Raw genomic sequence first — 57,671 nt, 5'->3', positions numbered from 1 at the left:
ATCCTTCGGTTCCGGCTGGAACCAGATCGGTAAAGAAGCCGCCATTCGGCTGCGTGACGTCCGTGGCCCTGACATTGCCATTGGCGAAGCCGATATGCCCACCGACGTAGAAGCCGCTCCAGTCGTAAGCCGATCCGGCAACCGGCCCTGTCATGTCCGCCGCCGAAGCAGCGGTCGCGCCAAGCCCAGCCAGCGCGGCAATTGCGATAAGTCGTTTCACTGAATTCCTCCGATCCACCCAGATCCCATCGGTGACACAAGCATAGTCGAAAATGTGAAAATAAAGTGTGATGATTTAGCCGCACTGCTTTAAAAATCAGCAGGTTGCGAAGCAGGAAGTAAAAAGAAGAGTAGGCGGATCAAGTGGCATACCCTACCAAGCCAAGTGCTGATCAAATTCTTTCGAACAGACAAGAGACCGAAGCAACACAGAGAATGAAATCGCCAATACGTTATAAACCCAATAGTCAAACGACGGACGTTTCCTCAATTACCTACAAATATAGTCCGCCTTTATCCAAATAGAGATGGAACATAGGAAGCAGACCTCTCTTTTCGGCGGAGGCGACGGCGCATCGACCGGGTATCAGCCGGCCTGCCGGACGATGGTTCCAATCGCACTGACCAGAAGGCGGGCGGCGGTGAGGGCCGAAAGGCCGCCAATGTCAGCCGGCGGATAGAGTTCGACAAGGTCGAAGCCAATGAGTCTCGCCCGCCCGCCGAGCCCCCGATGAGGTCGATCGTCTGCGTATAGGTGAGGCCGCCGGGCGTAGGCGCTGCCACGCCCGGCATGATGCCGGGATCGAGACCGTCGCAATCGAGGGTGACGACAACCCGCGCGCCTTGCGGAATATGCCGAAGGGCCGCTTCCACGCCTCGGGCATGAACCTCGCGCGCGGTCACGAAGCGGCTGCCATGGTGCTGCGCCGCTTCGATTTCAGCGAGGCGGGCGCTGCCAACGCTCCGCAAGCCGACCTGCACCATGCCTGCGACATGGCCCATCTCGCTCGCCCGCCGCATCGGGCTCGAATAGCCGTAGCGTTCGCCATGCACCTCGTCGCGCCAGTCGATATGGGCGTCGATCTGCAGGATCCAGATCGGTCCATGGTCGGCAAAGCCGGCGAGGAATGGAATGACGACGGAATCGTCGCCGCCAAGCAGGATCGGCACGGCGGACAAGGACAGAACCTCACGCGTCTTCGCCTCGATCCGGGCCCGGTTGCCGGCATTGTCGTGCATGGTCGTCGCAATGTTGCCGGCATCGATGCAACTGGCCGGCCTGCCATCGAACAGTGGGCCGCCGAGATCGAAATCCCAATGCTCGACGAGCGGAGCGTCAGCCTGGCTGGCAGCGCGGATGGCATCGGGTGCGGATGCCTGACCGCCGCTGTCCTGGCCCGGATACGTGGTGCCGTGTCCGGCTCCGAAGATCACCGCTCGGGGCGCGCGACCATCGGCGAGATGGTTGGGTAGGCCGAGAAAGGAGGGAGAGGCGGTCATGTCTTTTGCGGTTCCGTCAGGAATGTTTACAGGAAGACTGCTAACTCTGGTTTAGACCATTGCCCGACTTCGCCACAGTGTGGGAGTGTGAAACGCTCTTGGGGAGGGCCTGGCAGTGCCGAAATTCTCTTCGCGGACAGGCTTCCTTTTCGGCCTATGCGCAACGCCCGTCGCCTTGCTGCTTGCACTCTTCTCAGGCGGATCCGGACACGGAGACTATGTGCTGGCGCGCGTTCTCTATCCGATACCAATGCTGGCAACGCTGTTGACCAACGACACCATCACCGGCCTTTCCGTGGGACTGGCCGTGCTGCAGTTTCCCGTCTACGGCTTGTTGGTTGCTCCGGCCGGAGGCATGAGATGGCTGGCGCTTGGCATCCTCCACGGTGTTGCAATCGTGGCGGCCTTCAGCGGGGCTCTGGCGAGTTTCTAGGGGCATGCTCGCATCTGCTCAATGCCTTCCGCAGCTACGTCCGTAAGTCGCATAAGATAGATTATGGAACTTGTACTCTGTGCGCTGACGTGGGAATTGCGCGTTTTATTGTATGGAACCATCACGACACCTGCCTCTGGCGATAGATCCGAGACAGGCCGCGAACACCCAATGAGCGAGTGTCGCTATCGCCCTGACTCATAAGGGATTTCGATCACCATGCCGTCATAGGCCGGCACTACGTGATCCGGCGTCTCTGCCATCACCGTGGCGTAATCCAGCGGCACATGCATGTGCGTCAGCACTGCCTTCGTCGGCTTGAGCTTCTCGATCCAATCCAGCGCCTGGCCGAACGACAGATGGCTAGGATGCGTGTTGTACTGCAGCGCGTCGATGACCAGCATGTCGAGGCCGCGCAGCCGCTCGACGGTCGCAGCCGGGAAATCGCTGATATCGGGACAATAGGCCAGCCCGCCGATGCGAAAGCCGAGCGAAACGATGTCGCCATGGATCTGCGGCAAAGGCTCAAGGGCGAGGGCACCGCCCTCGCCTTCGATCACGACCGGTTTGGCGTGGTCGATAAAATGCGCCTCGACGATCGGTGGATAGGAACTGCCGGGCGGCGTCTTGAAGCAATAGCCGAACGCGTCGCGCAGCCGCAGCATGGTCGGCTCGTCGGCGTGAATATCGATGCGGCGGCGCTGCTCCAGCACATAGCCGCGCAGATCGTCGATGCCGTGGATATGGTCGGCATGCGGATGCGTGTAGATGACAGCGTCGATCCGCTTCACCGATGCCATCAGCATCTGCTGGCGAAAGTCCGGCCCGGTGTCGATGACGACCGTGGTACGAGCGCCATTGCCGGCAATCCGCTCGATCAGAGCCGCCGCGCGCATGCGCCGGTTCTTCGGATTTTCTGGATCACAATTGCCCCAGTCGCCGGTGATGCGCGGCGTACCGGGCGACGAGCCGCAGCCAAGAACGGTAAGGCGCAGCCGGTCGCTCATCGTTCAGGCCTCGGCCGGACGCGGCATCTTCGTAAACAGCCGGAAGAAATTCTGCGTCGTGATGACGGCGATCTCGGCATCGCTGACGCCGATGGTCTCGGCGAGCACTTTAGCCGTGTTCGCGACATAGGCCGGCTCGTTGCGTTTGCCCCGATGCGGCACCGGCGCCAGATAAGGCGCATCGGTCTCGACCAGCAGCCGCTCGCGCGGCACATCGGCAGCGATGGCCCGCAGCTCCGTCGAATTCTTGAAGGTCAGGATGCCGGAGAAGGAGACATAGCCGCCCAACGCAACGCCGACTTCGGCCAGCCGGCGTCCGGACGAAAAGCAGTGCAGGATGAAAGGGAAGGCGCCCTTCCCTGTCTCTTCCTCTAGGATATGGGCCATGTCGTCGTCGGCATCGCGCGAATGGATCACCAGCGGCAGGCCGGTCCGGCGCGCGGCGGCGATATGGGTGCGAAACCCTTGCGCCTGCGCGTCGCGAGGCGCCTTGTCATAGAAATAGTCGAGGCCGGCCTCGCCGATCGCCACCACCTTGGGGTGATCGGCAAGCCGCACCAGCTCGTCGGCGCTGACGTCGAGCTCTTCGGCGGCATTATGCGGATGGGTGCCGACCGAGCAATAGACCTCGCTGAAAGTCTCAGCGATTTCAAGGATTTGCTGAAACCGCTTCACGCGTGTCGAGATCGTCACCATGCGACCGATCCCGGCGGCGAGGGCGCGGGAGACGATATCCGCCCGCTCCTCGGCAAAATCCGGAAAATCGAGATGGCAATGGCTGTCGACCAGCATCAGCTGTTGCCATCCTGCTCGACATAGCGCGGAAACACGCCCTCCGGCGCCGGCAATGCGGTACCGGGCACCAGCGCGTGATCGGCGTGGACATGCTCGAAAGCACGTTTGTCCGCCGGCACGGCCAGCAGATCGAGCAGCTTCGCCGCCGATCCCGGAACGAAAGGCTGGCAAAGCAATGTCACCCGCCGCACGACTTCCGCCGTCGTCCACAGCACCGTTTCCATGCGCTCCGGATTGGTCTTCTTGAGCGCCCAGGGTTCCTGCGAGGCGAAATAGCGATCGGCTTCGGCCACGACGCCGAAGATCGCCGCCAGCGCCAGATGGATGCCCTGCTCCGCCATAGCCCGGCGCGCGACGGCAAGCGCTTCCACGGCCTGGTCGAGGATCGCCGTGTCGGCCTCGGTGAGTTCGCCGCGCTTCGGCACCACGCCGCCGCAGTTCTTGGCGATCATCGACAGCGAGCGCTGCGCCAGATTGCCGAGGCCGTTGGCGAGGTCGGCATTGGTGCGGTTGACGATCGCCTCATGACTGTAGCTGCCGTCCTGGCCGAACGGTACCTCGCGCAGGAAGAAGTAACGCACGCGGTCGAGACCGTAATGCTCGACCATGGTGAAAGGGTCGACGACGTTGCCGACCGATTTCGACATCTTCTCGCCGCGGTTGAACAGGAAGCCGTGGGCAAAGACGCGCTTCGGCAGTTCGATACCGGCCGACATCAGGAAGGCCGGCCAGTAGACCGCATGGAAGCGCACGATATCCTTGCCAATGATATGCGTGGCCGGCCAAAAGCTCCATTTCTCAGCTTTTGTATCGGGATAGCCGGCGGCGGTGATGTAATTTGTGAGCGCATCGACCCAGACATACATCACATGCTTGTCGTCGCCCGGCACCGGAACGCCCCATTTGAAGGCGGTACGCGAGATCGACAAATCCTTGAGCCCGGACTTGACGAAGCTCATCACCTCGTTGCGGCGCTCGGCCGGACCGACGAAATCCGGCTGGCTTTCATAAAGCGCCAGCAATTTGTCCTGATAGGCTGAGAGCCGGAAGAAATAGCTTTCCTCCTCGTTCCATTCGACCGGCGATCCCAGCGGCTCGCGGCGCACGCCATCCTCGCCAAGCGTGGTTTCGCTTTCGTCGAAATAGGCTTCCTGCCGCACCGAATACCAGCCGCTGTAGCGATCCAGATAGATGTCGCCATTGGCGGCCATCGCCTTCCAGATCGCCTGGCAGGATGCGTAATGGCGCGGTTCCGTCGTGCGGATGAAGTCGTCGTTTGAGGCGCCGACCGTCTCGACCATCGAGCGGAAGATTGCCGAGTTGCGGTCGGCAAGCGCGATCGGCGGGATGCCTTCATTCTCGGCGGTCTGCTGCATCTTGAGGCCGTGCTCGTCGGTGCCGGTGAGGAAGAACACATCCTTGCCGTCGAGCCGCTGGAAGCGGGCCAGCGCGTCGCTGGCAATGACCGTATAGGCATGGCCGATATGCGGCTTGCCGTTCGGATAAAAGATCGGAGTGGTCAGGTAGAATTTTTCGCGTGACATGAATGAACCGTCATGAATGTCTGAATGTCAGTTGTGGCGGTGGATATCGCATCGGAACGTCGATTGCCATCCCGAGGCCGATGCATGTCGCCCAAAAGGTGGCGGCGGCATGCATCAGGCAAACCGTCACATTCGCATCGCAGAATTCAAGCGTTCGATCATGGTCAAAGCATGCTGCTTCTTGTCGAGATTGTAGGTCTCGGCTTCAGATATCGTGTTCAGCGCTTCGTGCCAAGCCTCGGACAGCGTTTTGGCCCTGGCGAGATCGCCGGCTGAAGCTGCATCGCTGGCCGCCGACGACAGCAGGTCAAGCGCGCGGCTGTTGAAGATATCGAACTGGATCGACTGGTCGCGGCCGGCCACGGCCTCGGCCAGGCGGTGGGCGCCAGCAATGTCGGGCCTGTTGGCCGCCACCAGCGTATCGAGCGCGCCGGCAATCTCCAGCCCGCCATACTGGGTGAGCAGGATCGCGTTGCGGGCGCTGCCCCCTGCCCGCTCGGCCAATGCCGCGCGCGCCGCCGGGTCGTCGGGCGGCGGCGGCTCGATGCCTTGCAGCACCGCCATCAGTTCATCTTCGGCAAGCGGCGCAAGCCGGACCATCTGGCAGCGCGAGCGGATCGTCGGCAAAAGGCTGCCCGGCGCATGCACGATCAGGATGAACAGGGTGCGCGCCGGCGGCTCCTCGAGATTCTTCAGCAAGGCATTGGCGGCGTTGATGTTCATGTCGTCTGCCGGATCGACGATGACGACCCGGTAGCTGCCGTCATGCGAGGTCATCGACAGGAAGCGGTTGACCTTGCGGATCTCGTCGACGGTCAGCACCGTCTTGAAGCTTTTGGTCTTGTCGTTGGCTGGGCGCGTCAGATGCAACACCGAAGGATGCGCGCCGGTCGCAATCTGGCGAAACAGCGATGACGCCGGATCGGGAATGGCCAGCGCCTCGGGCGCCGTCCTGAAGTCCGTATGTTTCAAAAGATGGTGCGCCAGATGAAAGGCGAATGTCGCCTTGCCGATGCCGTGCGGTCCGGCAAGGATCAGCGCATGCGGCAGCTTGCCGGACCGGTATGCGGAGGTCAGCATCGCCGCGACCTCGGCATGGCCGATCAGCCGCGGTGTTTCCGACGGCTCAGGCACGCCGTCCAGCGTGTCGTGCTGCTCCGGGGCGATGCGTTCGAAGATCATGCCGGCGCCGCCTGCTTCCTTGGTGCCGGCATCCGCTCCTCCAGCGCCGCGAACACGGCGGCGGTGACGACATGCTCCACCGTGTCGGGATCGGCCGAAGCGTCGATGACGATGCAACGCTGCGGCTCGGCCGCGGCTATCGCCAGAAATGCCTCACGGCGGCGCTGGTGGATGGCTAAAGTCTCTTTCTCGAAACGGTCGGCCGCGTCGCCCGCGCCGCGCCGCGCCGTAGCGCGCCTTAGCCCTTCCGCGGGATCGATATCGAAGATCAGCGTCATATCCGGCATCATGCCGTTGATGGCGACGGCTTCCAGCGCCGTCATGAAATCGGGATCGAGGCCTCCGGTCACGCCCTGGTAGACGCGCGAGGAATCGATGAAGCGGTCGCAAAGCACGATCGAGCCGCGCTCGACGGCCGGCCGGATGACCTGCTCGACGTGGTCGGAGCGCGCGGCTGCGAACAGGATCGCTTCCATCTTCGGGCCGAACGGCTCGGCGGCGCCCGAAAGCAGCACATGCCGCACCGCTTCCGCGCCCGGCGAACCACCCGGCTCGCGCGTCACCAGCGCCTGGTATTTCTTGGCGCGCATGCGCCTTGCCAGCCGCTCGATCTGTGTCGACTTGCCTGCGCCTTCGCCGCCTTCGAAGGTGATGAAAAAACCGCTCGTCAATCGAGACTGCCTTTGTCCGCGCTGGCCGCTGTCATAGCTCTCGTCTGACAAAAGGTCCACGAACCAACCCGATCACAAACGTTTCTGACGCAGCCAGCCGACAGCCAGTTCCTTGGCGGCATCGAGCGCCCGCTGCGGCAGCGTGCCGACCGCGACCTTCTCGGCGGCAAAAAGCGGCGTTTGCTGGCTCAACGTGTCACCGATCCAAACGCGCAACTCGCCGACCGGTTGCCCCTCCTCCACCGGCGCCGACACCGGACCGTTATAGACGATCCTGGCGGTCAGCTTGTCGCGGTTGGCGATCGGCAGAAATATGTCCACCGGTCCTTTGGCTTTCAAGGCCACGCCGGACTTGGCGCCGCCAAAAACCTGCGCCTCGCCGACCACCTCGTCCTTGGCGAATATCTCGGTTTTCTGGAACGAGCGCGAGCCCCATTCGAGCAGCTTGCGCGCCTCCTCGGAGCGCTCGCGATCGTTTGCCAGCCCGCTGATCGCCGCGATGACGCGCGTGCCGTTGTGGCTGACCGTGCCGACCAGGCCGAAGCCCCCCTGCTCGCTGGCGCCGGCGACGAAGCCGTCGGCTTCGATGCCCATGGCAACCAGCGGATTGCGGTTCCTCTGCGCGATCTTGTTCCAGGTGAAATCCGGCTGGCCGTAATAATGGAAGAAGTCCGGATAGTCGCGCCAGATATGCAGCGCCAGCATCGTCAGCTCGCGCACCGTCGTCTGCTGGCCATCGGCCGGCAGGCCGGTCGAATTGACGAAAGTCGATTTCTGCAGGCCGATCTCACGAGCGCGCTCCGTCATCTGGGCGGCGAAATTCGCTTCCGAGCCGGCCATTCCTTCGGCAAGCACGATGCAGCCGTCATTGGCCGCCTGCACGGCTACGCCCTGGATGAGATCCTCGACGCGAACCGCCGATTTGAGCTTGGCGAACATGGTCGAGGTTCCCGACGGCGCGCCGCCGGTGCGCCAGGCGTTCTCGCTGACGACAAACGTGTCGTCGAGCGTCATGCGCTTCGCCTTGATGGCGTTGAAGACCATCTCCAGCGTCATCAACTTGGCCATGGATGCCGGCGGGATCGCCTTGTCGGCATCCTTGGCGAACAACACGGTGCCGGTGTCGGCATCGATCATGAAGGCTTGCGTCGCCTTGGTCTCGAAAAGCTGGGCGGCGGCCGGGACCAGGCCAAGGAACAGCAGGGCCAAACCCAGAAAACCGGCGCCCAGGAAACCGGCGACAGTCGAAAGAAAGCGGAATTGCATGAAATATCGACCACCCATTACCCGGGCCAAGCTATCAGGGTTCGTTTGGCCGGATCAACGGGCGGCAAAAAATTGATCAGTCCCGCACAACCAGCGCATCCGGCGCGCCATGCGACCAGGCAGCCTTGAGCAGATCGTCGACGCCGCCATGGCCATCCGGATACACATTGACCGCGTACCAGTCGTTGCCGTCGAGTTCCGTGCGCTGAATCTCGGTCCTGCCGAAGGGCTTCAGCGCCGCGGCGACCCGCTTTGCCTGGGCGGCATCGTCGAAGGAGCCGGCAGCGACATAGTCCGACGCGGGCGCCTGTTCCTGGCGGTTCGACTTCTTCCAGGATTGCAGGATGTCGGCCGGAGACATGCCGCTGGTATCGAGCGCGGCAAAGACATCGGCGCGCTGCACACGTTCATCCGCGTAGGACAGCGAGGCCATGGCGAAAGGCGAGTTCGCCGGCAAGGTGAGCTCGGGCCGCTGCGGCACGATCGGGCCGAAATCCGGCAGCACGACATCGCTGGCGCCTTGCACCGAGAATGCCGCCGGTTGCACGGTCGGCTGTTCCGACATGGCTGGCTGCCCGTCAAAAGCCTGTCCGGAATTGGTCAACTGCCCGGGGAACGGAACGGCGGCGGGCGTTCCGCCAACCGCGACGCTCGGCGACGGGCCGGCCATCGCAACCATCACGCCGGTCGGCAGGCCGTCCGACGGATCCGGCCGATTGTTGCCGGGATGGTAGGAAGCAACCAGATACTGGTCGTCGTCGCCGTCGAGTGGCGCACGTCCGACATATTCCACTTTGACCTTGGCTGTACCCACCTTGTCATAGTCGAGCATCTGGGCCGCGCGTTCCGAGACGTCGATGATGCGTCCCTCATGGTAGGGCCCGCGATCGTTGACGCGCACGATAACCGAGCTGCCGGTCTCGAGATTGGTGACGCGGGCATAGCTCGGCAGCGGCATCGTCGGATGCGCCGCCGTCAGATGCGTCATGTCATAGACTTCGCCATTGGCGGTCAGCCGGCCGTGGAAGGCATCGCCATACCAGGATGCGAGCCCGACCTTGGTGAAGCCCTTCCTGTCTTCCTTCGGATAATACCACTTGCCGCGCACCTGATAGGGCTTGCCAAGCTGGTCGCGGCCACCGCCGCGGCGCATGAAATCAACGCGCGGGCTCGCCTTCACTCCATATTCGGTTTCGGCGAAATATTCCTTTGAGCGCGGCTTGTTGTAGACCATGCCTTTCGGCTCGGGCTGCGAAGCGCAAGCGGCCAAAAGCAACCCCGAAAGTGCGCACAGGGCCAAAGCAGAAGCGCGACGAAGACGCGGGCGCGCCGAAGCCTGCATGTTTTCGATTGTCCCCTACCGTGCTGCCATTCGACGGAGCCAGAAGTCACCGCTATGCCAGCAACACCTTGATCCCCAATCCCTTTTGCACAGGAATTGCTTATCACGATGTTAATCGATTATGGCCGCAACAGGACGAGATTATGGCGCATGGCCTAACAATCTTCGCACCACCTGGCTTCGACGGTGATCCACAACCGCACCCTGCCTTGCAACCTGTGGATAGTAACCGGTTGTTCACCGTCGCGGGCAATGCTTGTTGCGCGCAACGACGAGCGATGTAAATCGTTGTGCAACGACCTCGTGGCGGAGCGGCACGCAGAGGATTGCAAATCCTCACACCCTGGTTCGAATCCAGGCGAAGCCTCCAATTACCCGGCTTTCAATATATCCATTACCCGCCGGACGTTGACGCCATATCGCAGCCAGCGTCCCAAACCTCTTGCAGACTCCCCCACGCGAGCCTTTTATTGCGTCTGACCGCCATGCGATGAAAATCAGTTCGCGCCCTGAGAAATAACGGCCCCGATCCCAAGATCGCGGGTTCGCCTCGATATACCAGTCGTCGTCGAGAGAGCTGTCACGACCGCCCCCTTTGGGCAGGCCTTCGGGTCGTATGAAAACTCGTCGGGATCAACAACGCCCGAAAATGTGGTTACCTCGCCGCAGGTGACCCTGACCATCACCGGATCATCGAGTGGAATATCGAGTTCTTTTCCGGCACTATCGAAATAGTGCAGTTTCAAATGGCACGAACCGCTGCTGCAATCCTGCTCGCCGGTTGCTTTCGCGATATAGGTGCTGTTCAGCCTCACAAACCCGTAGATCGACGGGATGATCTGAAGCCCTACGATCGCGATGAATGCCAGCACAGGAACAGCGGCCCTTCGCATGCCAACCGGCAGATAGTCAGTTGTCACGATCTGCAAGATGGCGATCATCAAAAGAAGCGACGGCGTGAAGAGTTCGCGCGCAAACCCGTATTTGAGCTGGTCGCCGCCGCCGACGATGAAACACATATAGGCAAAGGCAATGCCGAACGCGCCACCGATACTGACGAACAGGACCGGATCGGCAAAGACCGCCCTTACCAGCCGTGGTCGCGCGACCAGCAACAGGAACCCGACGATCGTCGCGCCTACAAAGAACGGGATTTGCAGGGCAAATGGCTTTGCCCAATTGGAAAGCGTCGGGTCGGTCTGGAAGATGAACGGCGTGCCTGCGGTATAGTCGACCTCACTGCAGATCGAGTAGAAGCATGGATCGATGAAGAATTGCATGAACTTCACCGGGAAATCCTGGATGCGAAGCAGCGATCCTTTGAAAGACTCCGGATCCATTCCGCCGGCATATTGGTCATACAGATGCACGTGGCCGAGAATTACGCCGTGCAGGCTATAGCCGACAGCGGCGCAAACCAGGAACACAGCCGCAGAACCGAGCAGGTGGATTTTTGAGACGCTGCGAAAATTGATCAACGCCCAGACCACGGCATAGGTCATCAACAGAGAACCAAGCGCCAGAGCCTCAAACGCTCGGATCGATGCGAGGATGCCTAAGGCCCCACCAGCCGCACCGAGGGAGAGCGGTGTTTTGCGTTCACTCGACAACAACAAGACGAAGGCGACTGCCGGAAGCGCCGCGACAAAATGCGACCACGGCACACCCGACTGATATAAATACATAGTCGAGGTTACAAAGATGACGAAGATTGCGATCGATACGGCAAATCGCGAGATATCGAACGGCGCGCGCACGCCATAAACGAAGGCTGGAAGCGCGATGGCGACTGCCGCGCAGACGCGATTGAGGAGAATGAGGGCGCTTACCGAATGGAGGGCGAATGCACTCTTGAGCGCCTGGACTGCAGCCAGATATCCAGGCCCCATGTAATTCTGGTCCGCAGCCCACGCCGCCTGCCCTTGGTCGGCGGCGGCCAAAAGCGTTAAGTAGAGCTTCTGATCAGCCCAACCCCGAGCGTTCTCATAGGTCTGCCCAAACCTCGGGAAAAGAAGACACACGACCACCAGCACGCCTAGGGCCATTACCTTCCGCAGGTCGACGTTCCACGATACCATATTAGCGGTCTATACTGGTAAAATTCCTGCAAATGCCGTTTCCGCCCGAAACTATGCTTAGAAAGACCACTTCCTAAGCAATAATTCTGACAACGAAGAGAGCGCCCGCTAAGATCAGTCGCGTTCGCGACCATTTATCGATTTCAAGCCTGGCCATTGCACTAGGTCCTACGGCCGGCGCCGTCAAGACAAGAGACGCGTCTACCATAACCGGGAACCACGAATTCGCCGGTCGCTGCGCTGGCGGCATCTTCTCGCGCCCTTTGGCCCCCACGGTCGCGCCAGCACGCGACACTCGACATCACACTCGACACTTGTGTCGTGCCCGAAATGCATGCCACGCCGCCGAGCAAGTTGACGCGCCGTTGCAGGCCGCTATAAGCAGCGAACGGAAAGCCAAGCAGTTGCAATTTGCGTAACATCCGGCTGTTTTAGCAAACCGGCTAGAACGAAAAAGCCAAGCAAAAGCAACGAGCTGGAGGGATGGCCGAGCGGTTTAAGGCACCGGTCTTGAAAACCGGCGTGGGCGCAAGTTCACCGTGGGTTCGAATCCCACTCCCTCCGCCAAGTATCAATGGTATGTCCAAGTACTTTCTTCGGCTATCGATATTAACAGGTGCGACCGCAAAGTCGCGTAGCAGCAAATGAAGCAGGCGTCGCCACCGCAAGGCGAATTGTGGCGAGCAACGCTTAAACTGCTTGACCGATTTGTCAGCCGGAGTCACCTTCGCAAGAGACATGAGCGGCGGAGGGAAAGCAACATGGCAAACGGCGCGAAGTCCTCATTGCGTGCATTCACCATTTCATGGTTCCTTGCGATCCTTGTTATCTTGTTGTGGTTGTTGCTTTTGCTTCTGATGTGGTTTCGCGTCGAAGCTCAAAAGGAGACCTGGGATCATATGGTCACCGTTATGACCGCGCTCCAGGCTCTGGCATTTGCTGCGGCCGGGGCACTTTGGGGCGTCAAGGTGCAGGAGATAGAAACCGACAAGGCTAAGGACGACAAGGCCAAGGCCGTTGACGTCGCGAGAAAAGGCAAAACGCTCGCGGAAATGATCGATGGACATCTCGCAAAACAAAGGGGCGGCGACCTCAACATTGTTGGGGATGACCTTGGAGGCTTGAGGCACCAGGCACAGATAGTCCGCGACGCCGTTTTGCCGGATTAAGCAGCTTGCGATCAGCGTGCTGAATTTCGCTGAGCGCTCTGGTTGGAGCCGTGAACCAGCTCGATCGATGCGACCCATGCTTTGAGATGTCAAAGATATGGAGATCTGCAATGCAATTCTCGATGGGAAGAACCGGTTCGTTCGCCCTGGGACTCGGCCTGGCGCTAGTGCTCGGAGGAACGGCCGTTGCAAAGGAACTGAGCGACCCTCTTTCACCGCTCACACAACCAAAGGCTCGGTCCTCTGCTTTGAGCGCGACTATTCCGCCGCGCATCTGGCGCAGCATCCCAAGCAGACGACCAAGTCGATCCTCCTCGCTTTCGAGCAGCGCTTCGTCACCATCGTGCTGCGGCCGCGCACCGGCGCCGAAAAGCGCATCTACGCGGCCTGCGACTGGCGGCAGGGTGCGGGGATCGATACCTCGGATCACAAGATGATCCCCAATTTCAACGGGCCCGCGGGGTTCGACTGCATGGTGACGAAAGACGACTCCGCCGAGGAAGCCGGCTACGGCCTGATCGACCCGGCTCAGGACGGACAGTCGCTGACGCTTTTCCTGCAGAGCCCGATCTATGTCGAAGGCAACAGCCCCAAGGAGGAAAGCCACAGCATGGCGCTGGGCAAGGAGGACCGGACCTTCGCGCTGACCCGAACCGACGCTAAGGCATGCGACCGGTATAAGCCTGTCTCGGAGGAGTAGCCAATCCGGGTCAGGAAGACGTTTCGTTGAATTGTCGCCCTAACCCGATACTTTGCTGAGCACGATCCTTCTTGGAAAACCGGTTCCACTGCTCTGGCCCAATGGAGACTAAACTTTCCACGGAGTGGTCTGTGATGGCCCGGCAAATACAAGCCTTCGCTTTGGCGATCTTCCTGGGTTCGACGGTCTGCGCGCATGCAGCCGACTTCGGCGATGCGGATTGCGCCGCCGGTGCGAAGATGAAGCCGAAATCCGTCATGTGCATTCCGCGCGTTCCGCGCAATTGGATCGTCTGCAGCGGTGTTCCAAACGCCGAGGGCGAGGGATTGTGGAAAGACACCGGCGTTCCCTGCGAACAGCCGCCGCCTAAAAGTCCGGCGGACTATCGGCCGGTCGCCGCCGTTCTCCATCCGCCCCCGCTGGCACCCGACGCGAAGCGCGTCATCGATCAGTTCAGCGGCATCTTCTTTCACTGCACACCAACGGCAGCAGTTAGCTGGACCGGCGATGCCTGCGCCGAGATCACCGAGGAATTCGCCCGGCAGGCAAAGGCGGCAAGCTTCCCCTATGCGCTTGTCGACGCGGCGGAGGCCGCCGCTGCCAAAGAGGCGAAGGGCCGAGCGGCAGGCATCCCGCCGGGCGGCGAGATGCAGTGGACTTTAACGTTCAAGACGGCAGAGTCGGGAGAGTTTTCGCTGCACCCGGCATTGACCGGAGTGGTCGAAATGCTGCCGGGAATCTGGACGCCGCAATCCGTCATCATCGGCGGCGACGTCTACTTCGAAAGCCAGGCGACAAGCGAAGACGCGGTCGGGGCAGCAAAGCAGCTGCTCAAGGCCGATTTCGACTACCTGCTGGCGGTCCACTGACCTGCGTGCGCTCGGTCCAGCCTTAGTCTGCGTAAGGCTTTCGCCCGCTTGCCCACGGCCGCCAGGCTTGGAGCCACACCCCTTGGATAAACCGGCTTCTACTTTGAAGAAAATGGCTGCGACGCAGAACCGCTGGCCAATACTTTTCCTGCCGCGTCCATCGCCTTCACGGTGATGTTGTAAAAATGGGTTCCGCTGTCTGGGCACGGCCCTTTGTAATGGAACGCCCCGTAAGGCAGCGATGTCTGTCCCTTATAGGCAACAGTCCCGCCTCCATGATTGTAAGATGAACTGCTGTCCGTCATCTTTATTTCGAGTTTTGTCGTCCCCTGGGGTACGCCGGAAACGGCTATCGGCGGTGATTTTGGATCAAAACATTTCTTCGTCGGGCCCCATGCGAAAGAAACGCCCATGCCGGAGGCAAACGCATTCGATGCGACGATCGCAAACCCAAGCGCAATCAAAAGTCTTTTCATAATTTCCCTTGCTTAGAACAATGAGAGAACCAATCGGCGATTTGTAGCAGGCCCCGCTTCGATCCCTACCAGTTCACCTTCAACCCGACATCGCCGCCATAGCTCTGCAAGCCGCTGCCGAACTTGCCGTCGAAGGCGGCGAACAGCGAGGTGTTGTTGCTCCAGTTCATCTTCAGGCCGGCATTGACCGCAACCGCGTCCTCGGCTGCAGAGGCACCCTGGATAACGAAAGAGGTGCCCGGCGCCGCCTGGAAGCTCGGCTTCACTGAACGGTCCGGCTCGAATTCGTGCACCCAGGCCGCGCGGGCCCAGGCCTGCAGCGATTGGCCGTCGCCCACGCCGACCGTGGTGTCGAGCTGCAGGCCGAGCGAGACCGGCAGCGAGGTGACGACGTGGTGATCGAAACTCAGGCCCAGGGCACCGCCATCGGTCGACGTCTCGTCGAAAGCGTCCATCGACAGGAAGGCGAACTGCAGCCCGGCGAAAGGCGTGATGGCGCCTTCGCCCACCTGTTGCCGCCAGCCGGCCTCGATGTTGGTGCCGAAACCGGCGCTCAGGAAATTGCTGCGCCAGTTCTCGGGCGTCACGCCGGCCACCGGGTCAATCGGCGAGCCCGAGCCGGGCACGGCCGCGGTGCGGTGGATGTTGTTGTTGTAGAGGCCGAAGGCAAGCGCGCCGTCGATATAGAACTGGTCCCATTTACGCGTGACATAAGCGCCAGCCTGGGCGCCGACGATATTGCCGGAAGTCTGGCGGTCGTCGACGGCGAATGAACCCGCAGAGCCACCCAGCGCGAAGCCCACCAGCGTGTCGGGGTCGCCGGTGGTTTCCATGCCCGCTGCGAGGTTGCCGCCCCTGTACACAGTACCGGCACTGCCTACGGCCGCATCGCCGCTGATCTCACCGCCATTGCCGCCGGCGCTCGCCCAATAGCTCCAGCGCCGCTGGTCGGGCTGCAGCGCCTTGAACGGGTTCTTCTTGGGCTTCGCCGGCTCGTCATAGGCCTGCGGCGCGGCTGTGACATCTGTCGGATCAGTGCCGACGCCGCTGCGCCAGAAATCGGCCTGGCGGCCCATCGAGGCGAAGAAGCTTTCATAGGCGCCGAACTGCGGCTGCTCGATACCGGAAACGCCCTCGCCCGAGATCGAATCATAGACGGCGCCGAGCTGCTCGACCGTTGGAATATAGAACAGCGCCTCGGCGATCTTCTGGAAACTCGGCGATGTCGGGCCGCCGCTCTGAATGGCGTTGACAGCGTTAGCGACCGGAACCTGATTCTCGGTCAAGCCGTTGGGGGCGAAATTGATGTCTACGCCGAGATAGGCATCGTTAAGGCCTTGATATTGCAACTGATATTGCGCAACCGCGCTTGGGATCGCACTCAGCTCCAGTCCGGTGTGCGAAATACCGCCATCGGCGTGCAGGATATGGAACGTCTGGCTCCCGGGCTTCGCCGCGGCCGCATCCATGATGTTGAGATCGACCGCGCCACCGAGATCCGCCGTGCCCGTGACGTTGATGAGGTCGGCTGCCGGATCGAGGTCGACGTCGAGCTTGTAGGCGCCGGTAGCGGTCTGGTTCCAATTGCCGGCGAGATTGGTGGTCATAACATTGTTGTCGCCGCCCGGTGAGAAATAGCCGCTGTCGGAAAAGAGGTTGCCGGTGCCGAGCTTGGCGTCGGTGCCGGCATTGAAGATGGCGTTGGTCGCGTTGGTGAAGGTGTTGGCGCCGGCGCCGAGATCGAAGGAGCCGGTGACCGTGCCGTAATTGGTGACCGCCTCCTTGCTGTCGCCGGAAAGGATCGCCCAGCCTCCGGCGGTGCCGCTCGCGGTCGTGATCGTGCCCTTGTTGCTGATCGTGTTGTTGTTGCCGTCGATGATCCAGACGCCGACGCCGATATGGTTTGCGTCGCTGGCGCCGCCCGAGACCTTGCCGGTCGCGCTCGTCAGGTTGATAGCAATGTCGCCATTGCCCTCTGACGCCTTGCTTTGCGCGACAATGGCGCTGGTGCCGGCGGCATGGGTGACGACCGAGCCCGCAAAATCGACGGTGACATTACCGGCGACGCCCTGGAACAGCGGGGCGAGCGGATGGAGGGTATCCTTCGTGCCGCCCGCGCTCTGCGCGAAGATGCCGATGGAGCCGCTGCCGTAGGTGTCGATCGTACCGGTATAGTTGACATGGATGACGCCGGAGTCGCCAAAGTCGCCATTGCTGCCGACGTGGTAGTCTGTGATCGTCCCCAGCACCGGGAGGTCGTTGCCGAGCGTGCCGAGTATGCCGCCGCCGCCGCCAATTGACTGCGCGAAGATGCCGGCCGAGGACGAGCCGTGCGTGATGATCGCACCGTTGCCCTCGACGGTAACATCCTTGCCCGAGCCACCGCTGCCGCCGCCCTGGCCAAAGGCCAGGCCGATGCCGAGATTGAGCGCCGGGATCGGCCCAATCGCTTGCTCGAGCACACGGTCGACGTTGCCGGCGACACCGCCGCCGCCGCCGACCGACTGCGCGAAGATGCCGTTGGACGCCGCGCCGAAGGTCTCGATCCTGCCGTTGTTGTTGTTGATCACGTGGACGATGCCGCCGTCGCCGCCACTGGTGCCCTTGCCGCCAACGCCGATCGTGCCGGTGGCGCCGATATTGGCCTTGCCGCCGACACCGCCGCCGCCGCCCACCGACTGGGCGAAGATGCCGTTGGAATTGCTGCCCTTCGTGGTGATGTTACCGGTGTTGGTGACCTCGACAAGACCGCCAATGCCCGACCCGCCGCCATTGCCGCCGACGGCTGCGCCGAGAGAGCTGTAAATCTTGGTCTTGCCGAACAGCACGTTCGCGATCAGCGCCGCCGGAACCGGGATCAGTTCGCCGGTGCCGAGCAGGCCGTTGCCGCCTGCGCCGCCGCCGCCGCCCACGCTCTGCGCATAGATGCCGTCGGCAAGCGAACCGTTGGTCGTGATGCTGCCATCATTGGTGACGGTCACATGGCCGCCATCGCCGGCCGCGCCGCCCTGACCGCCGACCGCGATCGACATGGCGACGTTGATCAGCGCATCAGGGGGCGCCTCGCCCTTGCCGACCAGTACGTTGATCGAATTGGCACGGCCGCCGATACCGCCGCCGCCGCCGATCGATTGCGCAAAGATGCCATAGGCGCTGTTGCCGGTGGTCACCGTATCGCCCGTGATGTCCGTGTCGGTGGTGATGAGGCCGGTCTCGATATTTCCGTGATTGTTGACGGTGACGTCCTTGCCGTCGCCCGCCAAGGCGCCGTTGCCGCCGATCGCCACGGAGATGTTGGTGTTTTGTGCGCTCGAGCTGGTCGCGTTAGCCCAGCTTCCGACCGCCGTGATCGCATTGCCGCCATCGCCGCCACCGCCGCCCGCGCTCTGCGCGAAGACACCGGCCGAATTGTCGCCATAGGTCCGAATGACCGACCAGTTGTTGACTGTCGCCGTCGAACCGTCGCCGCCAAGCGCGCCCTGGCCGCCCACGGTGACGCCTATCGACGCCAGCGGCAGGTTGCTGTTGTTGATGCCTAGGTTGACACCGATCGCGAAGCCGCCATCGCCGCCGCCGCCGCCAATCGACTGCGCCCTGATGCCGTCGGCGCCAAGGCCGAAGGTGGTGATGGTGGAGCCAGCGACGATCGCGCCGAGCGCGTTCTTGCCCGCATCGACGATGACGGCCCCACCGTTCCCGCCTGTGCCGCCCGTGCCGCCGACGGCGACCGATATGTTGGCGCCCGGCCCCATTGAGCCGGCGCCCGATGCGGCGTAGCCGCCGGTGCCGCCACCGCCGCCGACTGACTGCGCCCAGATGCCGTGGGCTTGCGTGCCATGGGTGGTGATGTTGCCGCCATTGGTGACATGCACCGTGTCGCCGATGCTGCCTATGCCGCCGCTGCCACCGACCGCGATCGAGACAGCGACCGCCGGAATCTCTTCAGGATCGGGCGAAACCGCGACCGAGAAAGCGATCGCCCCGCCGCCGTTGCCGCCGCCGCCGCCGACAGACTGCGCGAAGATGCCGTAAGCCTTGATACCCGTGGTGCTGATGTCACCCTGGTTGCTGACCGTGACGGTGCCGCCGCTGCTGCCGTCGCCGGCATCGCCGCCGATGGCGGCCGATATCGCGCCGACCGCGAGTGCGCCGGCGATGGAGAAGCCGCCATTGCCGCCGCCGCCGCCGAGGCTTTGCGCGTTGATGCCGATCGATCCGTCCGCATGGGTGATGATCGTCGAGGCGTTGTTGACGGTAACTGCCTTGGCGAGGCCACCGTCGGCCCCCTTGCCACCGAGGGTAACGGTCAGCGCAACCGCGCCGATCGTGCCGCCGCCGGCAAAGCCACCATTGCCGCCACCGCCGCCGACCGACTGTGCGAAAATGCCAGAGGCCTGGAGGCCGTAGGTCTCGATCTTGCCGCCCGCGGTGTTGACGTTGACGATGTCGCCGATACCTCCGACGCCGGCTGCGCCGCCCATAGCGAGGCCGAAACTGAACGCGCCACCGCCGCTGACAGCAACGGCGCCGCCGCCATCGCCGCCGCCACCGCCGACGCTCTGCGCGAAGATGCCGTAGGCGCTGTCTCCTTGCGTGGTGATGTTGCCCAGGTAGTTGACGGTTACGTCCTTAGCATCGCCGCCGGGGCCACCCTTGCCGCCGATCGCGAAGCTGGCGCCGGCGCCGGAAGTGCCGTTCGCAACCGAGACTGCAAGCCCGCCCCTGCCGCCGCCGCCGCCGACCGATTGCGCGAAAACGCCATAAGCCTTGGCGCCGGTGACGACGGTTTGGCCCTGACCGTTAGTGGTGCGCGTGCCGGTGCTGATGTCGGAGGCGAAGAGGCCGGTGAGATCGCCCGGGGTGGCCACGTGGTTGACCTCGACCGATCCGCCCTTGCCACCCTTGTCGCCGTCACCACCGATAGCGATCGAGATCGGCGCTCCCGCTGTATACGAGCCGCCGCCATTGCCACCGCCGCCGCCCAACGACTGGGCGAGGATGCCGACGGAGTTGTCGCCGCTTGTCGTCAGTGGGCCGGAGGAGTTGACGATGACCTTGAGGCCATCGCCGCCGCCGCCGCCCGAACCGCCGATGGAGAAGAGCCCGCCGCTGGAGCCGCCGTCGCCACCGCCGCCACCGATCGACTCAGCCTGGATGGCGGTGCCGACGGTGGTGATGCGGCCGGTGTTGTTGACCGTTACGGTGCCGCCATTGCTGGTGGCGCTGCCGGCGCCACCGATGGCGACGAGGCCACCGCTATCGCCGCCATTGCCGCCACCGCCGCCGATCGACTGAGCGAATATGCCACGCGCCTTGGGGCCGATTGTGATCAGCGTGCCGTCATTGTTGACGGTGACGGAGCCGCCGATGCCGCCGGCCGAACCGTCGCCGCCGATGGCGACGAGGCCGCCGCCACTCGAGCCCGAGCCGCCGCCGCCGCCGATCGACTGCGCCACGATCGCGTCGGCGCCGACGTCATGGGCATCGGGGTTGGTCCCGCCATAAGTTATGATGGTGGTGCCGGCCGCATTGTTGACGATGACGGTGCCGCCGTCGCCGCCGGCCGCGCCGGTGCCGCCGATTGCCACCAGGCCGCCGACATCGCCTGCAGCGCCGCCGCCGCCGCCGATCGACTGGGCGAAGATGCCGTAGGCGCCGATGCCATGGGTGGTGATGTCGCCGCCGGCATTGTTGTTGACCGTGACGGTGGAACCGGTGCCGCCGCCGCCACCGAGTTTGCCGCCAAGCGCGACGATGCCGCCGGCATCGCCCGCATTGCCGCCGCTGCCGCCGAGCGACTGCGCCCAGATACCGTGCGATTCCTTCTGCGACGTTTCGATGACACCGCTGTTGGTGACGGTGACCGTGCCGCCATTGCCGCCCGAGGTGGCCGAACCGGGCAGACCGACGATGCCGAAGCTGTCGCCGCTGCCGCCACCCGCGCCGCCGATCGACTGGGCAAGAATACCGGTCGACTTCTGGCCGGTGGTAACGATATGACCGCTGTTGATGACCGTGACGGTGCCGCCAGTCGTCGCCGGCCCGCCCGAGCCGCTCGGGCTGAGAATGTAGCCGCTGCCGCCATTGCCGCCCTTGCCGCCTTTGCTGAGCGCAAAGATGCCGGGTGAGTTGTTGCCGCCGGTGGTCAGGTCGACCGAATTGTGCAGTGTGACGGAGCCGCCTGCGCCTGCCGCACCGCCGTCATAGGGCCCGAGTGCGCCATAGGCATCGCCGCCATTGCCGCCATTGCCGCCGATGCTGGCGACGGTGACGGCAGGCGTGTTGTCGGCGTTATTGCCATAGGGACCGTTGACGCCGCCGACCAGGGTGACGTCGACGGTCGGGCCGTTGCCGCCGGGGCTACCGTTCGAGCCGTCATAGCCGATGGTGACACTGCCCAGGATGCCGAGGTCGATATGGACGCCGTAGCCATTGCTGCCGCCCGCGCCTTGAGTGCCGACCTGACGATTGACATAAACCGCGCCGTCGGCGTTGCTGCTGCTGCCGCCATTGCCGGCGGTGCCCGCCGCGCCGCTATTGTCGAAGATGTTTGGCTTGAAGGCGTCGACAACCGAGGTTGGATGGCTCGAATCCGTCTGGTTGGTGACATTGATCCCGGTGATGAGATTGGTGGTCGAGTTCCGAATATAGCTGTCGACTTTGTAGGTTGCGCCACCCGACACATAGGTGGAGTTGAGGGCTGGCGCGTCGACCAGGATCGCATTGTATTCGGTGACCGAACCGACTGTGACCGAAGTAAGCGCCCAGCCCGAGCCGAGATCCTTGACCACCGTTTCGAGCGCGTTGGTGTCGGGGTTGTGTACCTGACTGCCGACCACGACGGCAGCCAGCGCCGCCTCCGGGGCGAACAACAGGAATGAGGCCGCGACGGCGGCGACCGCGATTGGACCGGGATGGTATATGCGGACTACGCGTCCAAGGCCGAACTTCGACCCATTGGCCGTCTTGATCTTCGCCATTGCCCCAGTCCCCCCGGGCCATTCCGACCCGTCTCACCCTGCCAATGGCGTGACGCAACGGCAGCGCGCTGTCAACTTGGCCTCCCGCAACAACCGTTGGCGAAGTTCACGCCAGCGCCGCGGTCTGCAAGTAGTCCAGCTCACTCATATTTTGTCGTAAAAGTATTGAACCAGCTGGATTTCCTGGTTTTTCTCACAGGGCGGGCGGGCACGACCCGATATATGCCAATGTACAATGCCGCCAGAATGACCTGCCCCCGATCGGCTTGAATCATGGACTCTTGAGCTGACTTTTTCTGGGAGTATCAGCACGGGCGGTGCTTGTTCGCCGCGACACCGATGCGCGTGCCGAACCAAGCCTGAATCCGTCCATTAGTGATTCTGCAAATTGAAAAGCTGCCGGTGGTTGCGAAAGAGGTGTATCCGGTTGCCGGAATGCAGGCGGCGCGGCAACCGATCCGGTTAGTGGCCGGTAAAATACCGTTTATTTGATTTCTCGGTCAAAATATGCTGCTTGTCGCGCCCATGAAAAAGCTCTGCCTGATGGTTCTGGCGTCGCTGGCGCTGGCCTTGCCGGCCAAGGCGATGGACAGTGCGCTGCGTGCCGGCTTGTTGAAACTCGATCCGGAGACGCGGCTTGAGCAGCGCTGCGACGCCGAGGTGCTCGACCGGATCAGCCACGACGATCGCAGCTACAAGGCTGACCGGGTGGTGGCCTATGCCTTTGCCACGCCGCAGATGAGCGCCGACGCCATCAAGAGCTCCGGCGCCGCCTTTCGCAGCAAGGGCCAGTGGTACCGGCTGAAGTTCAAATGCCAGACCGCGCCAGACCATATGGAAGTGCTGCAATTTCGCTACAAGATTGGCGATGAGATTCCGGAATCGGACTGGGCGAAATATAATCTTTACGACTAGATGCCCCACCTCATCCGAGCTCCCGGCCGCGGCCTGGGAATCCTCGGGCTCACCGGAAGAAACCCATTTTCCCATGATGCCGAAGCCTGCGGCTTGACGCCGGTGGACCGTGCCTTTAGGCCCGTCCTGGTACAGGGCGACACTCATTTCAGGCAAGGATTTCTAGTTTATGGAAATATTCACTGCCGCAGGCCTTTCCGCTCTCCTCCAGGTCGTTGCAATCGATCTCGCGCTCGCGGGCGATAATGCAATTGTGATCGGTCTCGCCGCCGCCGGCCTTCCCGCCGACCAGCGCAAGCGCGCCATTCTCGTCGGCATCGCGGCGGCCACGGTCCTGCGCATCATCTTTGCCCTGATCACGCAATGGTTGCTGAGCATCGGGCCGATGCTGCTGCTAGCCGGCGGTCTGCTGCTGCTGTGGGTGTGCTGGAAGATGTGGCGTGAGCTGCGCGTCAGCCACGAGGACGAGCGTGACGCGACTGAAGCCCTTTCCAACGGCACGGTCGCCGGCAAAGGACGCAAGACCTTCTCCCAGGCCGCCTGGCAGATTGTGATCGCTGACGTGTCGATGTCGCTGGACAATGTGCTGGCCGTCGCCGGTGCCGCCATGAAGCACCCGACAGTGCTGATCATCGGGCTGGTGCTCTCGATCGCGCTGATGGGTTTTGCCGCGTCCTTCGTCGCGCGCCTGCTGCACAAATACCGCTGGATCGCCTATATCGGCCTGCTGATCATCCTCTACGTCGCCATAAACATGTTCCTCGAGGGCGCCGTGCAGCAGTTTCCGCAACAGTTCGCTTTCTTGGCACCATGGTTCGGATCGGATGGCCACTGACGTCTCTTTCCAGGCGAACGGCTATCGGATCGCACCGGCCTCGACGGGCGGTCAGGTTTGCTTCTGTGCCGAAGCATGCTATTGCGCCGCACAAATTGGCCTAAAGCCGCGCGCGTAGATCGATACAGTCAAGGCCTCGAGCCCGATCCGCGCGCTCTTGTTTCTTGGAAAATAGCCCTATGTCCGCTCCTCGCGTCAGTTTCGTCAGTCTTGGATGTCCGAAAGCACTCGTCGATTCCGAGCGCATCATCACGCGCCTGCGCGCCGAAGGCTACGAGATCGCGCGCAAGCATGACGGCGCCGATCTCGTCGTCGTCAACACCTGCGGCTTCCTCGATTCCGCGCGCGATGAGTCGCTCAACGCCATCGGCTCCGCGCTGTCGGAAAACGGCCGCGTCATCGTCACCGGCTGTCTCGGCGCCGAGCCGGACGTCATCCGTGAGAAGCATCCCAATGTGCTCGCGATCACCGGTCCGCAAGCTTATGAAAGCGTGATGGCCGCTGTGCATGAGGCGGCACCGCCGAGCCACGACCCCTATATCGATCTTCTGCCGCCGCAAGGCGTGAAGCTGACGCCACGCCACTATGCCTATCTCAAGATTTCCGAGGGCTGCAACAACCGCTGCACCTTCTGCATCATTCCCGCACTGCGTGGCGACCTCGTCTCAAGGCCGGCGGCGGACGTGCTGCGCGAGGCCGAAAAGCTTGCCAAGGCCGGCGTCAAGGAACTCCTCGTCATCTCGCAGGACACCAGCGCCTACGGCATCGACATCAAGTACCAGACGTCGATGTTCGGCGATCGCGAAGTACGGGCGAAGTTCCTCGATCTGTCCGAGGAGTTGGGCAAGCTCGGCATCTGGGTACGCATGCACTACGTCTACCCCTATCCGCATGTCGCCGACGTCATCCCGCTGATGGCCGACGGAAAAATCCTTCCCTATCTCGATATCCCGTTCCAGCATGCCTCGCCGCAGGTGCTGAAGAACATGCGCCGCCCCGCCCATGGCGAAAAGACGCTCGAACGCATCCGCGGCTGGCGCGACGTGTGCCCGGATCTCGCCATACGCTCGACCTTCATCGTCGGCTTCCCCGGCGAGACGGACGAGGATTTCGAGATGCTGCTCGACTGGCTGGACGAAGCCAAGATCGACCGTGCCGGCTGTTTCAAATACGAGCCGGTCAAGGGCGCCCGTTCCAGCGAGCTCGGTCTGGAGCAGGTGCCGCAAGAGGTCAAGGACGCGCGCTGGCACCGCTTCATGCAGCGCCAGCAGAAGATTTCGGCAACGCAGCTCGCCAAAAAGGTCGGCAAGCGCCTGCCGGTGCTGATCGACGAGGCGCATGGCACCTCGGCCAAGGGCCGCACCAAATATGACGCGCCGGAGATCGACGGTTCGGTGCACATCCAGTCGCGCCGCCCGCTGCGCCAAGGCGAGATCGTCACCGTCAAGATCGACCGCGCAGACGCCTATGATCTGTACGGCTCGGCGGTGTAGCTTCGAGCCGAAAGGGCGCCTCACGGCGCCCCTCAGACTGTTGGGAGGCCTCTCGGCCTCGCCGGCATTTGATCAGAGCTTCACCGCCTCGATTGCGGCCAGGGAACGGTCGATCGCCTGATTGAGGGTGGCATCAAGGCTCTTGCCCGCTGACTTGGCTGCGATAACCGACAGCCGTGAGGCAAATCCCAGATGGTAGTCCACAAACCACTCGGGGTGCGGCTCGGGCTCCGGAAACGGCCACCACCACGGGGGAAACTTCGGTATCTTCGGTCGCGTCGGGCACCAATCGTCGAGGTCATCCGACACCGCCTTCATATCGAGCCCGCCGCGCTCCGCCGCCCACGCGGAGCGGACGAACTCGTCAGCGACCGCAGCGCCCAGTTCATGCGGCGGCAGCGGCTGAGGATTGAGCGCGACTTGCGCAAGCCGGCCCTGTGGGCCGCGCGGGATGACATCATAGATTGCAGGAATGCGTTTCCCGATGATGGCCAAAAGCTTTTTATTCAATTGCATAAGACCTCCTTCTGCGGACGCTTATCACGCCAGCTGGTTTCGTCTGAACTGCACGATCAGCATGAAATTAGAGGTCGTTAATGTATGTGAACATTGTCACGGAAACCATCGAAATATTACATCGACACCGTCAAAACGCGGATTGAAAAAGAACACCAGAGAAATTGATCTTAAATACTTGGCACACAACGCCGTCGAACGATCTTTAGCCGACTGGCAAAAAAAGCTTCCCGCCTAGGGGAAAGCCCTGCCAACCGACCTTACAAACGAATGAGGGCGCCACAAGGCGCCCTCTCCGGTTCGAAACTTTGGCGCCGCCTATTGCGGCAGCTTGTCGTCGATGCCTTTGACATAGAAATTCATGCCGAGCAGCGTGCCGTCGTCGGCGACTTCGCCGTCCTTCAGCCAGGCCGAGCCGTCCTGCTTGGAGACGGGGCCGGTGAAGGGGTTCCAGCCGCCGGCAATCTTTTTCTCGGTCGCCTCGGCCATCGCCTTCACGTCGTCTGGCATGTTGGTGTAGGGCGCGAGCTTGACGGCGCCGTCCTTGATGCCCAGCCAGACATTGTCCGGCTTCCAGGTGCCGTCCAGCGCCGCCTGCACGCGGCTGATGTAATACGGGCCCCACTCGTCGGTGAGCGAGGTCAGCTGTGCGTTCGGCGCGAACTTGATCATGTCCGACGACTGGCCGAAGCCGTGCAGCTTGCGCTCCTCGGCGACCTGCAGGGCGGCGGTGGAATCGGTGTGCTGGACGATGATGTCGGCGCCCTGGTCGAACAGCGCCTTGGCGGCGTCGGCTTCCTTGCCCGGATCAAACCAGGAGTTCACCCACACGATCTTGACCTTGAAGTCGGGATTGACCGACTGCGCGCCGAGGATGAAGGAGTTGATGCCCATCACCACTTCCGGGATCGGGAAGGAGACGATGTAGCCGGCAAGGCCCTTCTTCGATTCCTTGGCCGCGATCTGGCCGAGCACATAGCGGCCTTCATAGAAGCGCGCATTGTAGATGCCGAGGTTGTCACCGGTCTTGAAGCCGGTGGCGTGCTCGAACATCACCTTCGGGAACTTCTTGGCGACCTTCACCTCGGCATCCATGAAGCCGAAAGAGGTGCCGAAGATGATCTTGCACTTCTCGCGCGCCAGACGCTCGAAGGCACGGTCGGCGTCGGGGCCTTCCGAGACGTTTTCGAGATAGGCGGTCTCGACCTTGTCGCCGAGCGCCTTCTCCACTTCGAGCCGGCCCTGATCGTGCTGGTAGGAGTAGCCGAAGTCGCCGATCGGACCCGTATAGACCCAGCACGCCTTGAGCTTGTCGGCCGCCTGGGCGGTTGCCGCCAGCGACAAGGCCGCCGCCGTGGTCATCAACGCAATAAGCAGTCTTTTCATTGTGTTACCTCTCTGAGTTTAAGCCTTGGAGCTTCCCGTCTTTTTGTTGTTGTCAACGATCCGGAACGAATGGCTGCCCCAAGGAAGCCGGCGTGTTCATCATCGTCAGACGCTTGTTGCGCGAGATTAGAACGAGAACCACGACGGTTGCCAGATAGGGAAGCGAAGAAAGAAACTGCGACGGCACCGGAATCCCAAAAGCCTGTGCATGAAGCTGGCCGATCCAGACCGCGCCGAAGATATAAGCGCCGGCCAGCACCCGCCACGGACGCCAGGACGCGAACACGACCAGCGCCAGGGCGATCCAGCCACGGCCCGCGCTCATGTTCTCGACCCATTGCGGCGTATAGACCAGCGACAGGTGGCCGCCGGCAAGACCGGCGCAGGCGCCGCCGAAGATCACCGAGAGGTAGCGGTAGCGGATCACCTTGATGCCCAGCGCATGCGCCGAGGCATGGCTGTCGCCGATCGAGCGCAACGTCAGGCCCATGCGCGTCTTGAACAGGAACCACATCACCGCGGCCGTCAGCGCGATCGAGATGTAGAAGACCGGGTCCTGGCCGAAGATCAGCCTGCCGATCACGGGGATGTCGGTGAGCACCGGAATGTAGAGATTTGGCAGTCTTTCGCCGGGCTGGCCGACGAAGCTCGTTCCCATCATGCCGGACAGGCCGAGCCCGAGAAGCGTCAGCGACAGGCCGGTCGCCACCTGATTGGTGGCCAAGGACAGCGTCATGACGGCAAAGAGCAGCGAAAACAGCGCACCGACGATGCTCGCCGCGATGAGGCCGATCCAGGGCGATCCGGTAAGGTAGCCGGCGCCGAAACCACCGACCGCGCCCATGATCATCATGCCCTCGACACCGAGGTTGAGCACGCCGGAGCGCTCCACCACCAGTTCGCCGATCGCCGCGATCAGCAGCGGCGTGGCCGCGGTCGCGATGGTCAGAAGAATGTTGACGGCGATGTCCATCAGCGGGCCTCCTCGAGCTTGGGCGCTGCTTCGAGTTTGGTCGCGCCATTCGGCTTCGTCAGCGCCATGCCGATCACGCGAATGCGGTAGTGGATGAGCGTGTCGCAGCCGAGCACGAAGAACAAAAGCATGCCCTGGAAGACGCGAGCCACCTTGTCGGAGATGCCGAGCGCGCTCTGCACCGCCTCGCCGCCAAGATAGGTCAGCGCCAGCACCAGTCCCGCCGCGATGATGCCGAGCGGATTGAGTCGGCCGAGGAAGGCGACGATGATGGCGGTGAAGCCATAGCCGGGCGAGATCACCGGCTGCAGCTGGCCGATGGCGCCGGAGACTTCGGAAATGCCCGCCAGTCCCGCCAGCGCGCCGGACAACAGGAAGCTGAAGAAGACCATGTAGTTGAAGCCGAAGCCGGCAAAACGCCCTGCCCTTGGGCTGGAACCGAGCACGCGCACCTCGAACCCTTTGAGCATGCGGCTCATCATCAGCCAGACCAGCACGGCGGCCACCAATGCAAAGACGAAGCCCCAGTTGGCGCGGCCGGCGTCAGGCATCAGCTCCGGCAACACGGCCCAGTCGCCGAACTGGATGGTCTGCGGGAAACCATGACTCTGCGGATCGCGCCAGGGTCCGCGCACCATCCAGTCGAGGAAGAGTTGGGCGACGTAGACCAGCATCAGGCTGGTCAGGATTTCGTTGGTGTTGAAGCGCGTCTTGAGCAGCGCCGGGATGGATGCGTAGAACGCGCCGCCGGCCATGCCGAGCAACAGCATCAACGGCAGCACCAGCGGCCCCTCGAACCCAGGGAACAGCACCGGAATGATCGATCCGAAGATAGCGCCGAAGATGAACTGGCCCTCGGCGCCGATGTTCCAGATGTTGGCCTTGTAACAGACCGACAGGCCGACGGCGATCAGGATAAGCGGTGCGGCCTTGATCGCCAGCTCGTGCAATTGCCAGACCTGGCTGATCGGCTCGACGAAGTAGATCGCGAACGCATTGAGCGGATTGACACCGAGCAATGTGAACATGATGGCGCCTGCGATGATCGTCAGCGCGAAGGCGATGAAGGGCGACAGCACCGAAAACAGTGCCGAGCGCTGCGGGCGTTTGACCAGTTCGATACGCATCATGCCACCTCCAGGCCGTGTTCGGCGTGGCCAGGTTCGGCGCCACCCATCAACAGGCCGATTTTCTCGAAGGTTGCCTCGGCGATCGGCAGCGGCGTCGACAATTCTCCATTGTGCATGACCGCGACCGCGTCCGACAGCTCGAACAGTTCGTCGAGGTCCTGGCTGATGACCAGCACCGCCGAACCGCTGCGCGCAAGCTCGATCAGCGCCTGGCGGATATGCGCCGCGGCACCCGCGTCGACACCCCAAGTCGGCTGGTTGACGACCAGCACGCTCGGTCTGCGGTCGAGCTCGCGGCCGACAATGAATTTCTGCAGATTGCCGCCCGACAGCGCTGCCGCTTCCGGATCGGGCGCGCTCTTGCGCACGTCCATCGCCGTGATGATGCGCTGGGAGGCGGCGTAGACGGCTGCGGACTTGACCATGCCGCCGGAGCCGACAAAGGCCTTGCCGTCGGTCGCGTGGCGCGACAGGAGCAGGTTCTCCGAAAGCTTCATGCGCGGCGCGGCACCGTGGCCGAGGCGTTCCTCCGGCACGAAGGCGGCGCCCATCAGCCGCCGTCCGGTGATCGACAGCGCCCCGGCGTCCTTGCCGCGGATGCGGATCGAGCCGGCGTCCTGCTGCAGGACCTCGCCCGAAACGGATTCGAAGAATTCGCCCTGGCCGTTGCCGGCGACACCGGCAATACCGATCACCTCGCCGGCGCGAACGCTGAGATTGATATTCTTCAGGGGAACGGCAAACGGCGTCGCCGGCTTGCGGCTGAGCGCACGGATCTCGAGCAGCGCCGGCGCGGTCTCGATGCCTCCGGCCGGCGCGCGCACCACGGCCTTCACCTCGGTGCCGACCATCATGCGGGCGAGCGAGGCGGCCGTCTCCTGGCGCGGATTGCAATGGCCGACCACCTTGCCGTGGCGAAGCACGGTGGCGCGGTCGCAGATGCGTTTGACCTCTTCCAGCCGGTGCGAAATGTAGAGGATCGACTTGCCTTCCGAGCGCAGCCTTTCCAGTGTCTCGAACAGCTTGTCGGCTTCCTGCGGCGTCAGCACCGAGGTCGGTTCGTCGAGGATGATGAGCTGCGGCGTTTGCAGCAGGCAGCGGATGATCTCGATGCGCTGGCGCTCGCCGACCGAAAGGTCGCCGACCAGCGAGTCCGGGTCGAGCGGCAGGCCGTAGCTGAAGGAAAGCGCCCTCGCCTTCGCCGCGATCGTGCCGATCGGCGAGCCGTCATTGAGCGACAGGGCGATGTTTTCGGCCGCCGTCAGCGCCTCGAACAACGAGAAATGCTGGAACACCATGCCGATGCCGAGCTTCTTGGCCACGCCCGGGCTGGTAATCCTGACCAACTTGCCGTCCCAATAGATCTCGCCCGAGTTCGGCTCGAGCGAGCCGAACAGCATTTTGACCAGCGTCGACTTGCCGGCGCCATTTTCGCCGAGCAGCGCGTGGATCTCGCCTTTTGCTATGTTGAGATCGATATGATCGCACGCTGTCAGCGTGCCGAAAATCTTCGTTAGGCCGCGGACCTCAAGCAGGTTCGCGCCATCATGACTGTTATTCACAGTGCCTCCCATCCAGTTTCCCGGACATGTTCTGTGTTCCCGCTAGCATGGTATGCGCGGCCGGCTCCCGTCGGAAAGCAGCACCCGACTTGAAAGAGCTTCAAGAATTTCAGCGGAAACTCAAGGGCTAAGATAGACCCGCCGCGAATGCCCGAACAGCCAGTGCGCTTTTCGGGCAAACTCTGCCTCCAGTCCCGGCAAGGCGCTGAAAAACAAGGCAGCCGGCTAATGCATGATGCCGAGTGTGAAACACCTTGCAGGTGACATCGTGCTCCGTCCCTTAGCTTTAGGGAATGAGGATGGTCGTTCCTGTCGTCTTGCGGGCCTCGAGATCGGCTTGCGCTCGTCCCGCATCCTTCAGCGCGTAGCGTTGGTTGATCTTGATCTTGACGGCGCCGCTCAGCACGACATCGAAAAGCGCGTTCGCCGACGCCACCATGTCCTCGCGCCTGGCGTTGTAGACGAAGAGCGTCGGACGCGTGGCAAACAGCGAGCCCTTCTGCGCCAGGAGCGACATCGAGAATGGCGGGATCGGCCCGGACGACTGGCCGAAACTGGCGAACGTGCCGAGCGGCCGCAGGCAGTCGAGCGAAGCGGGAAAAGTGTCGTTGCCGATCGAGTCGTAGACGACATCGCATTTGCGGCCCTGGGTCAGGGCCAAAACCGCGGCGACGAAATCCTGTTCCTTGTAGTTGATGACATGGTCGAAGCCATGCGCCCTGGCGACCTCGATCTTGTCGGTGGAACTTGCCGTGCCGATCACCGTCGCGCCGAGGTGCTTTGCCCATTGGCCGAGGATGAGACCGACGCCGCCGGCGGCCGCATGGTAGAGGATCGTGTCGCCGGCCTTTACCGGATAGGTGCGGCGCAGGAGATACTCGGCCGTCATGCCTTTCAGCATCATGGCGGCGGCCTGCTCGTCGCCGATGCCGTCCGGCAGCTTGATCACGCGGTCGGCCGCAACGATGCGCTGCTCGGCATAGGCGCCGACATTGACCGCATAGGCGATGCGATCGCCAGGCTTCAGCCAGTCGACGCCGGCGCCGAGCGCCAGCACCACGCCGGCCGCTTCGCTGCCCGGGATCAGTGGAAAGCCGCCGGGCGGCGGATAGAGCCCGGTACGATGATAGACGTCGATGAAATTGAGGCCGATCGCGGTATGGCGGACCAGGATCTGCCCGGCGCCGGGCTGCCCGGGATCGGCATCCTCATAAGTCAGGACTTCGGGGCCGCCATGGGCGTGGATGCGGATTGCCTTGGACATCGTTCAACTCTCTCGGGATAGGGACAGGATCCAGAGCATGATCCCTAAAGAGAAAACCCGTTTAGGATCATGCTGCGATAACAGCTAGGTCAGAATGACGTTCGAGCCAAACCTAATCCTGATCCAGGGTCAGGACTTCTTGGCGCCAAGCTTGGGGAACATCTGCATGACGCCGCCGATGCAGGCGAGATAGAGACCGCTGATCGTGATGCCGATCTTGGTGAAGTCGCTGACCTGTTCGCCGAGCACGCCGATCTTGTCGTAGAAGGCCGCGAGCGCTGCTTGCGCCAAAGCCAGCGCGCCAAAGGCGCACCACAACAGCGTCATGCCGAGATTGACGGGCCTGAGCCGCACCACCCGCACCGGATGAATGAAATTGATCGGCAGGAAGGTGAGGATGCCGGCGACCACGACCACCGCGAAGGAGACCCACTGCCCCGGCTCGATGACGAACAGCGTGAACACGACCATGTTCCACACCACCGGGAACCCTTTGAAGAAGTTCTCCTTGGTCTTCATGCCGGTGTCGGCATAGTAGATCGCGCTGGACACGACGATGATCGCCGCCGACAGGAAGGACAGGTTCTCGCCCATGAAGCCGCGCTGATAGAGCGCGAAGGCGGGGATCAGCACGTAGGTGACATAATCGATGATGTTGTCGAGGAGCTCGCCCGACCATGTCGGCAGGATTTCCTTGACCTCGAGCCTTCGCGCGATCGGGCCGTCGATGCCGTCGACGAACAACGCCAGCCCGAGCCACCAGAACATCGACGTCCACCGCTCTTCGCTTGCCGCCACCAAGGACAGGAAGGCAAGGAACGAGCCCGAAGCGGTAAGCAGGTGCACGGAGAAAGCGCGCGCCTGCGGCCAGGTGACCTTCTTTTTCGGTCGCGGAATCCGATCCGCGATCTTCCTGGCCGCTTTGCGGGCCGCTGTATCCTTGCTCACGGTCCCCGCCAGTCCAGTTTGCAGATTTCGGCCGAACGGCCGGCAAAATTCCAGTTGCGGCCGAAGGCGCGCATCTTGCTCTTGTCGGACTTCGCCACAATGATCTCCGGCGCGATCCAGTATTCCGAATTGGTGATCACCGTATCCTTCTCGCGATCCTTGCCGGCAACAGGCGTCACCGCGCCGTCGATAATCCGCGGTATCTGGAAGATACGCGTCTTGTCCCGCGTCTCATAGGTGATCGGCACCTGCTCGACGCCGAGGAATTTTCCGACCAGGATCGACAGCAGCGAGGTGGTGCCGCCGGCCTTGCCGGTAAAGATCTTGGTCAGCGCCTTCACCGCATAGACCGAGGCGCGCTTGTCGATGAACAGGCCGGCGGTCCAGTTGCCGCGGCTCATATAGCCCGGAATTTCCATGATCAGCCCGAGATTGAGACCGGAGAGCTCGACCTCGCCGAAATGGCCCGCGTCGATGCGAAAACCCGCCCAGGTCTGGCAGTAGCCTTCGGTCGGCGGATGGCTGCCGAGCGACAGCACGCAAGGACAGAAAACCGTGCAATTGCAGGAGAGTACCAGCTCTCCCTTCATCGCCCAGCTCTGATCGGTCATCCGATTTTCCCCCTCACGCCGAAACTAATAGCAGGGCAGCGGCCCACACAAGCAGTATCGCACCGGCCACCTGGCTGGCCACCCTGCCGGTGGTCTGTTTTTCGATCAGGGTGAAGAGACCGATCAGCGCCATCCAGAAGATATTCATGGCGCCGACCGCAAACATCACCAGCATCAGCGCCCAGCAGCAGCCGAGGCACCACACACCTTGCTCCAGGCCGAGGCGGAAGATGCGCCCCGGCTTTGCACTCCAATTGGCAAACAGGATCGAGAACGGGTTCCTGCATTTTTCCAGGCAGGCCTGCTTCAACCCGCTGAACTGGTAGAGGCCCGCCACCAGCAACGCCGCGGCGCCGGCCAGCCCGACGACGGGATCGAGCATCTGCCCGGAAGCGGTGAAGGCATAGATCGTCAGCGTCACAGCGGCAAATGCCAGCGAAGCGGCAAGCCATGTTGTAAGATAACCGGCAACGAGAACAAGCGGATGAACCACCGGCTCTCCCTTGATCCGGGCCGTATCGGCAATCTCGCAATAGGTCCGGATCATCGGCGCGGCGGAAGGCAGCATCGCTGCCACCGCCATCAGGAACCACATCAGGGCAAGCGCCAGGCTCTGCGCCCCGATCGAGCCCGCAAGCGGCGCCGGCGCCAGGCACAGGCCGAATATCCGGGACAACAAGCCAGGCAAGGGCAATTGCGGCAAGTGTCTCAGCAGCGCGTCGCCCGCGGCATTGCCGCCAATGCGGCTTTCGGCGCCGCGGACCGCCATGGCCAAAAGGATGAACCACGACAGGGCGATGCCCGTCCCGATCGTCAGCGTCACCGCCAGGCGTGGGCTGCGCGCAAGCTCCGCCGTGGCGCGGCCGGCGCGGTCGAGATGGCTGAAATCATGCTCCTGGCCGGTCATGGCCCTCGAATGAGCTGAATCGCCGCGTTGATCAAGCCGGCTGATCCGACCTATATCCTGACCCAGGATCGCCTCTCATACGGAGACCTGGCATGCAGCAGAACGAAAATGCCCGGATCCTTGTTGCCGGCAGTGGCCCGGCCGGGTTGACCGCCGCACTGGGTTTTGCCGAAGCGGGCTTTGCCGTCACGCTTGTTGGTCCGGAAGCCGCAACCGGCGACGGCCGCACCACCGCCCTGATGAACCCTGCCTTGAAAGTGCTCGACCGGCTCGGCGTACTTGCCGGGCTTCGCGCCCAGGCCGCGCCATTGAAGGTCATGCGCATCGTCGACGCCACCCGCCGCCTGGTCCGCAGTCCGACGGTCACCTTTCGCGCCAGCGAGATCGGCGAGGAGCAATTCGGGCTGAACCTGCCGAACAAGGTGCTTATCCCGCTGCTTGCCAGGGCCGTTGCCGCCCACGCCGGCATCGAATGGCGCAAATCGATGGTCGAGACATGGCGGCTTGATGCCGGCCAGGCCCATGCCGTCCTTGCCGCTGGCGAGGAGATTTCCGCCGCGCTCGTCGTTGCAGCCGACGGCCGCACCTCACCGGCGCGCGAGGCAGCCGGCATCAAGGCTTCGGCGCGGCCCTACCCTCAGTCGGCGCTGGTCGTCAATTTCAGCCACCGCAGCGAACACGGTTTTGTCTCGACCGAATTCCACACCGAAACCGGCCCGTTCACCCAGGTGCCGCTGCCCGGCAGACGCTCCAGCCTTGTCTGGGTGGTTGAACCTGAGACCGCGCGGGAACTCGCCGCACTCGATGACGAAGCCCTCTCCACACGCATCGAGCAGCAGATGCAGTCGATGCTCGGCCGCGTAGCCGTCGAAGCCGGCCGACAGGTCTACCCGTTGTCGGCGGCCTCGCCCGGGCGCTTTGCGCAAAACCGCGTGGCGCTTGTCGGCGAAGCGGCGCATGTGTTCCCGCCGATCGGTGCGCAAGGCCTCAACCTCGGCATCAGGGATATCGACGATCTGATTGGAATCGCCAACGAAAATCGCGACGATCCAGGCTCTCGCAAGTCCCTCGCCACATACGACACCAGGCGTCGGCCCGACATCTGGGCGCGCAGCGGCGCGGTCAATCTGCTCAACATGTCGCTGCTGTCGGACATGCTGCCGGCGCAACTCGCGCGAAGCGCTGGTCTCAATGCGCTGGGCAGCTTCGCGCCGCTGCGGGCTTTCTTCATGCGCGAAGGGCTGCGGCCCGGCAGCGGCTTCCGCGCGCTTGCCGGCGGTTTGCGGAAGCAGGCGACGCGGTAGAGCGTCGACTGGCCAAGTAGTCTCAGGCGCAAAACGCGGCCCCGGTCGCTCCGAACGAAGCGACACAACGCCATTGAATTGGAGGGCGGACTGCGCCAAATAGTCCCCAACCCAAAAGTCGGGGTCGATTTTTGGCGCCATAGTGCGTAATTTCAAGGTGTTAGGGGCGTTTTGCGTAGAGCGCACCCAGTGGTGAGCGCGATGAAAACAGCCAAGTTCTCGATCGGGCAAGTGGTTCGCCACCGGCTGTTCCCGTTCCGCGGCGTGATTTTCGACGTCGATCCGGAGTTCGCCAACACCGAGGAATGGTACGAGGCGATCCCGGCGGATGTGCGCCCACGCAGGGACCAGCCCTTCTATCATCTGCTCGCCGAGAACTCCGAGACGGAATACATAGCTTACGTTTCGGAGCAGAACCTGCTCGAGGACCAATCAGGCGAGCCGGTCCGGCATCCGCAGATCGGCGAGATGTTCGACAAGCTGCCGGACGGCCGCTACGAGCCCAAGCGCCAATCGCGGCACTGACACGTTGCATGGCAGCAACAGAAAGCGGGGCGGCAACAAAAAAAGCGGGGCAATTGCCCCGCTTTTGTTTTCCGAAGACGTTTCCGCGATCAATTCGCGGTCTTGGCCTTGTCCTGCTCGTCCTTGAGCTTCTTGGCGAAGTCCTGGTTGTTCTTGTTGACGAACTCCTGCAGCTTCTTCTGCCGATCGTCGAGGTCGGGCTGCTGCAGCGGCGGGCCGTCATAGGCGCCGCTGAAGCCGGTGAGCGCAACCTTGATCGGGTTCGGCTGGTTCTGGAAGTTGATCGAGGTGAGCGTGATCTGTTGGCCTTTCTTGAAGGCGGCGACGATCGGGTCGGTCAGCGGCACTTCGGCGACGCAACGGTCGGGAAAGCAGACGACGTAGTCGAGCTTCTGCGCCTTGCCGGCGTCGATCTGCAGGCCGATGCCGGCGCCGATAATACGGCCGGTCGGGACGGTCACCTGGAAGACCTTGCGGTTCACCTTGCCCTTGATTTCGATCAGGCCAACGCTGGTGACGAGCTGTCCGTTGCCGGCAGTGATGTTGTTCTGCACATTGCAGATGTCGACATCTTCCTGCTTGGCACATACCTTGTACCAGCCCTGCGGCGGCTGTTGCTGCTGCTGTTGCTGCGCCGAGGCGGTGAAAAGCCCGGCGCCCAGGACGCCGACCACGCCTGCGGCCAGCACCGAAAGGCGATACGCGTTGCTCGTCATATGGTGCACTTTCCTCTCAAAAGATCCGGGGACCGGCTTCTTCGTGCCGTGTGGTCCAGCTACCTGTTGCCGAAATGAGGCAACAGGATGACTTCGGAGCGCGTGTTACACTGCCCGCCGCGTCGAATCCAGCCGCTTTCCGCGATTTTCTCCGCGGTTCGCGTGTGGGGCAGGTCGGAATGGATAAGCCCGCCGATTCAATCGAGCGGCGAAATGCTGCGGATCTTGTTTCCATGCATGTCGTTTTCCCAAAACCGCTGCGCACTTTTGGGCGACATGCAGTACCGTGCATGCCGAATCACAAAGCCGCCCGGCAAGGAGACGGTCATGGACCGCGTTCTCGTCCGGCTGATCGCCGCGACCTCGTTTCTGGCCCTGTTGCTCTTTCCAGCTCTGTCGGAGCCGAAGCACGGCATTGCCATGCAGGGCGAGCCGGCATTGCCGCCGGACTATCAGCACTTCGATTACGTCAACCCCGATGCCCCCAAAGGCGGCAGCATCAATTATTGCGTCGTCGGCAGCTTCGACAATCTCAACCCGTTCATCCTGAAAAGCTTGCGCACCACGGCGCGCGGCATGATCGACACCGTTTACGGCAATCTCGTCTTCGAGCCGCTGATGCAGCGCAACTACGATGAGCCCTTCAGCCTCTACGGACTGCTCGCCGACAGCGCCGATATGGATCCAGACCGCAAGAGCATCGAGTTTCATCTCAACCCGAATGCAAAATGGTCGGACGGCCAGCCGGTGACGCCGGAGGACGTGTTGTTCACCTACGACGTTTTCACCGACAAGGGCCGTCCGCCCTATAGCGATCGCATGAGCATGGTGGCCAAGCTGGAGAAGACCGGCGAGCACAGCGTGAAATTCACTTTCAACGACAAGGCCAATCGCGAAATCCCGCTGATCATCGCGCTGACGCCGATCATCCCCAAACACGCCTTCGACAAGGCCACATTCGACAAGACCACGCTGAAACCGGTGATCGGCAGCGGCCCCTATACCGTGGACAAGGTGCAGCCCGGGCAGCACATCGTTTTCAAGCGCAATCCCGACTATTGGGGCAAGGACATTCCCTCGAAACGCGGCTTCGACAATTTCGACCAGATCACCATCGAATATTTCCTCAACGCCAACGCCAGGACGGAAGCCTTCAAGAAGGGCATCTGCGCCCTCGATGACGAGGCCGATCCGGTAAAGCGCGAGCGTGACATCGACTTCCCCGCCTTCCGCAGAGGCGAGGTGAAAGAGGAGTATTTCACGACCGGCATTCCGCCTGTCGTGAACGGTTTCCTGTTCAACACCAGACTGCCGAAGTTCGCCGATCCGGCCGTGCGGCGCGCGCTCGGCATGCTTTACGACTTCGAATGGGCGAACAAGAACCTGTTCGGCGGCAAGTTCGACCGAACCATGAGCTACTGGCAGAATTCCGAGCTCTCCGCACTCGGTCATCCGGCCGATGACCGGGAAAAGGCGCTGCTTGCCCCCTACCCCGGCCGTGTGCCGCCCGACGTGATGGACGGCACCTGGCGACCGCCGGTCACCGACGGCTCTGGGCAGGACCGCAAGGTGCTGAAGGCTGCTTTCGACCTGCTCAAGGCAGCCGGCTACCATGTGCAAGGCGGCAAGATGCTCGACCCGCAGGGAAACCCCTTCAGCTTCGAAATCCTGACCTCCTCACAGGACGAAGAGCGGCTGGCAGCCGTCTACCAGCGCACGCTGGAAAAGATCGGCATCGATGTCGGCATCCGCACACTCGACGGCGACCAGATCCAGTCGCGCAAACAGCGCTACGACTTCGAGGTTCTGATCGGTTCGAGCGGTTTCAACAACTCGCTGTCGCCCGGCAGCGAGCAGGTCGGGCGCTGGGGATCGGTGGCGGCCAAAACCGAAGGATCATTCAACCTCGCCGGTGTCGCCGATCCGGCCGTGGATGCAGCAATCAACGCCATGCTGAACGCGCGAACCAAGGAAGACTACGTCGCCGCGGTGCGCGTGCTCGACCGGCTGCTGATTTCCGGCAATTATATGGTGCCGATGCAATACAACACGCAGCAATGGATCGCTTACTGGAACTATCTGGAACATCCGCAAAAGACTCCCATATTCGGCTATCAGCTGCCGACCTGGTGGCGAAAGCCCAACTGAGGCAGGCCGACGAGGAGGAGACGACCATGAGTGCCGAGAACGCGATCACCGTCGATGTCGTATCCGACGTCGTCTGCCCCTGGTGCTTCATCGGCCAGAAGCGGCTGGACAAGGCGATCGCAATCGTCGGTGATGTCGACGTGCAGATACGCTGGCGACCGTTCCAGCTCGATCCGACCGTACCGGCTGGCGGTATGGATCGCCGCCAATACATGCTGGGCAAGTTCGGCAGTGAAGAGCGCATCCGCCAGGCCCATGCCCGCATCGAGCCGCTCGGCGAGGCCGAGGGCATCCATTTCGCCTTCGACGCCATCAAGGTGGCGCCGAACACGCTCGATGCGCATCGCGTCATCCGCTGGGCTGGCGCTGCCGGTGAGGACGTTCAGAACCGGCTGGTGCGCCGCCTCTTCCAGCTGAATTTCGAGGAAGGCGCCAATATCGGCGATCCCGCGGTGCTCACCGAAGCCGCTCGCGAGGCCGGCATGGACGCCTCGGTGGTCGAGACGCTGTTGCCGACGGATGCCGATGTCGAGGCGGTGCGCAACGAGGTCGCCACTGCATCACGCATGGGCATCACCGGCGTGCCTTGCTTCCTCTTGGAAGGCAAATACGCCGTCATGGGCGCACAGGAAGCCGAAGCGCTTGCCGATGCCATTCGCCAGGTCGCCCAGGCCAAAGCGCGCGGCGAACTCGAAACGGCAGGCTGAAGCATGATCCCGAAAAAGTGGGAACCGGTTTTCCGAAAAGATCATGCTCCAATAACTATTTTGCCGTCGCTTTGGCCTTGCTCAGGAAAAAGCCGTGACCATTGCTGCCGCTGCAGCTCAATCCCTTCGTCGACGACTGGCAGGAAAACGGCCCTTTGCTCCAGCTGTTGCCATACTGGAGCTTGGTGACGTCGCTGCAGCAGCCCTGCTCGCCGGGATTCTTGATCAATGTCGCGGGCCCGTTCGGCCCCAGGATGACCGTGACATAGCTCGGTTCGACGCGTGAGCAGGAAAGCTCCGGCCCGCCATCCCGCGGCTGGTAGGTGCTGGTGCCACCCTTCGGCATGTAGATGCAGCCGATATTGCCCGACGGTGCGTTGAACTCGATTTGACCTTCGGCGCTGGCCGGAACGGTCTGATTGGCGGCAAACGCCGGCGACAGCGAAAAGGTGGTTGCGATCAATGCGGCTGAGACTATGCGTGCAGGCATTTCATCCCCCTTGACGTTAACTCGTCACGCTTCAGCTTCGATCCTGAGATGCGCTATTGTCAAACGCGTCTGGTTATTCAAGGCAAACACGATCTGGTGAATCGCCTTGGATCGACCGCTGGGCTAGACTGAACAGGATTGGCCGGTCGAGGGGGATACACATGGCGGTCAGACTTCGCACATTGTTGCAGTTGCTGTCCTTGGCGACGGCCATCGGCATCCCGCTATCGCTACAACGTGTATCGGCCGACGAAGCTGTCATGTCGGCGACCTTCGACGGCAAGCCGTGGACGGCGTCTTTCACCTTGGCCCAGACGATGCAGATGGCCGGCAAGCCGATGCTCAACCTGTCGGGAACCGAGCAAGGCTCACCGACCATGACCTTCAATTCGATGCTCGCGCTGAAGGATCCGAACGACCTTGTCGGCAGCTATCCGCTCAAAACCGGCTCTCCGGCGAACAGCGCCAACCTCAACATTCTCGATTCCGGCGCCATGGTCGGCCATGTCCACTTTGGCAGCGGCGAGATCGTCATCGACAAATACGACGCCGCAACCAAGACCATTTCCGGCCATTTCGACGCCTCCGGAAAAGACGAATCGGGCAAGCCGGAAGCGCTCACGGACGGTAAGTTTTCAGGCATCCCGGTCGCCACGCAGTAGCGGTTCGGAGCTGATCCGGGGCCATTTCCGTTCACAAAGCCGTGTTTTTTGCTTCCCCAACGGAAGGTCGGCGTCCGTTGCGAAACCCCTGCCAACCTACTGAGGCGAAACGCGAAATCAGCTCTGGAGACACCCACTTGCGGGTGGCTTCCTGTTGCCTTGATGTCACGGCGCGTGGGCCGATTCACATCCAGGGGGTGAAAATTAATAGAAAATGATCAATTGGTGTTACTCTGTGTAACAAAACTAAAAAAGGTTTGGGCGGGATCGTGATTCGGGTCGGCAGACCGCGACGTACAGTACCGGCAGAACTACCTAGCGAGGCTGAAAAGCCCTCGCCCCTCACGCCGGTATCTACGATGCGTACCTTCTGGGGGCTGATGCGCGCCTACTGGTTCTCTGACCGGTGGAAAGAGGCCTGGACGCTCACCTTCGTCATCGCTTTGTTGACGGCGCTGTCCAGCAAGGCTGGTGTGTGGTTTGCCGTGGCATTGGGCGAGTTGGGCAATTCGATCGCCTTCCTCCACGATGCGGCCAACACCCACCCGCTGCAGACGATTCTGACCAATGCCGGCATCCTCGTGCTGCTGGTGGTGCTCAAGGATGCCGGCTTCACCGGCGTGCGCGGCCTTGTCTCTGCAACCTTGCATCGAAAATGGCGTGGCTGGCTGAACAGCCAGTTCAACCAGGCCTTGCTCGACGGCAACCATACCCATTTCCATGCCCAGCACGGCTCCGCCTCCGGCGGCATCGTCGCGCCCGACAACATCGACCAGCGCATCCAGGAATCGATCAAGGACATGACCGGCGGCGCGATCGGTCTCGCCATGGGCGTTCTGGGTGTTGCGACCTCGCTTTATTTCATCGGCGAAAATCTGATCGGATCCTCGGTCGAGGTCAAAGGCCTGGAGTTTCTCGGCAGCTACGGCAGCGCCGTGCTGGCTTTCCTGGCGGTCGCGACCTATGTGCCGCTGAACACCTGGATCGCCGTCAAGCTCGGCAGGTTGCTGGAGCGTCTCAATATCCGCATGCAGAAGGCCGAGGGAAGCTACCGCAGCGAGTTGACGACGTTCCTGCGCCGCAGCTTCCATGTCGCCGCCTCGCATGGCGAGCATGTGCAGAAATCGATGCACGACAGGCTCTATGTCGATATCGACAAAACCTGGGGTCAGCTCAATGTCGTCAACAACAGCTATACGTCCTTCGAACTGATCTACAATTTCATTGGCGCGCGTATTGTCGCCTATGGTCCCGGTCTGGTTTCGTTCATCCACAACCGCTTGGATTACAAAGGCTATATCACCGGCTCCGAAATGGTCGCCCAGCTGATCAGCCAGTGCTCGTGGTTCATCCATGTGATGCCGGCCATTGCGGCGCTCAGGGCCAACAGCCAGCGCGTAACCGAGCTCGCCAACGCGATCGAGAACGTCCAGCAGCCGCAGGAATTCTATCGGCAGACCGGCCGCTCCGACTTCGCTTATGGCAGCCAGAACCCGGTGTTCGGCCTGACCATCCAGAAGCTGGAGCTGGCGCATCAGGGCGAGGACGCAACCCCCTTCCTCAGCGCCGCCAATCTGCGCTTCCGCCGTGGCGAATGGACCTTCCTCAAGGGCGAGTCCGGTTGCGGCAAGACCTCATTGATCAAGGCGATCAACGGACTGTGGCCCTATGGCCGCGGCACCATCGTGTTCCCGGAAGGCGTGACGAGCTTCTACGCCGCGCAGGAGGTCAAGCTGCAGCAGGTTTCGCTGAAGCAACTGGTTTGCCTGCCGGGCTCGGAGAACGATCATAGCGACACTCAGGTGGCGGCGGCGCTGCACAAGGCCGGCCTTGGCGACTTCATCGAGCATCTTTCGGACGAAAGCCGCGAGGGCAAGCTCTGGGATCAGATTCTTTCGGGCGGCCAGAAGCAGAAGCTGGTGGTTGCCCGCATCATCCTGCAGCAGCCGGGCCTGCTCTTCCTCGACGAGGCGACCGGCGCCCTCGATCCCGAAGGCAAGGTGGCCTTCCACCAGGCCATCAAGGACAATTGCCCCGCTGTCACCGTGATCAGCGTCATGCACGAGGCTGTGGCCCCGCGCTCGCTTTCAGGCGAAGAATTCTACCACAGCGTGGTTTCGATCAGCGACGGTGTCGCGACCAAGAAGCCGCTCGCTCCCACCCTGCCGCGCGAACTCACGACGATCCTCGCCCAGCAACCAAGGCCGACCGAGGACAAGTGGCTGCGCTTCCGCCGAATGAAGCAGAAATAAGCTAGCCATACCAAGCATTTGGCAGCGACCAGGGGTCGGCGACCGATGCTGCCGATCACAGTCTCGCGAGCCGGCCTGCCCTCAACCGATTTCCGCGCTCTTTGCGATTGACTCGGCAAAAAGCACTCCTATGTTGCGGCCGCTCGCAGAATTCCAACCCGCGAGCAGAAAGGTCAACGCGCCATGCCTGGCGACAGTCACAGTCGAACGCAATCGCCGTCTGCCTGACGTGACCTGATGGCTCACGTCCTGCCGGACGGCAAGGAGTGAGCCATGAACGAATTCGCACCCGTATTGGACGACGAAGCCGTAGCCGTCGCCCGTGTCCTTGCCAACGACCACGTTGCCGACGTGGTCGAGGCGCTCAACCATGAATCGCGCGAGACAGCCATCGAGCTGCTTTGCGTCGTGCCGTTCGAACGGCTGGTCGAGATCTTCGACCAACCGGAGCTCGAAGACGCGCCGGAACTGGTCGATGACCTGCCGCGCGCCAAGGCGAGCAAGCTTTTGACCGCCATGTCGGTCGACCGCGCGGCCGACATCCTGCGCGAGTTGGAGGAACCGGCCCGCTCGGAACTGCTCGGCGCACTTGCAGCACCCCTGCGCGCCACGCTGCTTTCCATCCTGGGATATCCGGAAGGCAGCGCCGCCTCGATCATGACGACGGAGTTCGTCAGCGTGCCGGCGGATTGGACCGTCGGCCGCACGCTCGACTACATCCGCAAGGTCGAGCGTACCCGCGAGACGATCTATGCCATCTACATCGTCGATCCGGAGACGCAGCTTTTGCTGCGCTCAACAGGGCTGCGCCGGCTGATCACCGGCAATGCGGAGGATTCGATCCTGACGGTGGCGCCCGACCGCATGCCGGTGACGGTGACGCCGCTGACCGACCGCGAGGCCCTGGCGCAGACCATCTCCAAATACGACCTGCTCGCCTTGCCGGTCGTCGACCATGGCAAGATCCTCGGCATCGTCACCATCGACGACATCATCGACACGATGATCGAGGAGACGACCGAGGATGTGCATCGTTTCGGCGGCATGGAGGCGCTCGACGAGCCGTATATGAAGATGAGCTTCCTCGCCATGATCCGCAAGCGTGGCGGCTGGCTCTGCGCGTTGTTCATCAGTGAGATGCTGACGGCCAATGCCATGCAGAGCTACGAGGGTGAGCTGGAAAAAGCGATCGTGCTGACGCTGTTCATTCCGCTGATCATGAGCTCCGGCGGCAATTCCGGCTCGCAGGCGACCTCGCTGGTCATCCGGGCGCTGGCGCTGCGCGAGATCGGTCTTCGGGACTGGTGGCGGGTGGCGTTGCGTGAACTGCCCACCGGCCTCGTGCTCGGCGCCATGCTTGGCGTGGTCGGTATCTGCCGCATCGCGCTCTGGCAATATATGGGCTTCTACGACTATGGCCCGCATTGGCCGCTGATTGCCACGACGGTGGGCGCCGCACTGGTCGGCATCGTCACCTTCGGGTCCCTGTCGGGATCGATGCTGCCCTTCGCGCTGAAGCGCATCGGCTTCGACCCCGCCAGCGCCTCGGCGCCGTTCGTCGCCACGCTGGTCGATGTCACCGGGCTGGTGATCTACTTCTCGGTGGCGCTGGTCATCTTGCGCGGCACGCTGCTGTAGCAATCCTCCGCCGCTGGCAATGGCCGGCGGCGGCTTCCGTTCCCTCAGGCCTGCCGGCCGTAGACGGCATCGCGCAGCGCATCGGGGAAAGCGCCCGTCATGCCGGCGATGGCCGTGTTGGTCAGCGCCACCACCGTCAGGCCCAACGCCGGATCCACGAACCAGGAATGGCCGTAGACGCCACCCCAACGCCAGGTGCCGGCGGTTTGGGGCGTCGATGCGGCGAGCGGGTCGCGCAGAACGCCAAAGCCGAGCCCCCAGCCCCAGCCGGGCATGGTGGTTTCAAGGTCTGGTATGGCGTCCTTGGTCATCGCCGCTGCCGTTTCGGGGCGGATGACCGGCGCGCCGTCCGAACGCAGCGCTTCGAGCAGTTTGAGGACATCGCTGGCGGTGCCGTTCATGCCGGTACCGCCCGAGGCGAAGGACGTCGGATCGAAGACACGGCCAGGCGAATATGAGATGAAACCATCGCCGAAAGGCACGCGGTGATGTTCTCCCATCGGAACGGCCTTGCCGGGTCCATCGGCGTAGGGCGTCCCCAGCCGGGACCGGTCGCGCACGGCAAAGGCGGCGTCATGCATGCCGAGCGGCTGGACGACCAGGCGATCGACCAGTTCCGGCAGGGACGTGCCGGTAGCCATGGCCTCACCGAGCACATCCATGGCCACCGAGTAGCCCCAACCCGTTCCCGGCAAGCAGGACAGCGGCACCGAGGCGATGCGGCGGAGATTCTCGGCCATGGAAAGGCCCGGCTCGTCGAGACCGTCGGAGACATCGGCGCGATGATAGGGCCCGTCCGCCGCCTGGCGGAAACGGTAGTCAAGGCCAGCAGAGTGCGTCAGCAACTGGCGGATGGTGATGGCGGGCTCGCTGCCATCCGCCAGCTTCGGCCGGAATTCCGGAATAAACTTCGCAAGGGGATCATCGAGGCCAATCACGCCGGTTTCGACAAGGGCAAGAGCGGCGGTCGCGACGACCGGCTTGGTAACGGACGCAAGCCGGAAGATCGCGTCCGGCGTCATCGCTTTCCTCGCTTCGCGGTCGGCCAGGCCGGCGGCGCGGTCGTAGAGGATTTCGCCGCGCCGGGCAACGAGGATCACGGCGCCGACAATGCGTCCCTCCTCGACGGCCTTGTCTACGACCTGATTGACGCGTCCGCCAAACTCATGATCGAGCGGTGCGGGGCCGGGGACGGACATGAACCACTCCATTGACAAGTCGAGCAAAAGTCAGACGCGCCGACCATCTTTCACGCGATATGTCGGCTTGTACATGGTGACGAGTTCTTCCGCCGCGGTCGGGTGCACGGCCATGGTGCGGTCGAAATCGTCCTTGGTCAGCCCCGCCTTCAGCGGAATGCCGAGCAGTTGCGCCATCTCACCGGCATCCGGCCCGAGGACATGCGCGCCGATGACTTTTCTTGTGGCGCCGTCGACCACCAGTTTCATCACCATCTTCTCGTCACGGCCGGACAGCGTGTGCCGCATCGGGCGGAAGGACGCGCGATAGATCTCGATATCCGCAAAGCGCTTGACCGCCTCGTCCTCCGACAGGCCGACGGTGCCGATCTCCGGTTGCGAGAACACAGCCGTCGGGATGGTGTCGTGGTCAGGCGCGGTCGGGTTGTTCTTGAAGGCGGTTTCGATGAAGCACATCGCCTCATGGATCGCGACCGGCGTCAGTTGCACGCGGTTGGTGACGTCGCCGATCGCCCAAATGTTGTCGATGTTGGTGCGCGAATAATCGTCGACGGTAATCGCGCCGGTCTTGCCGAGTTCGACGCCGACGCCTTCCAGGCCCATATTCTCGGTGTTGGGGATGCGGCCGATGGCCAGCATGACCTGGTCTACCGTCAGCACCTTGCCGCCGGTGACCAGCGCGTCGAGCCTGCCGTCCGGCCGCTTGCGCACCGACTCAGACACGGCGTGGCAAAGAATCTTGATGCCCTTCTTCTCCATGGTCTCATGCAGCGTATGGCGCAAGTCCATGTCGAAGCGCGAGAGGATCTCCTTGCCGCGATAGACCAGCGTGGTGTCGACGCCCAGACCATGGAAGATGTTGGCGAATTCGACAGCGATGTAGCCGCCGCCCTCGATCATGATCGCCTTCGGCAGTTGCTTGAGGTCGAAAGCTTCGTTGGAGAAGATGCAATATTCGTGGCCGGGCAGCGCCGGATGCGCCGCCGGACGGCCGCCGGTGGCGATCAGGATCTGGTCGGCGCTGACGGTACGGTCCTCGGCGACCAGATAGATGCTGTGCGGATCGACAAGCACAGCGCGCGAATGAAACGTCTCGCCGCCGGCGCCCTCGACATTGCGCTTGTAGATGGCCTCGAGCCGGGCGATCTCCTTGTCCTTGTTGGCGACAAGCGTCGGCCAGTCGAAGCTCGCCTCCGGCACCGTCCAGCCATAGCCGGCGGCGTCGGCGAAATGCTCGGGAAATTGCGAAGCATAGACATAGAGCTTCTTCGGCACGCAGCCGCGGATAACGCAGGTGCCGCCGAAGCGGTACTCCTCGGCGATGGCGACGCGCTTGCCCAATGCTGCGGCCACCCTGGCTGCCCGCACCCCGCCGGAGCCGCCGCCGATGACGAAAAGATCATAGTCATAAACGGCCATACGAAGCTCCTGAGCTAAAAAGGGTCGAGGCAGAGGTAGGCTGCCGGATGGCAAAAGAAAAGCCCGGGCAAAGCCGGGCTTTCTGGTCCAGCGGCCTTGGCCGACTGAGCTCAATCAGTTCGCTGAATTGTCCGCCGGAGCCGAGCCATCGGCCGGAGCCGAATTGTCGGCGGGAGCCGAGTCGTCGGCAGGGGCTGTCGCATCCGGCGCGGGCGCAGGCGCAGGCGCGGCCGGCGCCGCGGCCTTGGCAGCGGCGGCAATCGTCTCGCCGACCTGCTGGGCGAGATCGCGAGCAACGCCGTTCTGCCAGATGTCGGCAGCCTTCACGAGGTCACGCGTCACTGTCGGGCCGCTGTCCAGCAGCTTCTTGCCGGAATCGGAACTGTAGAATGCCGCTATGTCGTTGAGCTCCTTCTCGGAGAACACTTTGGCGTAGGCGAGCGCGGCCTCCTTTTCGAGGTCGGCGCGCCGCGTGGCCAGGCCGAGCGCCTTCTCGCTGATGGTCTTGCCGATCAGCTCCTGCATGTCGGGGTTCTTCTGGATGAGCTGAGACTCAAGTGCGGCGGCGGCCTGCGGCAGGATGTTGTCGAACGAGTCCGTGGCATGGATCGCGGCGACAGCCGCGCGCGCGGCCTTCAAATGCGAGTCGCTGACATCCTGCGCGAACACCGGCGCGGACAGCGCAAGGACGGCCGAGGCCGCCAGAAGCATTGAAAGGCGACGAACTCGTTTATGCAACATCATGGTCGGTAGAACTCCCTGGTTTTCGGGCGGCATGGACGGTTTCTATACCGTCGCCGCCGGCGATGATGGCCGTTGACGCCAGCCCGATGAATAGACCGTGCTCGACAACGCCTGGAATGGCGAAGAGAGCATGCGAAAGCGCTCTTGTATCCGGAATGCGGCCAAAAGATGCATCGAGGATAAAGTGGCCGCCGTCTGTAACAAATGGCTGGCTTCCCGTCATCCTCAATGTAACCGGGCCGGAAAGGCCGAGGCTTGCAGCAGCGGCGCCAATGGCGATCTCGGTGGCGCGCAGGCCGAATTTGTTGACTTCGATCGGCAGCGGGAAGCGGCCGAGCGTTTCGACCATCTTGGATTTGTCGGCTATGACGATCATGCGCTGCGAGGTCGCGGCGACGATCTTTTCGCGCAGCAGCGCGCCGCCGCCGCCCTTGATCAGCGTCAGGTCCGGATCGACCTCGTCGGCGCCGTCTATGGTCAGATCGAGCTCGGGCGTCTCGTCCAGCGTCGACAGCGGCACGCCCAGTTCGCGGCAAAGTGCTGCTGTGCGCTCGGAGGTCGGCACGCCGACGATGGTGAGGCCGGTCGCGACTTTCTCGGCCAGCAGCCGCACGAATTCTTCGGCCGTGGTGCCGGTGCCGATGCCGAGCCGCATGCCGCTGACGACATGGGCAAGGGCCGCCCGCGCCGCCTCGACCTTCAACTGCCTTGCATCCATACCAAGCCTCGACTTTTCGCCGGTTTCGCGCGCCTCCTAGCATTTTTGCCCGCCCCGTCAAAGGTTCAGCTGTGGACCGATCGAGGCTTCTTGCTAGAAGGCGGCGCAGCCTGTATCGGCTCCAGCACTTCAATGGCGTAAGGATTGACCATGGCCCGCCCGATCATCGTGTTCGACCTTGACGGGACGCTGGTCGACACCGCGCCCGACCTGCTCGACAGTCTCAATCACAGCCTTGCGGCCAGCGACCTCGCGGCTGTCGACGAAACCGGCTTCAAGCGCTTCGTCGGCCAGGGAGGCCGCGTCATGATCGAGCGCGCGCATGCCGCGCAGAACAAGGCGTTGGTGGCGCATGAGCACGACCGGCTCTTAAAACTATTCCTCGATCACTACACGCTGAACATCCCCGGCAGGTCGCGCCCGTACCCTGGCGTGATCGCCGCGCTCGACCGCTTTCAGGCCGCCGGCTACCTGATGGCCGTCTGCACCAACAAATATGAAGCCAATTCCGTGGCGCTGATCGGTGCGCTCGGCCTGGACAAGTATTTCGCCGCGATCTGCGGCCAGGACACGTTCGCCTTCCGCAAACCCGACCCGCGCCACCTCACCGAGACGATCAAGCTGGCCGGCGGCGACCCGGACAGCGCCGTGATGGTCGGCGATTCGCAGACCGACATCGACACCGCCAAGGCCGCCGGCATTCCAGTGGTCGCGGTCGATTTCGGCTACACCGACCGCCACGTGCGCGAATTCGAGCCGACGCTGGTCATCTCGCATTTCGACACGCTGACGCCGGAACTGGCGGAAAAGCTGATCGCGGCGGCGCGCTGAGCCCCTGCCCTTCGGCTTTCCGCGTCAGGAAATTACGTCTCAGCTTCGTCCGCGCATCGCCTTGACTTCGCGCACCCGCCTCCCTTATATCGCGGCTCGCTTCGGCCTTCGGGCCCAAGGCGGGCGATTAGCTCAGCGGGAGAGCACACCCTTCACACGGGTGGGGTCGCAGGTTCAATCCCTGCATCGCCCACCATCCAACTTACTGATTGAGTTGGATGATTTAGCACAACCATATTCCTCCAAAAACTCACAGGCGCGTTCACCAAGGCTGCTCGATAGCAGGCATGCTGTCGAGCCTCGGCATCTGTGCCGATGCGCTGGCGACCCAAAAAATTTGAGATGCCGTGTCGGTTCTGCCTGCGGTCAACCGTCTTCAAGCAGACGCCTGGACTGCCGTCTTGGCAACGAAAAGGAATGATCGATGAGCAAGAAGATTCTCGTGAGCCTGCCAGTCACCGACGTGAAGGCATCGGTGGCTTTCTACGAGTCCCTCGGTTTCACGAAAAATCCGAATTTTCCCGACGAGGCAGCCGCCTGGATGGTGTGGAGCGACCACATCAACTTCATGCTGCTCAGCCACGCCAAATGGCAAAGCATGACGACGCGCCCCATCCCGCCGGCAACGTCCAGCGAAGTGATGCTGGCGCTGTCCCTGGACAGCCGCGACGCCGTCGACGCGATGGCCGCCGCGGCCGCCTCGAACGGCGGCGCAGCCGACATCAATCCAGTCGAAGATCATGAATTCATGTACGCCCGCGACCTTGCCGACCCCGATGGTCATGCCGTTGGCGCAATTGGATGGACGCCTCCGCGATGCTTTCGGGCGACAAGGCGGACTGACGGCTCAGATCAGCCCTCGTCTCACATTCATCCGCGTCACCGCCGTCACCAGAACGGCGCCGGTCATGAAGTACAGCGTGGCTAGGATGTGGCCTTGGTGGAAATGCAGCCCGGCAAACAGCAGGGCGGTGACCACGGCGAGAAAGGCAATGACGCGCGAAAATTGATCGGGCATGGGGCGACCTTGTGGACATAGCATACGTTGAGCGGCCGCCCTCATTCAGCCGATCGTTCCTTAAGGCGATTTTCGATCTTTCGCAATCGGTCAGCCGCTGACACTCGACAGATCGCGACACAGTTTTGCGGCTAAGCCAGATCCAACTCTACCCACAATCCTCCGGGGACACGAGCCTGATCGCGCGGTTTGCTGCGTACCGCCAGAATCGAGCCGGAGGGCCATTCGAAACCGGGTTTGACCTCGCTGCCCTTCAACCACTCGTCATCGGCGCGAATAACACGGCCTTTCGTCTTCGCCGCAAGCGCGGTCAGGATGCCCTCATAGGGCATCTTGGTCCAGTGGACGTTTTTGGCATCGTCCCGGTTGGTCGGAATGAATGCCGAAAGATATGGGCTCGTCATCAGATCGAGGCCTTGTTTCTGGGGCGTGGCATTCTGGCTGCAATGATGGGCGACCTTCAGATACACGGTGCGCGCCAAAAGGTCATTGGTCGTTACTGTCTTCTGGCCGACTGTCCATTCGAGATCACTCCAGCTCAACCAGTTGCCGATCTGGGCATCGCCTGGAAACAAGAACACCCTGTCGTTGAATTCGAAGGCAAGGACGAGACTGGTGTTGTTGACACCCCGATCAATCTGCAGGGCAAGGTCTGCCGCTATGCCCATCCAGTCGGCGTCGATGCGGCGCCAGGATTGATCCGGATTTTCTTGCGGCGCGGCGTGCTCGATCGGCTCCGAATAGTGCTCGCGGACATAGTCGATGACCTTACTATCATCCGCGTCTCCGCTCAGCACCGCGGAAAGCGAACTTCCGACGTTGTGCTCGAAAGGACTGAGTTCGTCGATAAGGCTGGCGTCGTTTTCCCCATTCATCTTGAGGCCGCAGGTCAGCGCTTGCGCTAACGGACCGCCGCGGGCCAACGGGAACATTGCGCCGGCCTGGTCTTCCAGCCGCAATGCCGCTTTGTCGCGCGGCGGACCGAGCACATAGATGTTAAGGCCCGGCAGTTGTGGGATCGTTGTCGGTGGCCCGCCGGGCTCGAAGTAGCGCGGCGCCTTTTTGCAGAGCTTTGCCGCCGCGTCGCGGGCCAAGCGCACTCGCTGGCCGGTGGCGCCGAATTGGAATCCGAGCACTGCCTGCAATCCGTCGCGCACCCGTCCCATATAAGGGTTGAGGTCTTGCATTCCTTCAAGCCGTTGGCCGGCGCCTTGCAGCGCCGCCAGCGCCTGGCCCTTGAACTTGTCCAATTCCACGGCCTCTGCATCGGCGGGATTTTCCGTCCACGCCATCCAGACCTCACCCACCGTGAAAGTACTGAACACGTCGTTCGCCGTCAGGAACCCAGAGACATGGTCCCAATGTTCATGCGTGACGACCAGAATGTCGATATGTCCTCCCTCCGTGTTGTCCTTGAGGTCGGTGACAATGTCACCGACGAGCGCTTGGCCATCCTTGATCGAGACATGAATGCCGCAGTCGATAAGGATTCGGAAAGGCTTGCCCTCCGGAGTTTTGAAGGTCAGCAGGTGGCAGTCGCCTATACCCTGGCAGTAATGGCGCACCGTCAGAACCGGTTCCTGCTCCGTTGCAGGAGCGGACGTTGCCTTGGGCTTGGAGCGGGTCGTCGGTTTTCTAGACATGGTCATCGTCTCCGTCGCTGGCGTGCAGCATCGCGAAGGGTTCAGACACCTCGCCACCGAAATAGAGCGCCCTGAGCGGCGACAGGTAATTCGCCGTCACGGTCACGGTCTGGCGGTTCTGCCTATCTGCGCTTCCCGTGTTCTTGATTACCGCGTAGCGGATTTCCTCATGCCCTTTACGCGGATCGATGATGATCGTCGCGCCGCCGCGGAACCAGAACAAGAAGTCGCTATCCTTCTCCACGCCCTTGAGCATCGGCTTGCCGTCGACATTGACCGGAAACCGTTGTTGCAGCACGACGATCAGTTCGATCCGGAAAGAACCGTCAGGCGCGACACGTCGGGTCGGACGAACGCTATAGACGTCGAATGTCGTCTCACCCGTCTTGGCCTCGTGCATGAGCGTGCCGTCCTCGTTGAAACGAGGCAGGTCCGGAAGCAGGCCAAATTGCTTGAAGCGATCCGTGTCCGCCTTGAAGGCGTCATTCATCGCAGCGTGTAGTTTGTGGCAGTTTTCCTGGCTCAGCCCGAATATCTTCGATCGCTTCTGTTCCTGGTCCCAACTGAGGTCGATCCCGTGCAGGCATTTCTTCAGCCAGTCGGGCGAAGAGTTGCCATCGGTCGGGCCGCCCCACGCCAGCGTCTCCTCCGAGATGGTGCGCACATCGCGCGGCAGCAGCTTCAACGTGCGGAACGCTTCAATGAATGCCAGTCGATAATGCAGCGCATCCTCGGGATAAGCGTCGCGATCGGCGGTGATCAGAGCGCGTAGGTACTCGCCGAAGGTGATGTCCACGGCCGGGCAATAGTCGAGCGCGCGGATGCACATGGTGAGCATCTGTTTGGCGATCTTTGTCGTTTCATCAGTGAGGCGGTCAACGAGGCCGGGGTGCAGCACGCCCGCGGGTAGAACGCCGGTTCCGCCGGTGGCCAATTGAATGAGATCCTCGGTGCGTCGAGTGACGATGGCCTCGAATGCCTTGTAGACGGCAAACACCAGGATCGAGCCACGGTCATGCGCTTCAAAGGTCTTATCGTAGTCGAGATCGCCGGGCAGGTTCGCACCGCTATACTCGCGCAATGGCCCCGCCATGCCGCTGCCCTCGCCGAACTGCTTGGCGATGCCCGATAGCAGCGACGCCGCCGAAAGGGTTCCCTTGGCCTTGGCGATGGTGAAGCTGACCAATTCCTTGAGGGTGAAATGCTGGAAAAGCGCGACAATGTCGGCAAAAGCCTCATGAAAGGCCGGCACGTCGGGGTTGGACGCCTCCTGGAAATGGCGATGCAGCCCGTCGAGCAACGCATGCGACATCTCATGCGCGACGATGTCGTTGGACAGGCAGGAAAAGACCGTCGTGCCAGGCGTGGTGACGTCTCCCACCCCGCCCGTTGCCGGGAAGTAGCCGAACAGCAGCGCCTTCTTTTCCGGGCTGTAATAGGCATTTTCAGCACGCAAAGCGTGCGGATAGATGCGCAGGCGCGGCACATAATGAACCGCCGTCCTCTTATGTCCATGGCTGTCGAGATCATCGGTATAATAGGGTGCCCAAAGGGCGCGCCGGCCAAGCGCCCGCTCAAAATGGCCGATCGTCGTCATGGCTACGGCATAGACCATCTGTTGATGGAATTTCGGATTGCCTTCGGAGGGCGCCAGACCATCCTGGGCCAGCAATTGCTTGTCGTTGAGGTTGACTGGATCGTAGACGCGGTTCGACGCCGGATCGATATCGATCACTTCGAGATATTCGCCGATCGGCCCCGGCCGCAACGCTGCCTCGGTCGACGGATGGTCGTCCCAAGGTACCGAAAGCGTCGCCTGGTAGACGGAAACCGAATCCAGCCGCTTGGCGACCGATGGATCCAGCGCAAAGATCCGCAATCGCCTCTGCGGCGGAGGCGGCTGCCTTGGTTTGCGTTTGACGACCGGCTTGGGGTCTGCGACCGGACTGGGCGTTGTGACCGACGCGGTGGTGCTGGGCCGCCCGAGCCAATCTTCCAGAAATGCCTTGAGAGGCTTTGACGGATTGCCCTGATCGAGCGCAGCTTCCAGATAGCGATTGCGTGCCGCTGTCGAGACCTTGTCCGGATCATCATCCGGATCCGCGATCATCTGTTCCATGGCGAGCGTGCCCTGCGCCATCTGCGTCAACTCAAGCGCAAACATTTTGCGTTGCCTAAGCGTTGCTGGCAGTGGCGGCGCAAGGGAGTTTCCCCCCGTCAAAAGGTCCAGCCAGCTCCATGTGTAAGTGGCGGGCGCAAGCTTGGTGAGACCCGCCGCCGGCGGTGGCGCGAAGCTCAGCGCGTCGAGTGCCCGCAACACGCCCTGCCCGATCTTCTCCTTCGTCTCCGCCGCATTCATTTTTGCCGTCGATTTGAGCGCCTTGGCAAACAGCGCCTTGCGCACCGCCTCGATGCGCATCCACGGCTGGGGATAGGCCTTCACGACATCCCAGTGCTCGGCCAGCCACAGTGCCGCCGCGGCAGCGATCTGCGGGGTCGCCGCCGAGGTGCCGCTGCCGTCCATGTCGACCACCTTGGCGCACTCGATCTCGGCCCAGGGCACATTTGGCGTATAGGCGCCGAGCGCGGTCGCCATCTTCGAGGCCGGCCCGTAATTGCCTTGCATCGTGTTGAGGGCCAGTCCCGAGTAGGCGCGGCCGTCGCCCATCACGCCGCAGGCCGCCAGCACCCGGTTGTAGCGCGCCGGATAGACGATGCTGCGCGGCGTCAACGTAAAATTGTTGCCGGCCGCGGTGACCATGACCAGGCCGTGGTCGTAAGCAAGGTTGACGGCGTCGACGAGGGCTTGCGAGGCAAGGCCGCCCATGCTCATCGACAGCACCTGCGCGCCCTGCTGGCGCGCATAGTCGATGCCTTGCACCATGGTGCTGGTGGTCAGCCGCACCACCCAGTCGGCGATGCGCACCGGCAGGATTTTCGCCAGCGGCGCGCCGCCGACGTATTCGGTAAAGCCTGGCCAATGCGGCGAGGTGCCATCGAGCTTGTTGCCGGCAAGCAGGCTGAGCGTGCCGGTTCCATGGCCGCGATTGCTGGTCAGCGTGCCGGCCGGCGCGTGGTCGGTCGCGTTGTTCGGACCACTGCCGTCATCGACAAAATTGCGTTGCTGTCCGGCCAGGAACGCCGCTGGCAAGGTGTGGTGTTCGGGGTCGAAGCCGGTATCGAGATGGGCAATGGTGATGTTGGCCTGCTTGGCGCCCACCTGATTGCGGGCCGCCAGGAACTGGCTGAAGTCGGCATCGGCATTCCAGGCGACGCGCCCAGCGATCACCGCCTTGCCGCCTTGCGGGTCCTGATCGTCAAACGCGCAGACGGGACTGGCGCTCGCCGCCATGCCGCGATCGCCGCCACTATTCTTGTACGGCCATGGCTGAAGAATGTCGGGTTCGACGGCAAGCACCTCGCCACCGGCGGCCGCCAGTGCCGGATTCTGCGCGACCAACTCATGGGCATGGTCCCAGGGATTGTCGGTATCGGCAGCCGCGGCGGCCAGGCGCAGCCAGGTGGCGCCGCGATCGGCGGCCGCCGCCGGACCGGCGCCGGCCGGGCCGGGCGGCAGCGAGAGGATCGGTTCGGCATCCATGCCGCCGAAGCGGCCGCCCTGCGCCGCGAGCCCCACGCCGTCGCCACGGACCTTGACAAGGAGTCCTTTCGTAACCGCCATGGCAATCCCTCCCCGCAGAGACCATGGTGTCGACCGCCAGCTCCAGTCAAGCCGACGTCCAATCGATACTTCAGATGATCTCTTTGCCAGCTAGCAAACCATGCCGATTTTCTTCCGACACGAAGATTGCCCGGCGACATAAACCATCGATCTCTAAAATAACAATCGCTCCGCTTGTCCCGGACATCTGTGAGTGCCTTCACATACGCCAGGCGGGTTCCGCGCTCAGATGTCGGTACCGGCGGCAACGAGGTCCCGAGCTGATTGCAGTTCGACGACCGCTTCCGGACTGAAATAGAAGCGGTTGTTTGGAAGGAATTTCGATCACCTAGCCATTTTCAGATTTGCTGTCTGCGCGCATGGGCACCTCCCTCCCAAGCGCGCGGACGGCGTTTCTAGGATCGGCCCGCAACCGCCAATGCGCCCGGTCTCCTTACAATTTGCCGGCTAAGCCGATTTCACTGCGACGGGCATGGCACCGATATCTCCGCCATATGCCGGGTCGCTTTGGGTCAGCCACCACAAAAGGAGACAACGCTTTGATCGAACATGCACTTGTCCTACAATTTCCGCTCAACGAGAGGCGGAATCGTATCATGTCTTCAATTGGCGCGGACGACGCGAACCTGCCGCGCCTGGCGCGGATCGACCCGCGCCAGTTCGACCTTCTGTTCGGCGGCTGCAAGCTGGAGCGCTACGCCGCCGGGCAGCATCTGTTCGTCCAGGAAGATACGTCCGACCGTATCTATGGCGTGATGAACGGCACCGTCGAGATCTCCATCTACTCGCCCGGCGGGCAGAAGCTGGTGGCCAATATCGAGCTGTCGCGCAGCCTCATCGGCGAGATCGGGGCGCTGGACGGGCGTCCTCGAACGGCAACCGCGATCTGCCTGACGGCTTGCGAGCTGGTCTCGCTCAGCCGGACCCAACTCTTTGACCGCATTGAGAAAAACCCCTTGCTTGCGCGCGCGATGATCGAATTGCTGTGCGCCAGGCTGCGTTGGGTCAGCGGCGAACTGGGCGACCAGGCCTTTTTCGGTATCGAGGCCCGGCTGGCCAAACGGCTGGTGTTCCTCAGCGGCGTCATGGCCGATTCGGCCGGCTGGATTCCGATCTCGCAATCGGAGCTTGGCGAATTCCTCGGCGCGACGCGCGAGTCCGTCAACAAGACGCTCAACGAATGGCGCAGCCGGCAGATGATCGCCATCAAGCGCGGCGGGCTGCGCATCACCAATGCCGCCTCGTTGAACCAGATCGCCGAATCACAGGACGACGACTGAGCATTTCGCCGGCAGGCCGGGCCACTTCGCCACAGCCTGCACGTGGAATGTATTTTGAGTGCTCTGTCTAGGGCCTGTTGAGAATCAGGATTCCCCTGAGAGCTTTTGAATGATTCAAGCCTCGTTTTGGAGGCATTGATGAT

The 57,671-nt window shown here is 62.5% G+C and carries 45 protein-coding genes, 2 tRNA genes and 1 pseudogene (1 of these 48 running past the window's edge); 19 read left to right on the top strand and 29 right to left on the bottom strand.

The window, feature by feature from the left end:
- Positions 1–220, bottom strand: the 5' portion of a protein-coding gene (locus AB6802_RS20575) for an outer membrane protein (protein ID WP_371012019.1). The gene continues 524 nt to the left of window position 1, outside the view; 220 of the gene's 744 nt are visible here — the first part of the coding sequence; it begins with the start codon at positions 218–220; its stop codon lies off the left edge, out of view.
- A gap of 366 nt (positions 221–586) precedes the next feature.
- Positions 587–1,500, bottom strand: a pseudogene (locus AB6802_RS20570) (agmatinase).
- Between the two features lie 220 nt (positions 1,501–1,720).
- On the opposite strand from AB6802_RS20570, the gene AB6802_RS20565 reads away from it, so the two are divergent.
- Complete coding sequence (locus tag AB6802_RS20565) at positions 1,721–1,933, top strand: hypothetical protein (protein ID WP_371012018.1); 213 nt, start codon at positions 1,721–1,723, stop codon at positions 1,931–1,933.
- Positions 1,934–2,118: 185 nt separating this feature from the next.
- Here AB6802_RS20565 and AB6802_RS20560 read toward each other — a convergent pair whose 3' ends face one another.
- From AB6802_RS20560 to AB6802_RS20525, 8 genes are all read right to left on the bottom strand, one after another.
- Positions 2,119–2,940: an MBL fold metallo-hydrolase gene (locus tag AB6802_RS20560; protein WP_371012017.1), complete on the bottom strand. Its 822-nt coding sequence runs from the start codon at positions 2,938–2,940 to the stop codon at positions 2,119–2,121.
- A 3-nt stretch (positions 2,941–2,943) separates the two neighbouring features.
- Positions 2,944–3,732, bottom strand: coding sequence for a TatD family hydrolase (locus AB6802_RS20555; protein ID WP_371012016.1), 789 nt, complete (start codon positions 3,730–3,732; stop codon positions 2,944–2,946).
- On the bottom strand, positions 3,732–5,279 hold the full coding sequence (gene metG, locus AB6802_RS20550; protein WP_371012015.1) for a methionine--tRNA ligase: 1,548 nt from the start codon (positions 5,277–5,279) through the stop codon (positions 3,732–3,734). The genes AB6802_RS20555 and metG overlap by 1 nt, the downstream gene beginning before the upstream one ends.
- 126 nt (positions 5,280–5,405) lie before the next feature.
- Positions 5,406–6,461, bottom strand: coding sequence for a DNA polymerase III subunit delta' (locus AB6802_RS20545; protein ID WP_371012014.1), 1,056 nt, complete (start codon positions 6,459–6,461; stop codon positions 5,406–5,408).
- A complete protein-coding gene (gene tmk, locus AB6802_RS20540; RefSeq protein WP_371012013.1) occupies positions 6,458–7,132 on the bottom strand; it encodes a dTMP kinase in 675 nt (224 codons plus the stop codon). The genes AB6802_RS20545 and tmk overlap by 4 nt, the downstream gene beginning before the upstream one ends.
- Before the next feature lie 72 nt (positions 7,133–7,204).
- The gene (locus tag AB6802_RS20535) at positions 7,205–8,398 is read right to left on the bottom strand and encodes a D-alanyl-D-alanine carboxypeptidase family protein (protein ID WP_371012012.1); all 1,194 of its coding nucleotides are present in this window, start codon (positions 8,396–8,398) and stop codon (positions 7,205–7,207) included.
- A 76-nt stretch (positions 8,399–8,474) separates the two neighbouring features.
- A complete protein-coding gene (locus tag AB6802_RS20530) occupies positions 8,475–9,740 on the bottom strand; it encodes a septal ring lytic transglycosylase RlpA family protein (protein ID WP_371012011.1) in 1,266 nt (421 codons plus the stop codon).
- 497 nt (positions 9,741–10,237) lie between these two features.
- A complete protein-coding gene (locus AB6802_RS20525) occupies positions 10,238–11,773 on the bottom strand; it encodes a hypothetical protein (protein ID WP_371012010.1) in 1,536 nt (511 codons plus the stop codon).
- A 522-nt stretch (positions 11,774–12,295) separates the two neighbouring features.
- Here AB6802_RS20525 and AB6802_RS20520 point away from each other — a divergent pair.
- The 4 genes from AB6802_RS20520 (at position 12,296) to AB6802_RS20505 (ending at position 14,556) form a co-directional block, all read left to right on the top strand.
- A tRNA-Ser gene (locus AB6802_RS20520) sits at positions 12,296–12,385 on the top strand.
- Between the two features lie 194 nt (positions 12,386–12,579).
- On the top strand, positions 12,580–12,987 hold the full coding sequence (locus tag AB6802_RS20515; protein WP_371012009.1) for a hypothetical protein: 408 nt from the start codon (positions 12,580–12,582) through the stop codon (positions 12,985–12,987).
- A 343-nt stretch (positions 12,988–13,330) separates the two neighbouring features.
- The gene (locus AB6802_RS20510) at positions 13,331–13,687 is read left to right on the top strand and encodes a hypothetical protein (protein ID WP_371012008.1); all 357 of its coding nucleotides are present in this window, start codon (positions 13,331–13,333) and stop codon (positions 13,685–13,687) included.
- A gap of 161 nt (positions 13,688–13,848) precedes the next feature.
- A complete protein-coding gene (locus AB6802_RS20505) occupies positions 13,849–14,556 on the top strand; it encodes a hypothetical protein (RefSeq protein ID WP_371012007.1) in 708 nt (235 codons plus the stop codon).
- A 98-nt stretch (positions 14,557–14,654) separates the two neighbouring features.
- Here the strand turns inward: AB6802_RS20505 and AB6802_RS20500 are convergent, their stop codons facing one another.
- Both AB6802_RS20500 and AB6802_RS20495 read right to left on the bottom strand, forming a co-directional pair.
- Positions 14,655–15,032, bottom strand: a complete 378-nt coding sequence (locus AB6802_RS20500) for a phospholipid-binding protein (RefSeq protein ID WP_371012006.1) — start codon at positions 15,030–15,032, stop codon at positions 14,655–14,657.
- Between the two features lie 65 nt (positions 15,033–15,097).
- On the bottom strand, positions 15,098–22,012 hold the full coding sequence (locus tag AB6802_RS20495) for a hypothetical protein (protein WP_371012005.1): 6,915 nt from the start codon (positions 22,010–22,012) through the stop codon (positions 15,098–15,100).
- A 507-nt stretch (positions 22,013–22,519) separates the two neighbouring features.
- On the opposite strand from AB6802_RS20495, the gene AB6802_RS20490 reads away from it, so the two are divergent.
- The 3 genes from AB6802_RS20490 to rimO all read left to right on the top strand — a co-directional run bounded on the left by AB6802_RS20490 (position 22,520) and on the right by rimO (position 25,255).
- On the top strand, positions 22,520–22,927 hold the full coding sequence (locus tag AB6802_RS20490; protein WP_371012004.1) for a DUF930 domain-containing protein: 408 nt from the start codon (positions 22,520–22,522) through the stop codon (positions 22,925–22,927).
- A 169-nt stretch (positions 22,928–23,096) separates the two neighbouring features.
- Positions 23,097–23,762, top strand: a complete 666-nt coding sequence (locus AB6802_RS20485; protein WP_371012003.1) for a TerC family protein — start codon at positions 23,097–23,099, stop codon at positions 23,760–23,762.
- A gap of 179 nt (positions 23,763–23,941) precedes the next feature.
- Positions 23,942–25,255, top strand: a complete 1,314-nt coding sequence (gene rimO, locus AB6802_RS20480; RefSeq protein ID WP_371012002.1) for a 30S ribosomal protein S12 methylthiotransferase RimO — start codon at positions 23,942–23,944, stop codon at positions 25,253–25,255.
- A gap of 72 nt (positions 25,256–25,327) precedes the next feature.
- Here rimO and AB6802_RS20475 read toward each other — a convergent pair whose 3' ends face one another.
- From AB6802_RS20475 to AB6802_RS20435, 9 genes are all read right to left on the bottom strand, one after another.
- A complete protein-coding gene (locus tag AB6802_RS20475; RefSeq protein ID WP_371012001.1) occupies positions 25,328–25,771 on the bottom strand; it encodes a hypothetical protein in 444 nt (147 codons plus the stop codon).
- A gap of 318 nt (positions 25,772–26,089) precedes the next feature.
- Entirely contained in the window at positions 26,090–27,157 is a 1,068-nt protein-coding gene (locus tag AB6802_RS20470) for a BMP family ABC transporter substrate-binding protein (RefSeq protein WP_371012000.1), read from the bottom strand.
- A 52-nt stretch (positions 27,158–27,209) separates the two neighbouring features.
- Entirely contained in the window at positions 27,210–28,130 is a 921-nt protein-coding gene (locus tag AB6802_RS20465; protein WP_371011999.1) for an ABC transporter permease, read from the bottom strand.
- Positions 28,130–29,260 carry an ABC transporter permease gene (locus AB6802_RS20460; protein ID WP_371011998.1) on the bottom strand — a complete coding sequence of 377 codons (1,131 nt, stop codon included), beginning with the start codon at positions 29,258–29,260 and terminating at the stop codon, positions 28,130–28,132. Before AB6802_RS20460 ends, AB6802_RS20465 begins: the two co-directional genes overlap by 1 nt.
- On the bottom strand, positions 29,257–30,834 hold the full coding sequence (locus AB6802_RS20455; RefSeq protein WP_371011997.1) for an ABC transporter ATP-binding protein: 1,578 nt from the start codon (positions 30,832–30,834) through the stop codon (positions 29,257–29,259). Before AB6802_RS20455 ends, AB6802_RS20460 begins: the two co-directional genes overlap by 4 nt.
- A gap of 274 nt (positions 30,835–31,108) precedes the next feature.
- Entirely contained in the window at positions 31,109–32,086 is a 978-nt protein-coding gene (locus tag AB6802_RS20450; protein ID WP_371011996.1) for a quinone oxidoreductase, read from the bottom strand.
- A 129-nt stretch (positions 32,087–32,215) separates the two neighbouring features.
- Positions 32,216–33,034, bottom strand: a complete 819-nt coding sequence (pcsA, locus tag AB6802_RS20445) for a phosphatidylcholine synthase (protein ID WP_371011995.1) — start codon at positions 33,032–33,034, stop codon at positions 32,216–32,218.
- Positions 33,031–33,645 carry a DUF1326 domain-containing protein gene (locus AB6802_RS20440; RefSeq protein ID WP_371011994.1) on the bottom strand — a complete coding sequence of 205 codons (615 nt, stop codon included), beginning with the start codon at positions 33,643–33,645 and terminating at the stop codon, positions 33,031–33,033. Before AB6802_RS20440 ends, pcsA begins: the two co-directional genes overlap by 4 nt.
- A gap of 13 nt (positions 33,646–33,658) precedes the next feature.
- Positions 33,659–34,552, bottom strand: a complete 894-nt coding sequence (locus AB6802_RS20435; protein ID WP_371011993.1) for a DUF2182 domain-containing protein — start codon at positions 34,550–34,552, stop codon at positions 33,659–33,661.
- A 92-nt stretch (positions 34,553–34,644) separates the two neighbouring features.
- Here AB6802_RS20435 and AB6802_RS20430 point away from each other — a divergent pair, with 92 nt between their 5' ends.
- A complete protein-coding gene (locus AB6802_RS20430) occupies positions 34,645–35,856 on the top strand; it encodes a UbiH/UbiF family hydroxylase (protein ID WP_371011992.1) in 1,212 nt (403 codons plus the stop codon).
- A gap of 201 nt (positions 35,857–36,057) precedes the next feature.
- A complete protein-coding gene (gene hspQ, locus AB6802_RS20425; RefSeq protein WP_371011991.1) occupies positions 36,058–36,381 on the top strand; it encodes a heat shock protein HspQ in 324 nt (107 codons plus the stop codon).
- An 89-nt stretch (positions 36,382–36,470) separates the two neighbouring features.
- Here hspQ and AB6802_RS20420 read toward each other — a convergent pair whose 3' ends face one another.
- The gene (locus AB6802_RS20420) at positions 36,471–37,097 is read right to left on the bottom strand and encodes an invasion associated locus B family protein (protein ID WP_371011990.1); all 627 of its coding nucleotides are present in this window, start codon (positions 37,095–37,097) and stop codon (positions 36,471–36,473) included.
- Between the two features lie 327 nt (positions 37,098–37,424).
- On the opposite strand from AB6802_RS20420, the gene AB6802_RS20415 reads away from it, so the two are divergent.
- Together AB6802_RS20415 and AB6802_RS20410 are read left to right on the top strand one after the other, a co-directional pair.
- Entirely contained in the window at positions 37,425–39,245 is a 1,821-nt protein-coding gene (locus AB6802_RS20415; protein ID WP_371011989.1) for an extracellular solute-binding protein, read from the top strand.
- A gap of 26 nt (positions 39,246–39,271) precedes the next feature.
- On the top strand, positions 39,272–39,952 hold the full coding sequence (locus AB6802_RS20410) for a DsbA family oxidoreductase (RefSeq protein WP_371011988.1): 681 nt from the start codon (positions 39,272–39,274) through the stop codon (positions 39,950–39,952).
- A gap of 55 nt (positions 39,953–40,007) precedes the next feature.
- Here AB6802_RS20410 and AB6802_RS20405 read toward each other — a convergent pair whose 3' ends face one another.
- Entirely contained in the window at positions 40,008–40,442 is a 435-nt protein-coding gene (locus AB6802_RS20405) for a hypothetical protein (protein ID WP_371011987.1), read from the bottom strand.
- Between the two features lie 161 nt (positions 40,443–40,603).
- Between AB6802_RS20405 and AB6802_RS20400 the strand changes: the two genes are divergently transcribed.
- The 3 genes from AB6802_RS20400 (at position 40,604) to mgtE (ending at position 44,994) form a co-directional block, all read left to right on the top strand.
- Positions 40,604–41,104, top strand: coding sequence for a DUF6252 family protein (locus AB6802_RS20400; protein WP_371011986.1), 501 nt, complete (start codon positions 40,604–40,606; stop codon positions 41,102–41,104).
- Positions 41,105–41,463: 359 nt separating this feature from the next.
- Positions 41,464–43,356, top strand: a complete 1,893-nt coding sequence (locus AB6802_RS20395) for an ABC transporter ATP-binding protein/permease (protein WP_371011985.1) — start codon at positions 41,464–41,466, stop codon at positions 43,354–43,356.
- Positions 43,357–43,629: 273 nt separating this feature from the next.
- Positions 43,630–44,994, top strand: coding sequence for a magnesium transporter (gene mgtE / locus AB6802_RS20390; RefSeq protein ID WP_371011984.1), 1,365 nt, complete (start codon positions 43,630–43,632; stop codon positions 44,992–44,994).
- A gap of 44 nt (positions 44,995–45,038) precedes the next feature.
- On the opposite strand, the gene AB6802_RS20385 is transcribed toward mgtE, so the two are convergent.
- From AB6802_RS20385 to rpiA, 4 genes are all read right to left on the bottom strand, one after another.
- Positions 45,039–46,193 carry a serine hydrolase domain-containing protein gene (locus AB6802_RS20385; RefSeq protein WP_371011983.1) on the bottom strand — a complete coding sequence of 385 codons (1,155 nt, stop codon included), beginning with the start codon at positions 46,191–46,193 and terminating at the stop codon, positions 45,039–45,041.
- 30 nt (positions 46,194–46,223) lie between these two features.
- Entirely contained in the window at positions 46,224–47,612 is a 1,389-nt protein-coding gene (gene gor, locus AB6802_RS20380; RefSeq protein ID WP_371011982.1) for a glutathione-disulfide reductase, read from the bottom strand.
- A gap of 114 nt (positions 47,613–47,726) precedes the next feature.
- Positions 47,727–48,389, bottom strand: coding sequence for a DUF2059 domain-containing protein (locus AB6802_RS20375; RefSeq protein WP_371011981.1), 663 nt, complete (start codon positions 48,387–48,389; stop codon positions 47,727–47,729).
- Positions 48,343–49,074, bottom strand: coding sequence for a ribose-5-phosphate isomerase RpiA (rpiA, locus tag AB6802_RS20370; protein WP_371011980.1), 732 nt, complete (start codon positions 49,072–49,074; stop codon positions 48,343–48,345). Before rpiA ends, AB6802_RS20375 begins: the two co-directional genes overlap by 47 nt.
- 150 nt (positions 49,075–49,224) lie before the next feature.
- Between rpiA and AB6802_RS20365 the strand changes: the two genes are divergently transcribed.
- From AB6802_RS20365 to AB6802_RS20355, 3 genes are all read left to right on the top strand, one after another.
- Positions 49,225–49,905 (top strand): phosphoglycolate phosphatase, encoded by a 681-nt coding sequence (locus AB6802_RS20365; protein ID WP_371011979.1) that lies wholly within the window; start codon positions 49,225–49,227, stop codon positions 49,903–49,905.
- Between the two features lie 121 nt (positions 49,906–50,026).
- Positions 50,027–50,101, top strand: a tRNA-Val gene (locus AB6802_RS20360).
- 228 nt (positions 50,102–50,329) lie between these two features.
- Entirely contained in the window at positions 50,330–50,833 is a 504-nt protein-coding gene (locus AB6802_RS20355; RefSeq protein ID WP_371011978.1) for a VOC family protein, read from the top strand.
- Positions 50,834–51,054: 221 nt separating this feature from the next.
- Here AB6802_RS20355 and AB6802_RS20350 read toward each other — a convergent pair whose 3' ends face one another.
- Positions 51,055–52,566, bottom strand: coding sequence for a hypothetical protein (locus AB6802_RS20350; RefSeq protein ID WP_371011977.1), 1,512 nt, complete (start codon positions 52,564–52,566; stop codon positions 51,055–51,057).
- On the bottom strand, positions 52,559–56,248 hold the full coding sequence (locus AB6802_RS20345; RefSeq protein ID WP_371011976.1) for a S8 family serine peptidase: 3,690 nt from the start codon (positions 56,246–56,248) through the stop codon (positions 52,559–52,561). The genes AB6802_RS20350 and AB6802_RS20345 overlap by 8 nt, the downstream gene beginning before the upstream one ends.
- Before the next feature lie 596 nt (positions 56,249–56,844).
- Between AB6802_RS20345 and AB6802_RS20340 the strand changes: the two genes are divergently transcribed.
- Positions 56,845–57,528 carry a Crp/Fnr family transcriptional regulator gene (locus AB6802_RS20340; RefSeq protein WP_371011975.1) on the top strand — a complete coding sequence of 228 codons (684 nt, stop codon included), beginning with the start codon at positions 56,845–56,847 and terminating at the stop codon, positions 57,526–57,528.
- Positions 57,529–57,671: the final 143 nt, after the last annotated feature.

Source organism: Mesorhizobium sp. RCC_202 (assembly GCF_041355295.1).
GTDB lineage: Bacteria > Pseudomonadota > Alphaproteobacteria > Rhizobiales > Rhizobiaceae > Mesorhizobium.
The sequence above is the reverse complement of the archived record's forward strand: the minus strand, read 5'-3'. Positions and strand labels throughout refer to the sequence as shown.

What these genes read in the sequence shown, in the direction of transcription:
- AB6802_RS20560 (WP_371012017.1), bottom strand. Translation starts at nt 2,940, where the DNA reads ATGAGCGACCGGCTGCGCCTTACCGTTCTTGGCTGCGGCTCGTCGCCC.
- AB6802_RS20555 (WP_371012016.1), bottom strand. Translation starts at nt 3,732, where the DNA reads ATGCTGGTCGACAGCCATTGCCATCTCGATTTTCCGGATTTTGCCGAG.
- metG (WP_371012015.1), bottom strand. Translation starts at nt 5,279, where the DNA reads ATGTCACGCGAAAAATTCTACCTGACCACTCCGATCTTTTATCCGAAC.
- AB6802_RS20545 (WP_371012014.1), bottom strand. Translation starts at nt 6,461, where the DNA reads ATGATCTTCGAACGCATCGCCCCGGAGCAGCACGACACGCTGGACGGC.
- AB6802_RS20535 (WP_371012012.1), bottom strand. Translation starts at nt 8,398, where the DNA reads ATGCAATTCCGCTTTCTTTCGACTGTCGCCGGTTTCCTGGGCGCCGGT.
- AB6802_RS20530 (WP_371012011.1), bottom strand. Translation starts at nt 9,740, where the DNA reads ATGCAGGCTTCGGCGCGCCCGCGTCTTCGTCGCGCTTCTGCTTTGGCC.
- AB6802_RS20515 (WP_371012009.1), top strand. Translation starts at nt 12,580, where the DNA reads ATGGCAAACGGCGCGAAGTCCTCATTGCGTGCATTCACCATTTCATGG.
- AB6802_RS20500 (WP_371012006.1), bottom strand. Translation starts at nt 15,032, where the DNA reads ATGAAAAGACTTTTGATTGCGCTTGGGTTTGCGATCGTCGCATCGAAT.
- AB6802_RS20495 (WP_371012005.1), bottom strand. Translation starts at nt 22,012, where the DNA reads ATGGCGAAGATCAAGACGGCCAATGGGTCGAAGTTCGGCCTTGGACGC.
- AB6802_RS20490 (WP_371012004.1), top strand. Translation starts at nt 22,520, where the DNA reads ATGCTGCTTGTCGCGCCCATGAAAAAGCTCTGCCTGATGGTTCTGGCG.
- AB6802_RS20485 (WP_371012003.1), top strand. Translation starts at nt 23,097, where the DNA reads ATGGAAATATTCACTGCCGCAGGCCTTTCCGCTCTCCTCCAGGTCGTT.
- rimO (WP_371012002.1), top strand. Translation starts at nt 23,942, where the DNA reads ATGTCCGCTCCTCGCGTCAGTTTCGTCAGTCTTGGATGTCCGAAAGCA.
- AB6802_RS20475 (WP_371012001.1), bottom strand. Translation starts at nt 25,771, where the DNA reads ATGCAATTGAATAAAAAGCTTTTGGCCATCATCGGGAAACGCATTCCT.
- AB6802_RS20470 (WP_371012000.1), bottom strand. Translation starts at nt 27,157, where the DNA reads ATGAAAAGACTGCTTATTGCGTTGATGACCACGGCGGCGGCCTTGTCG.
- AB6802_RS20465 (WP_371011999.1), bottom strand. Translation starts at nt 28,130, where the DNA reads ATGGACATCGCCGTCAACATTCTTCTGACCATCGCGACCGCGGCCACG.
- AB6802_RS20460 (WP_371011998.1), bottom strand. Translation starts at nt 29,260, where the DNA reads ATGATGCGTATCGAACTGGTCAAACGCCCGCAGCGCTCGGCACTGTTT.
- AB6802_RS20455 (WP_371011997.1), bottom strand. Translation starts at nt 30,834, where the DNA reads ATGGGAGGCACTGTGAATAACAGTCATGATGGCGCGAACCTGCTTGAG.
- AB6802_RS20450 (WP_371011996.1), bottom strand. Translation starts at nt 32,086, where the DNA reads ATGTCCAAGGCAATCCGCATCCACGCCCATGGCGGCCCCGAAGTCCTG.
- AB6802_RS20440 (WP_371011994.1), bottom strand. Translation starts at nt 33,645, where the DNA reads ATGACCGATCAGAGCTGGGCGATGAAGGGAGAGCTGGTACTCTCCTGC.
- AB6802_RS20435 (WP_371011993.1), bottom strand. Translation starts at nt 34,552, where the DNA reads ATGACCGGCCAGGAGCATGATTTCAGCCATCTCGACCGCGCCGGCCGC.
- AB6802_RS20430 (WP_371011992.1), top strand. Translation starts at nt 34,645, where the DNA reads ATGCAGCAGAACGAAAATGCCCGGATCCTTGTTGCCGGCAGTGGCCCG.
- hspQ (WP_371011991.1), top strand. Translation starts at nt 36,058, where the DNA reads ATGAAAACAGCCAAGTTCTCGATCGGGCAAGTGGTTCGCCACCGGCTG.
- AB6802_RS20420 (WP_371011990.1), bottom strand. Translation starts at nt 37,097, where the DNA reads ATGACGAGCAACGCGTATCGCCTTTCGGTGCTGGCCGCAGGCGTGGTC.
- AB6802_RS20415 (WP_371011989.1), top strand. Translation starts at nt 37,425, where the DNA reads ATGGACCGCGTTCTCGTCCGGCTGATCGCCGCGACCTCGTTTCTGGCC.
- AB6802_RS20410 (WP_371011988.1), top strand. Translation starts at nt 39,272, where the DNA reads ATGAGTGCCGAGAACGCGATCACCGTCGATGTCGTATCCGACGTCGTC.
- AB6802_RS20405 (WP_371011987.1), bottom strand. Translation starts at nt 40,442, where the DNA reads ATGCCTGCACGCATAGTCTCAGCCGCATTGATCGCAACCACCTTTTCG.
- AB6802_RS20400 (WP_371011986.1), top strand. Translation starts at nt 40,604, where the DNA reads ATGGCGGTCAGACTTCGCACATTGTTGCAGTTGCTGTCCTTGGCGACG.
- AB6802_RS20395 (WP_371011985.1), top strand. Translation starts at nt 41,464, where the DNA reads ATGCGTACCTTCTGGGGGCTGATGCGCGCCTACTGGTTCTCTGACCGG.
- mgtE (WP_371011984.1), top strand. Translation starts at nt 43,630, where the DNA reads ATGAACGAATTCGCACCCGTATTGGACGACGAAGCCGTAGCCGTCGCC.
- AB6802_RS20385 (WP_371011983.1), bottom strand. Translation starts at nt 46,193, where the DNA reads ATGTCCGTCCCCGGCCCCGCACCGCTCGATCATGAGTTTGGCGGACGC.
- gor (WP_371011982.1), bottom strand. Translation starts at nt 47,612, where the DNA reads ATGGCCGTTTATGACTATGATCTTTTCGTCATCGGCGGCGGCTCCGGC.
- AB6802_RS20375 (WP_371011981.1), bottom strand. Translation starts at nt 48,389, where the DNA reads ATGCCGCCCGAAAACCAGGGAGTTCTACCGACCATGATGTTGCATAAA.
- rpiA (WP_371011980.1), bottom strand. Translation starts at nt 49,074, where the DNA reads ATGGATGCAAGGCAGTTGAAGGTCGAGGCGGCGCGGGCGGCCCTTGCC.
- AB6802_RS20365 (WP_371011979.1), top strand. Translation starts at nt 49,225, where the DNA reads ATGGCCCGCCCGATCATCGTGTTCGACCTTGACGGGACGCTGGTCGAC.
- AB6802_RS20355 (WP_371011978.1), top strand. Translation starts at nt 50,330, where the DNA reads ATGAGCAAGAAGATTCTCGTGAGCCTGCCAGTCACCGACGTGAAGGCA.
- AB6802_RS20350 (WP_371011977.1), bottom strand. Translation starts at nt 52,566, where the DNA reads ATGTCTAGAAAACCGACGACCCGCTCCAAGCCCAAGGCAACGTCCGCT.
- AB6802_RS20345 (WP_371011976.1), bottom strand. Translation starts at nt 56,248, where the DNA reads ATGGCGGTTACGAAAGGACTCCTTGTCAAGGTCCGTGGCGACGGCGTG.
- AB6802_RS20340 (WP_371011975.1), top strand. Translation starts at nt 56,845, where the DNA reads ATGTCTTCAATTGGCGCGGACGACGCGAACCTGCCGCGCCTGGCGCGG.